Source organism: Halomicrobium sp. HArcht3-1 (assembly GCF_058933345.1).
In genome coordinates this window covers 1-56,933 of the sequence record NZ_JBZYDM010000015.1, presented here as the reverse complement: position 1 = coordinate 56,933, position 56,933 = coordinate 1, and the positions used below count along the sequence as shown (strand labels likewise).

Annotated in this window: 52 protein-coding genes and 1 pseudogene (1 of these 53 running past the window's edge); 22 read left to right on the top strand and 31 right to left on the bottom strand. The window is 64.7% G+C overall.

Features of this window, described 5'->3' with window-relative positions; all coding sequences use genetic code 11:
- From AC5FRW_RS18330 to AC5FRW_RS18295, 8 genes are all read right to left on the bottom strand, one after another.
- Positions 1-212, bottom strand: the 5' portion of a protein-coding gene (locus AC5FRW_RS18330) for an oligopeptide/dipeptide ABC transporter ATP-binding protein (protein WP_493569908.1). 1,111 nt of this gene lie to the left of the window's left edge; the window shows 212 of its 1,323 coding nt (coding positions 1-212); it begins with the start codon at positions 210-212; the stop codon falls past the left edge of the window.
- Positions 205-1,248 carry an ABC transporter ATP-binding protein gene (locus tag AC5FRW_RS18325; protein WP_493569907.1) on the bottom strand — a complete coding sequence of 348 codons (1,044 nt, stop codon included), beginning with the start codon at positions 1,246-1,248 and terminating at the stop codon, positions 205-207. The genes AC5FRW_RS18330 and AC5FRW_RS18325 overlap by 8 nt, the downstream gene beginning before the upstream one ends.
- A 2-nt stretch (positions 1,249-1,250) precedes the next feature.
- Positions 1,251-2,432, bottom strand: a complete 1,182-nt coding sequence (locus tag AC5FRW_RS18320; RefSeq protein WP_493569906.1) for an ABC transporter permease — start codon at positions 2,430-2,432, stop codon at positions 1,251-1,253.
- Positions 2,433-2,574: 142 nt separating this feature from the next.
- On the bottom strand, positions 2,575-3,594 hold the full coding sequence (locus AC5FRW_RS18315) for an NAD(P)/FAD-dependent oxidoreductase (RefSeq protein WP_493569905.1): 1,020 nt from the start codon (positions 3,592-3,594) through the stop codon (positions 2,575-2,577).
- Complete coding sequence (gene trxA, locus AC5FRW_RS18310) at positions 3,595-3,951, bottom strand: thioredoxin (RefSeq protein WP_493569904.1); 357 nt, start codon at positions 3,949-3,951, stop codon at positions 3,595-3,597. It abuts the gene before it with no gap.
- Between the two features lie 142 nt (positions 3,952-4,093).
- A complete protein-coding gene (locus AC5FRW_RS18305) occupies positions 4,094-4,498 on the bottom strand; it encodes a helix-turn-helix domain-containing protein (RefSeq protein WP_493569903.1) in 405 nt (134 codons plus the stop codon).
- 71 nt (positions 4,499-4,569) lie between these two features.
- Positions 4,570-5,604: a sulfite exporter TauE/SafE family protein gene (locus AC5FRW_RS18300; protein ID WP_493569902.1), complete on the bottom strand. Its 1,035-nt coding sequence runs from the start codon at positions 5,602-5,604 to the stop codon at positions 4,570-4,572.
- Position 5,605: 1 nt separating this feature from the next.
- Positions 5,606-5,755, bottom strand: a complete 150-nt coding sequence (locus AC5FRW_RS18295; RefSeq protein ID WP_493569901.1) for a DUF7512 family protein — start codon at positions 5,753-5,755, stop codon at positions 5,606-5,608.
- A gap of 360 nt (positions 5,756-6,115) precedes the next feature.
- On the opposite strand from AC5FRW_RS18295, the gene AC5FRW_RS18290 reads away from it, so the two are divergent.
- Both AC5FRW_RS18290 and AC5FRW_RS18285 read left to right on the top strand, forming a co-directional pair.
- The gene (locus tag AC5FRW_RS18290) at positions 6,116-6,952 is read left to right on the top strand and encodes a universal stress protein (RefSeq protein WP_493569900.1); all 837 of its coding nucleotides are present in this window, start codon (positions 6,116-6,118) and stop codon (positions 6,950-6,952) included.
- Positions 6,953-7,048: 96 nt separating this feature from the next.
- Positions 7,049-7,291: a hypothetical protein gene (locus AC5FRW_RS18285; protein ID WP_493569899.1), complete on the top strand. Its 243-nt coding sequence runs from the start codon at positions 7,049-7,051 to the stop codon at positions 7,289-7,291.
- A 90-nt stretch (positions 7,292-7,381) separates the two neighbouring features.
- Here AC5FRW_RS18285 and AC5FRW_RS18280 read toward each other — a convergent pair whose 3' ends face one another.
- From AC5FRW_RS18280 to AC5FRW_RS18265, 4 genes are read right to left on the bottom strand one after another with little or no spacing between them, the layout of a single operon-like run.
- Complete coding sequence (locus AC5FRW_RS18280) at positions 7,382-8,560, bottom strand: inorganic phosphate transporter (protein WP_493569898.1); 1,179 nt, start codon at positions 8,558-8,560, stop codon at positions 7,382-7,384.
- 21 nt (positions 8,561-8,581) lie between these two features.
- Positions 8,582-9,043, bottom strand: coding sequence for a DUF6691 family protein (locus AC5FRW_RS18275; protein ID WP_493569897.1), 462 nt, complete (start codon positions 9,041-9,043; stop codon positions 8,582-8,584).
- Positions 9,044-9,601 carry a YeeE/YedE family protein gene (locus AC5FRW_RS18270; RefSeq protein ID WP_493569896.1) on the bottom strand — a complete coding sequence of 186 codons (558 nt, stop codon included), beginning with the start codon at positions 9,599-9,601 and terminating at the stop codon, positions 9,044-9,046.
- Positions 9,602-9,609: 8 nt separating this feature from the next.
- Complete coding sequence (locus AC5FRW_RS18265) at positions 9,610-10,803, bottom strand: MBL fold metallo-hydrolase (RefSeq protein ID WP_493569916.1); 1,194 nt, start codon at positions 10,801-10,803, stop codon at positions 9,610-9,612.
- A gap of 248 nt (positions 10,804-11,051) precedes the next feature.
- On the opposite strand from AC5FRW_RS18265, the gene AC5FRW_RS18260 reads away from it, so the two are divergent.
- Together AC5FRW_RS18260 and AC5FRW_RS18255 are read left to right on the top strand one after the other, a co-directional pair.
- A complete protein-coding gene (locus AC5FRW_RS18260) occupies positions 11,052-11,297 on the top strand; it encodes a sulfurtransferase TusA family protein (RefSeq protein ID WP_493569895.1) in 246 nt (81 codons plus the stop codon).
- A gap of 2 nt (positions 11,298-11,299) precedes the next feature.
- On the top strand, positions 11,300-11,896 hold the full coding sequence (locus AC5FRW_RS18255; RefSeq protein WP_493569894.1) for a DsrE/DsrF/DrsH-like family protein: 597 nt from the start codon (positions 11,300-11,302) through the stop codon (positions 11,894-11,896).
- A gap of 81 nt (positions 11,897-11,977) precedes the next feature.
- On the opposite strand, the gene AC5FRW_RS18250 is transcribed toward AC5FRW_RS18255, so the two are convergent.
- From AC5FRW_RS18250 to AC5FRW_RS18225, 6 genes are all read right to left on the bottom strand, one after another.
- Positions 11,978-12,604 carry a helical membrane plugin domain-containing protein gene (locus AC5FRW_RS18250; protein WP_493569893.1) on the bottom strand — a complete coding sequence of 209 codons (627 nt, stop codon included), beginning with the start codon at positions 12,602-12,604 and terminating at the stop codon, positions 11,978-11,980.
- Positions 12,605-12,606: 2 nt separating this feature from the next.
- Positions 12,607-13,752, bottom strand: coding sequence for an NAD(P)/FAD-dependent oxidoreductase (locus AC5FRW_RS18245; protein WP_493569892.1), 1,146 nt, complete (start codon positions 13,750-13,752; stop codon positions 12,607-12,609).
- Positions 13,749-13,991 carry a sulfurtransferase TusA family protein gene (locus tag AC5FRW_RS18240; protein WP_493569891.1) on the bottom strand — a complete coding sequence of 81 codons (243 nt, stop codon included), beginning with the start codon at positions 13,989-13,991 and terminating at the stop codon, positions 13,749-13,751. The genes AC5FRW_RS18245 and AC5FRW_RS18240 overlap by 4 nt, the downstream gene beginning before the upstream one ends.
- A gap of 98 nt (positions 13,992-14,089) precedes the next feature.
- Entirely contained in the window at positions 14,090-14,302 is a 213-nt protein-coding gene (locus AC5FRW_RS18235; protein ID WP_493569890.1) for a YgaP family membrane protein, read from the bottom strand.
- 50 nt (positions 14,303-14,352) lie between these two features.
- A complete protein-coding gene (locus AC5FRW_RS18230; RefSeq protein ID WP_493569889.1) occupies positions 14,353-15,606 on the bottom strand; it encodes a M20 family metallopeptidase in 1,254 nt (417 codons plus the stop codon).
- A complete protein-coding gene (locus AC5FRW_RS18225; protein WP_493569888.1) occupies positions 15,603-15,749 on the bottom strand; it encodes a hypothetical protein in 147 nt (48 codons plus the stop codon). Before AC5FRW_RS18225 ends, AC5FRW_RS18230 begins: the two co-directional genes overlap by 4 nt.
- 470 nt (positions 15,750-16,219) lie before the next feature.
- Here AC5FRW_RS18225 and AC5FRW_RS18220 point away from each other — a divergent pair, with 470 nt between their 5' ends.
- The 3 genes from AC5FRW_RS18220 to AC5FRW_RS18210 are packed head-to-tail and all read left to right on the top strand — an operon-like array spanning position 16,220 to position 18,831.
- A complete protein-coding gene (locus tag AC5FRW_RS18220; protein WP_493569887.1) occupies positions 16,220-17,161 on the top strand; it encodes an ABC transporter permease in 942 nt (313 codons plus the stop codon).
- Positions 17,162-17,208: 47 nt separating this feature from the next.
- Positions 17,209-18,093 carry an aldo/keto reductase gene (locus tag AC5FRW_RS18215; RefSeq protein WP_493569886.1) on the top strand — a complete coding sequence of 295 codons (885 nt, stop codon included), beginning with the start codon at positions 17,209-17,211 and terminating at the stop codon, positions 18,091-18,093.
- Positions 18,094-18,096: 3 nt separating this feature from the next.
- Positions 18,097-18,831 (top strand): class I SAM-dependent methyltransferase, encoded by a 735-nt coding sequence (locus AC5FRW_RS18210; protein WP_493569885.1) that lies wholly within the window; start codon positions 18,097-18,099, stop codon positions 18,829-18,831.
- Between the two features lie 67 nt (positions 18,832-18,898).
- Here AC5FRW_RS18210 and AC5FRW_RS18205 read toward each other — a convergent pair whose 3' ends face one another.
- Positions 18,899-21,628 (bottom strand): methyl-accepting chemotaxis protein, encoded by a 2,730-nt coding sequence (locus tag AC5FRW_RS18205; RefSeq protein WP_493569884.1) that lies wholly within the window; start codon positions 21,626-21,628, stop codon positions 18,899-18,901.
- Positions 21,629-21,838: 210 nt separating this feature from the next.
- Between AC5FRW_RS18205 and AC5FRW_RS18200 the strand changes: the two genes are divergently transcribed.
- Positions 21,839-22,273, top strand: coding sequence for an Hsp20/alpha crystallin family protein (locus tag AC5FRW_RS18200; protein WP_493569883.1), 435 nt, complete (start codon positions 21,839-21,841; stop codon positions 22,271-22,273).
- Here the strand turns inward: AC5FRW_RS18200 and AC5FRW_RS18195 are convergent, their stop codons facing one another.
- Entirely contained in the window at positions 22,274-22,948 is a 675-nt protein-coding gene (locus tag AC5FRW_RS18195) for an SOUL family heme-binding protein (protein WP_493569882.1), read from the bottom strand.
- Positions 22,949-23,090: 142 nt separating this feature from the next.
- On the opposite strand from AC5FRW_RS18195, the gene AC5FRW_RS18190 reads away from it, so the two are divergent.
- Positions 23,091-23,804 (top strand): CPBP family intramembrane glutamic endopeptidase, encoded by a 714-nt coding sequence (locus tag AC5FRW_RS18190; RefSeq protein ID WP_493569881.1) that lies wholly within the window; start codon positions 23,091-23,093, stop codon positions 23,802-23,804.
- On the opposite strand, the gene AC5FRW_RS18185 is transcribed toward AC5FRW_RS18190, so the two are convergent.
- On the bottom strand, positions 23,789-24,664 hold the full coding sequence (locus tag AC5FRW_RS18185; RefSeq protein WP_493569880.1) for a universal stress protein: 876 nt from the start codon (positions 24,662-24,664) through the stop codon (positions 23,789-23,791). The genes AC5FRW_RS18190 and AC5FRW_RS18185 overlap by 16 nt on opposite strands.
- 112 nt (positions 24,665-24,776) lie before the next feature.
- Here AC5FRW_RS18185 and AC5FRW_RS18180 point away from each other — a divergent pair, with 112 nt between their 5' ends.
- Positions 24,777-25,844 (top strand): aldose 1-epimerase, encoded by a 1,068-nt coding sequence (locus AC5FRW_RS18180; RefSeq protein ID WP_493569879.1) that lies wholly within the window; start codon positions 24,777-24,779, stop codon positions 25,842-25,844.
- Between the two features lie 31 nt (positions 25,845-25,875).
- On the opposite strand, the gene AC5FRW_RS18175 is transcribed toward AC5FRW_RS18180, so the two are convergent.
- Entirely contained in the window at positions 25,876-28,491 is a 2,616-nt protein-coding gene (locus tag AC5FRW_RS18175) for a tail fiber domain-containing protein (RefSeq protein WP_493569878.1), read from the bottom strand.
- A 1,003-nt stretch (positions 28,492-29,494) separates the two neighbouring features.
- Between AC5FRW_RS18175 and AC5FRW_RS18170 the strand changes: the two genes are divergently transcribed.
- Entirely contained in the window at positions 29,495-31,612 is a 2,118-nt protein-coding gene (locus AC5FRW_RS18170; protein WP_493569877.1) for a glycosyl hydrolase family 18 protein, read from the top strand.
- A 522-nt stretch (positions 31,613-32,134) separates the two neighbouring features.
- Here the strand turns inward: AC5FRW_RS18170 and AC5FRW_RS18165 are convergent.
- The 6 genes from AC5FRW_RS18165 to AC5FRW_RS18140 all read right to left on the bottom strand — a co-directional run bounded on the left by AC5FRW_RS18165 (position 32,135) and on the right by AC5FRW_RS18140 (position 41,743).
- Positions 32,135-34,126: a glycosyl hydrolase family 18 protein gene (locus AC5FRW_RS18165; RefSeq protein WP_493569876.1), complete on the bottom strand. Its 1,992-nt coding sequence runs from the start codon at positions 34,124-34,126 to the stop codon at positions 32,135-32,137.
- Between the two features lie 187 nt (positions 34,127-34,313).
- Positions 34,314-35,063, bottom strand: coding sequence for an IclR family transcriptional regulator (locus tag AC5FRW_RS18160; RefSeq protein WP_493569875.1), 750 nt, complete (start codon positions 35,061-35,063; stop codon positions 34,314-34,316).
- Positions 35,064-35,129: 66 nt separating this feature from the next.
- Entirely contained in the window at positions 35,130-36,278 is a 1,149-nt protein-coding gene (gene dgoD / locus AC5FRW_RS18155; protein WP_493569874.1) for a galactonate dehydratase, read from the bottom strand.
- A gap of 96 nt (positions 36,279-36,374) precedes the next feature.
- Positions 36,375-37,595 carry an aminotransferase class V-fold PLP-dependent enzyme gene (locus tag AC5FRW_RS18150; RefSeq protein ID WP_493569873.1) on the bottom strand — a complete coding sequence of 407 codons (1,221 nt, stop codon included), beginning with the start codon at positions 37,593-37,595 and terminating at the stop codon, positions 36,375-36,377.
- A gap of 620 nt (positions 37,596-38,215) precedes the next feature.
- Positions 38,216-39,949 carry a glycoside hydrolase family 13 protein gene (locus tag AC5FRW_RS18145; protein WP_493569872.1) on the bottom strand — a complete coding sequence of 578 codons (1,734 nt, stop codon included), beginning with the start codon at positions 39,947-39,949 and terminating at the stop codon, positions 38,216-38,218.
- A gap of 6 nt (positions 39,950-39,955) precedes the next feature.
- Positions 39,956-41,743 (bottom strand): glycoside hydrolase family 13 protein, encoded by a 1,788-nt coding sequence (locus tag AC5FRW_RS18140; RefSeq protein WP_493569871.1) that lies wholly within the window; start codon positions 41,741-41,743, stop codon positions 39,956-39,958.
- A gap of 375 nt (positions 41,744-42,118) precedes the next feature.
- Here AC5FRW_RS18140 and AC5FRW_RS18135 point away from each other — a divergent pair, with 375 nt between their 5' ends.
- From AC5FRW_RS18135 to AC5FRW_RS18090, 10 genes and pseudogenes are all read left to right on the top strand, one after another.
- Positions 42,119-44,008, top strand: a complete 1,890-nt coding sequence (locus AC5FRW_RS18135; protein ID WP_493569870.1) for an ABC transporter substrate-binding protein — start codon at positions 42,119-42,121, stop codon at positions 44,006-44,008.
- Between the two features lie 9 nt (positions 44,009-44,017).
- Positions 44,018-45,028, top strand: coding sequence for an ABC transporter permease (locus tag AC5FRW_RS18130; RefSeq protein ID WP_493569869.1), 1,011 nt, complete (start codon positions 44,018-44,020; stop codon positions 45,026-45,028).
- Entirely contained in the window at positions 45,015-46,325 is a 1,311-nt protein-coding gene (locus AC5FRW_RS18125) for an ABC transporter permease (protein ID WP_493569868.1), read from the top strand. Before AC5FRW_RS18130 ends, AC5FRW_RS18125 begins: the two co-directional genes overlap by 14 nt.
- Positions 46,326-47,380: pseudogene (locus tag AC5FRW_RS18120) on the top strand (ABC transporter ATP-binding protein).
- Positions 47,377-48,525 (top strand): ABC transporter ATP-binding protein, encoded by a 1,149-nt coding sequence (locus AC5FRW_RS18115; protein WP_493569867.1) that lies wholly within the window; start codon positions 47,377-47,379, stop codon positions 48,523-48,525. Before AC5FRW_RS18120 ends, AC5FRW_RS18115 begins: the two are co-directional and overlap by 4 nt.
- A gap of 2 nt (positions 48,526-48,527) precedes the next feature.
- On the top strand, positions 48,528-48,725 hold the full coding sequence (locus tag AC5FRW_RS18110; RefSeq protein ID WP_493569866.1) for a hypothetical protein: 198 nt from the start codon (positions 48,528-48,530) through the stop codon (positions 48,723-48,725).
- A gap of 172 nt (positions 48,726-48,897) precedes the next feature.
- Positions 48,898-49,350, top strand: coding sequence for a universal stress protein (locus AC5FRW_RS18105; protein WP_493569865.1), 453 nt, complete (start codon positions 48,898-48,900; stop codon positions 49,348-49,350).
- Positions 49,351-49,464: 114 nt separating this feature from the next.
- Positions 49,465-50,535 carry a TrmB family transcriptional regulator gene (locus AC5FRW_RS18100; RefSeq protein WP_493569864.1) on the top strand — a complete coding sequence of 357 codons (1,071 nt, stop codon included), beginning with the start codon at positions 49,465-49,467 and terminating at the stop codon, positions 50,533-50,535.
- A 182-nt stretch (positions 50,536-50,717) separates the two neighbouring features.
- On the top strand, positions 50,718-50,867 hold the full coding sequence (locus tag AC5FRW_RS18095) for a DUF7557 family protein (protein ID WP_493569863.1): 150 nt from the start codon (positions 50,718-50,720) through the stop codon (positions 50,865-50,867).
- A gap of 100 nt (positions 50,868-50,967) precedes the next feature.
- Entirely contained in the window at positions 50,968-52,326 is a 1,359-nt protein-coding gene (locus tag AC5FRW_RS18090; protein ID WP_493569862.1) for an isochorismate synthase, read from the top strand.
- Between the two features lie 92 nt (positions 52,327-52,418).
- Here the strand turns inward: AC5FRW_RS18090 and AC5FRW_RS18085 are convergent, their stop codons facing one another.
- Both AC5FRW_RS18085 and AC5FRW_RS18080 read right to left on the bottom strand, forming a co-directional pair.
- Positions 52,419-53,486 carry a BGTF surface domain-containing protein gene (locus tag AC5FRW_RS18085; protein ID WP_493569861.1) on the bottom strand — a complete coding sequence of 356 codons (1,068 nt, stop codon included), beginning with the start codon at positions 53,484-53,486 and terminating at the stop codon, positions 52,419-52,421.
- A 383-nt stretch (positions 53,487-53,869) separates the two neighbouring features.
- Positions 53,870-55,117, bottom strand: coding sequence for a BGTF surface domain-containing protein (locus tag AC5FRW_RS18080; protein ID WP_493569860.1), 1,248 nt, complete (start codon positions 55,115-55,117; stop codon positions 53,870-53,872).
- A 262-nt stretch (positions 55,118-55,379) separates the two neighbouring features.
- On the opposite strand from AC5FRW_RS18080, the gene AC5FRW_RS18075 reads away from it, so the two are divergent.
- Positions 55,380-56,684: a S8 family serine peptidase gene (locus AC5FRW_RS18075; RefSeq protein WP_493569859.1), complete on the top strand. Its 1,305-nt coding sequence runs from the start codon at positions 55,380-55,382 to the stop codon at positions 56,682-56,684.
- Positions 56,685-56,697: 13 nt separating this feature from the next.
- Here the strand turns inward: AC5FRW_RS18075 and AC5FRW_RS18070 are convergent.
- The coding region (locus AC5FRW_RS18070) for a transposase family protein (protein WP_493569858.1) at positions 56,698-56,933 on the bottom strand (236 nt) is incomplete at its 5' end.

The following is a 56,933-nucleotide window of genomic DNA, read 5'->3' as shown; positions in this document are numbered from 1 at the left end:
TCGCCGACCAGTCCCAGCGTCTCGCCCCGGTGTACGTCGAAGCTCACCCCATCGACGGCCCGGACTCGCCCGACTTCGCGGCGGAGCCACCCCTCCGTGATCGGGTAGTGCGTTTCCAGTTCGGTCACGGAGAGCAGCGGGTCGCCCTGACAGTCGATCACTCGCCGCTCGGACTCCGCCCTGTCGCGCTCTTCACTCGCCGGTTCAGTCATCGTCGGTCACCTCCCCGACCTGCTGCACGCTACCGGTCCCATCCAGTACGGTCGTCTCGTCGCGTTCGTCGCTGTGATAGACACACGACGCCGCGTGGTCGGGGTCGCCGTCGACGGCGTAAAAGGGCGGCTGTGTCTCGGTCTCACAGGTCGACACGGCGTGGGGACACTCCGGGCGGAAGCGACAGCCGTCGGTCGGCAGGTCGCCTCTGGCTGGCCGGTCCGGTAACTGTCTGAAGCCGTCGTAGCTGTCGAACAGCGCCTGCGTGTAGGGATGGCCCGGCCGTTCGAACAGCTCGCCGACGGGACCGCGTTCGACGATCTGGCCGCCGAAAAGCACCAGCACGCGGTCTGCCAGCGATGCGACGACGCGCAGGTCGTGGGTGATCAGGAGCAGCGCCATCCCACCGTCCAGCAGGTCTCGCAGGAGTTCGATCAGTCGAGCCTGCACGGTCACGTCGACCGCCGTCGTCGGTTCGTCGGCGATCAGCAGGTCCGGGTCGCCCGCGAGTGCGATGGCGATGGCGACGCGCTGGGCCATCCCGCCGGAGAACTCGTGGGGGTAGTCGTCGATCCGTGTCCCTGCGCGTGGGATGCCGACCTCCCGAAGCAGGTCGACTGCGCGCTCGCGGGCCGCCCGCCCGCCCACGTCGCCGTGGGCGGTGATCGCCTCGATCAGTTGCTCGCCCACCGAGTACACCGGGTCGAGTGCGTGCTGTGGGTTCTGGAAGACGTGGCCGATCCGGTCGCCCCTGATCGCTCGCCGGTCGGTCTCCTCGGCCCGGAGATCGATGTCGTCGAACGACACCGTTCCGCCGACGATCTCGGCGGGTGGCTGGGGGACGATTCCGGTCAGGGATTCGCAGGTGACGCTCTTGCCGCTGCCCGATTCGCCGACGAGACAGACCGCCTCACCGCGGTCGACCGCGAAGCTCACGCCGTCGACGGCCCGGACTGTCCCGCGGTCGGTCTCGATGTGCGTGCGGAGATCCGATACCGAGAGCAGCGGATCGTCGTCAGCCGCTGGTCCAGCCATCCTCATCGCCCCCCTCGCGGATCGAGCACGTCGCGCAGGCCATCGCCCGCGAGTTTCAGCGCGACGACGGTCGCGGCCAGCGCGACCGCCGGCACCGTCGAGATCCACCACACCTGATAGGCTGCCATCCGGTCGGGACTGAGTCCCTCGGCGATGGTTGATCCCCACGAGTACAGTTCCACGTCCGAGAACCCGAGGAAGGCCACGCCCGCCTCGGCGAGGATCAGGATGGCAAAGAGGTGAAACACGGCCGGAACGAGCGTGTTCGTCACGTTCGGGAGGACGTGCCGGCGGGCGACGTAGGCGTCCGACCCGCCCAGACTGCGCGCGACGACGACGTAGCCGTCTTCGCGACGCTGGAGGACCTCGCTACGGACGAGTCTCGCGACGGGACCCCAGCTCAGCAGGCCGAAGGTCACGAGCAAGAGCAACAGCGACGGGCCGACGTACATGAAGCCGATGAAGTACAGAAAGATCGCCGGGATACACAGTTGCACGTCGACGTAGGTCATCAGGAGGTCGTCGAGGCGACCGCCCCGGAAGCCCGCGGCGACGCCGACCGCGGTCGCCAGCGGGACGATGAAGGCCGCGGTAAAGAGCACGACGTAGATGGCAGGGCGAGCGCCAGCGACGAGCATCGCTTCCATCAACTGTCCCCGACCGTTGGTGCCCAGCGGGATGAGGATCGATCCCTCGCAGTAGCGCTGGATGCCCTGTCCCTGTACGATCGTCCCGAAGCAGTTCGGACTCCATCCGGCGTCGACGGTCACCCCCACCGGCGGCTGATAGGCGTAGCCAAAGTGTAGCTCCGGCCGGCCCAGCAACGTCGGCAGGAGGGTCCCCAGCAGGCCGAAGACGCCGAGGAAGGCCAGCGCGACGGTGAGGACCGGCCGCGAGCGGATCGACTCGTAGGTCCGACGGACCGCGGCCCGATTCCGTAGCGCCGGGACGACGCCGTAGGATACCAGCCCCACCAGCCCGGTCAGCACTGCCCAGTCGATCGGCGTCACGTTCCACTCGGCGACGAGATAGACGTGCGCATAGTAGTAGTCGTACACGAAGAGACCGGCGAGCACGAGCAGACCAGCGACGAACAGCGCTCGCTGTGTCGTCACCAGTCGCTGTTCGGTGTCGATCTCGGACCAGTCGACGCGCTCGAAGCGGGGACGCTCGGACGACTCCATGGAGGGTATGCCAACACGTGGCATCTATTCGTATAAAACTAACCGTTCCCTCGAAGGTATTTCTGTCTCGTCTCAACAGAACAGACACGACGAGAACAGAGCGTCCGGAAGCTCGCGGCCATCTCTCGCTGGGACTCCGACGTTACGCTTCGACGCGCGCCTGGTCCGGCGCTGGGACCGTCTCGACGAACTCTTCGGCGTCGAGTGCGGCCATGCTTCCGGTGCCGGCGGAGGTGATCGCCTGTCGATAGCGCGGGTCTGCAACGTCGCCAGCGGCGAAGACACCGTCGACGGCCGTGCGAGCGGTGGGGCGGCCGTCGGTGTCCGACTGGGTCACCACGTGCCCGCGGTCGTCCAGTTCGACACCGGTCTCCTGCAGGAACTCGGTGTTTGGCGTGTGACCGACCGCGTAGAACACGCCACCGATATCGACCTGTTCCGATTCGACCTCGACGCCCGCCTCGGCCTTCTCGCGTGGATAGCCCTCGGGATGGGATACGAGCGTCGCACCGGTCACACCGTCGGCCTGTGAGCCGTGGATCGCCGCCAGTTCCGTGTTCCACGCGAACGCGATGTCGTCGTGCTCGCGGGCGCGGTCGGCCATGATCTCCGAGGCTCGGAGCGTCTCGCGGCGATGGACCACCGTCACCGAGTCGGCGAATCGGGCGAGGAACAGCGCCTCTTCCATGGCACTGTCGCCGCCCCCGACGATCAGCACGTCGTCGCCGCGGTGGAACGCGCCGTCACAGGTCGCACACGTCGAGAGTCCGTGGCCCATCAGTTCCGACTCATTGTCCGCGCCGACCCAGCGGGCGCTCGCGCCGGTCGCGACCACGAGTGCGCGCGTTCTGACCGTCTCGCCCGTCGACAGGGTCAGTTCCTTGGGCTGGCCGTCCAGCGTCGCCGACTCGATGGTGCCGTGCTGGAACTGCGCGCCGAACTGCGTGGCCTGCTCTTTGCCCCGCTGGATCAGTTCCATCCCGCCGACGCCGTCGGGAAAGCCCAGAAAGTTCTCCACGTCCGTCGTGAGCGTCAGCTGTCCGCCCGGCTCGTCGCCTTCGAGTACGAGCGGGTCGAGGTCGGCACGGGCGGCGTAGACGGCCGCCGAAAGGCCGGCGACGCCGGAGCCGGCGACGACCACGTCTCGAATCCCCTCGCTCATCTATTCGGTGTACCTCTCGATCAGCGATCGAAGCTGTTCGGCTGGCTGGACACCGACGACCTCCTCGACTTGCTCGCCGTCGGCAAAGAGGACGAGCGTCGGCACGCCGCGAACGCCGTACGCAGAGGCGAGGCGCTGATTCGCGTCGACGTCGACCTTCGCGACGGCGGCGTCGGTCTCGGCAGCCAGCGTCTCGACGATCGGTTCGAGCATCTTGCAGGGGCCACACCAGTCGGCATAGAAGTCCGCGAGGACCACGTCGTACTTGGTGACGACCGCTTCGAGTGCCTCTGTCCCGTCGATCTGTACGGGATCGGTCGGTGTTTCGCTCTCGGTTGCTGCTGTCTCGGTTGTCATCATCAGTACGTAGACGCCGGTGGCAATTAAGAGTTTTGGGCGTATTGTACAATACTCTGGTGGCTGGGGGTCGACAGACTGGTGGCTGGGAGTGCCATCGTCGAGAGAAGAAAGGGAAGAAACCGGTCGGGAGGCCGTCCGGTCAGCTTTCGGCCGAGGAGACGGCCGACTCCTCTTGCTCGTATTTCGTCTCGAACTCCTGGATCAACTGCCCCATCTTGGCGTACCAGTCGTTGAGCATCCGCTGCATGTCGTTGGCGATACTCGACGGGTCGGTCGGACGATACACGTGGTAGTACCCGCCCTGGTCGTAGTTGATCTGCTCTTTCTGGATGAAGCCGGTCTGGAGCAGGCGCTGAACCGCGCGGTACGCGGTCGAGCGCTCGCGGTCGACGGCTTCCGCGATCTCGTCGACGGTCAGTGCCTCCTCGGCGGTGACCAGCGCCTGGAAGACGTCTCGGTCGAGCTGTTTGAGACCGTGGAAACACTCCAACAGTCCCTCACACTCCATGTCCTGCTGGAGTTGTTCAGACATTGAATCGGGCATTCGTATCGATTTTACCTACGCGATCCCGTGTTAAAAGACTTGTGTATGGTTCGCACAATCCTGCAGCGGATTCAGTCGAGCGTCGCCGGGCCAGTCGCTGATTCCGCGCGGAGTGCCGTGACGCTGCTGTAGACGACCGCGCCACTGACCAGCAGCGCGGAGCCGAGGATCAACACCAGACTGACGGTGTCGAACACCGGGATGCCGTAGACGTTGCCGACCTCGCGGACGGCGACGGCGATCGCTCCACCCAGCAACATCAGCCCGAAGTAGATCTTGATCTCGCCCTCGTCGACGATGCTGGTCGCCGCAGAGCCGACGCGTGCGCCCAGCGCACTCCCTGCAAGCAGGGGGAGCACAATGGAGAGGTCGACGCCGCCGTCCATCGCGTAGAGGAAACTCCCGATCCCGCCCGAGAAGACGATCTCGAACAGGTCCGTCCCGACAGCGATGGGGACCGGCACCCCGATCAGGTAGAACAGCGCCGGCATGCGGATGAAGCCGCCGCCGACACCGAGGAACCCGGAGAGCAGGCCAGTCACGAAGGCGACGCCGAGGATCATCCACAGCGACACCGAGACACCGCCGCGCAGGGTCATCATCGGGGGGACCCGGTACGACTGGATTGTCTTTGCGATGTCGGGGATGTCGTCGGCGTCGATCTCCGCGTCTGCAGCGTCGTGATCGACGCCACCGCTGTCGTCGCCGCCCTTCAGCGCTTCGTAGGTGACGAACACGCCGATACCGCCCAGCAAGACGACGTAGGTGACGCTGATGATCGAGCCAGCCATCCCGAGTTCTTCGAGGTGGAGCACGATCTCTTTGCCCACCTCGATCCCGGCCGTGGTCCCGGCGATCATCAACACGCCGAGTTTGTAGTCGACTTGCCCGAGGTCACGGTGTTTCAACGTCGCGATCACTGAGGTACCGAACACGAACGCCAGCCCGCTCCCGACGGCCACGCGCGAGGGATAGCCCATCACGAGCAGCGCCGGGGTCACCAGGAACGACCCACCCATCCCGAAGAATCCAAAGAGGACCCCGATGAGCAGGCCGAAGCCGACGAACAGGGCGAGCAGCGCCAGACTCATTCCGAATAGCTCCATATCAGGTGTTCTTGATTCGTTCGATCAGCGTCTGTCCGATCGCCTGTTCTGCCGCGCCGTAGCCGACGTACAGCACCATTGCCTCCAGCAACACGGCACCGATGAGCGCGCCCGCCTGTGCGGCCGGCGGGAGCGTCGCCACGTCGATCATCGGCTGTCACCACTTGAATTGTGCGGTTGTGTAAGTATCATCCTTTTCTACTCATCCACTCCTAACAGAGTGGAGCTAATAACGGTTTTGGACTTGCTATACAATATTACTGCAACGGATCACACGGCTAACCCACCGGAATATCTCCATACGTTATAGGGATATTCGGGGTGTGACCGGGGGCGTCGAGCACATGAATATCGCGGTGATGGATGCTGGCGCGCGCAAGACGGTCGGTCGTTCCCGGTGAGCGATGAACGAGACTTCTGACGCCGCCGACGACCGTCGACCGCCGTGACGCCCACCGATGTATATTGTACAATAGAAACAATATTGTACCGTCGGCCCGAAGCAACATGTATGAGAGCGATCTACGCGACGGACCTCTCGGCAGCCAGTGAAGCCGCGATCGAGAACGAGACCTGTCTGGAGTGTCTCGACCGGATCGGCGTGGACACGATCCATCTCGTCACCGTCATCCCCTCGAACGTCCATGCGGGGATGCCCGGTATGGACCTCGAAGGTCGGCGCAACCGCGCCCTCGCACAGTATCAGTCGGTGATGGAAGACGCCGGCTTCGCGGTCGAGAAACACGTCGTCCGCGGGACGCCACACCGGCGCATCAACGGGATCGCCGAGACCGTCCGGGCCGACCTGACGATCATCGGCTCGCGCGGCCAGAGTCCACTGGAGAACCGCGTCATCGGCTCGACGGCCCGCAATCTCTCCCGGACGACTGTCGTCCCGCTGCTCGTCAATCGGATCGAACGCGCCACCGAGACGCCGAAAGTGCGCCGGGCACACCTGTTCCAGCGGGTTCTCTACGCGACGGACTTCTCGGAGAACGCCGAGCGCGCCTTCGACGCCTTCTCGTACCTCAGACACGCCACGCAGGAGGCGACGCTGGTCCACGTCGAATCGCCCAAAGAGCCTGCGCACGACGACACCGAGGACCAACTCGCGGCGCTCGCCGACACGCTCAACCGCTGGGATATCGACACGGAAATACAGGTGCGGTCGGGCGACCCTGCAAAAGAGATCCTCGCCGCCGAGGACGACGTGACGCCGACGACCACGCTGCTTGGCTCGCGCGGCCAGAGTCGTATGCGCCGCCTGCTGCTCGGAAGCGTCTCGGAGACGATCGTCAGCCGGGCCGACGGGAACGTCTATCTGGTGCCACCGCCGCGGACGGCCTGATCGCTGCCAGCGCCGTCAGTGTGGTCGCCGGTGTACCGGCCGTCGACACTCCACTACTGTCACAAGAATTATCGTCCGATCGACTCATTCGCCCACATGGCTCTCCCTGATGGACGGCAGTTCACCCGTGCTGTGGTCGTCGTCGCAGTCCTCCTCGTTGCCCTCCCCCTCGGTGGCTTTCTCGGCGCGGCGACCGTTTCGGCATTCGTCGACAGTCCCGTCTCCGGCGTCCTCGTGCTCGCTGGCTCGGTGACGGCCATCGCTGTGATCGGGCTTGGACTGTACATCGTTGCCGAGGGACGATTCCCCTCGTTTCTCACACAGTATACACAGGAGTGATACGGGCTGCTGTCGCCGCTTCCCGGTGGTCGCTGCCCTATTCTGAGGGTCACCGACCCACACCGTTGACTGCAGTGTCGACGGTCGCGATCACAGGTTCGTTAGCGCGATCACGGCGTAGCCGGCGACAAAGGCCAGCGCGAACGACCCGGCCCACGCGCCGACAGTGACGCCGATCTTGCGCGCGCTCACCGCGCTCCCGCCGCCGACGGCGGCCCCGCTGCCGATGATCGCGCTCACGACGATCTCGTTGAACGACACCGGCACGCCCAGCAGGACCGCGACCTGCGCGATCAGGAAGGATGGGACGAGCGCGGCGATCGAGCGCCGGGGTCCAAGCGAGGAGTAATCCTGTGCCAGCGACTTGATCATCCGCGGTGCGCCGGTCCACGAGCCGACGAGCATGCCGAACCCGCCGCCGACGAGGACCGCCATCACCGGGACGAGAGAGAACCCGTCGAGCAGCGGCAAGAGCGGTCCCACGGCCAGTCCGACTTGACTCCCGCCCGCCGAGAAGGCCACCAGCGACCCGAGCGCGAGCAACACCCGCCGCAGGCCGCCGGTCGTATCCCGGCGGATATCCCACCAGACGAGACCGCCGACCGAGAGTGCGACCAGCCCGGAGACGCCCAGCAGGGCGAGAATGGGGTCGACGCCGGTCGCACGTCCGACGGCCGCGACGAGCGACCCCGCACTGCTCTCGGGACCGAGGTAGGCGAACCGGACGTTCGCGAGGACGGCACCCACCAGTCCGGCCAGCGTCGGGACGCTGAAACGTTCCGGTACGTCCGGGCGAGGGAGGACGCTCGCGATGGCGTACGCGAGACCGCCGCCGACGACGGGCGTCAGCACCCAGACCGACCCGATCTGGAGGTACTTCGACCAGACGGGCGTCCCGCCGAGTGCCAGCCCGACGCCGACGACCGACCCGGTGACGGTGAAGGCCGTCGCGATCGGATAGCCGGTCTTGATGCCAAGCGCCATGAGTCCCGCCCCGATCAGCAGGACGACGATGACGCCCGTCACCGGGAGGCTGATGCCGCCGACGAGACCGCGGCCGACGGCCTCCGAGACGTTCGCGCCCTGCACGACGGCACCGGCGAAGCCGAACAGACCGACGACGAAGGCCGCTCGCATCGTCGGAATCGCGTTGGCCCCAACCGCGGGGGCAAAGGGCGTTGCACCGCTGGACCCGGCACCGATGACCCACGCCATGAACAGGCTCGCCAGTCCAGCGATCAGGAACAGGCCGATAGCTGAGAGTTCCATGTACGAAGTGTGAAAACGGTGTCAGTCCCCGGTCGATGCCGCTGTGCGGGCGTCTGTGTGCTGGCTCCGCCAGTACCCTTGCACGTACGCGCCGAGGAACATTCCGGCGAGCGCCCAGAGAATGGTAACGTTACCGACCCCGAGGCTGGCGTAGGCGGCACCGGGACAGATTCCCGACAGCCCCCAGCCGACGCCGAAGATCCCGCCCCCGATCAGGACGTTCCGGTCGAACGGCTTCAGGCGTCGCTCGTAGGCGTCGCCAGTCAGCGGCGCACGGTCGCGAATCCGGGGCAGCACCGCGAAGGCGATGCCCGAGACGATCGCCGCCCCGAACATGACGAACAGTAGCCCCAGATCGTCGAACGTGAGGAACTGCAGGACGACCTCGGGGCGGGCCATGTGGGAAAAACCCAGCCCGAAGCCGAAGATCAGGCCGCCGACGAAGATCAGCGGCTTGAACAGCGGATGCCGATCGTCGCTCATCTACGGCGTCACCCCCAGTGCGGCCACGATCTGTGCGGTCCCGATCGCGACCGCGAGGAACGTGATCACGCCGATGATCGAGGTCTTCGAGGCCGAGCCGACGCCACAGACACCGTGGCCCGAGGTACAGCCCTTCCCGATCCGGGTGCCGATACCTACCAGCGTCCCGCCGAGGAACAGCCGCCACGGCTGGACGTTCGTCGTCCAGAACGTGAACCCGCCCAGCTGGTGGAGCTGGCCGGTCGTCCCCGGCTGGTACAGCGAACTCGACACGAGACCGGACTGGACCGTGAGCGCGAACAGGAATCCGCCGAGGACGATGCCCAGCGTGAAGACGACGCGCCAGTCTCGGGACGCGACGTAGCGCTGGAAGCGCGATTGCCCCGAGACGTACGACAGCGTCGATTCGAGAAACGTACTCGCGCCCGCGGGGATGCCGGTCCCGAGGTAGATCACGACGGCACCGAGTCCGACGAGTAGGCCGCCGACGGCGTAGCGACTGATCCCGTTGGGGAAGAGATCGGCGGCCACCTGTAGCGCGACTGGATCAGTCACCATCGGTGATCTCAGTCACCCGCGAGCGACTCTTGGCTCGCTGCGCAGTTGTTCGGCCCCAGTTCCAGTGTGAAGGCTTCGTCGTCGTCGACGGCGTTCTGGCCGAGGTTCGTCGCGATGATCTGCTCGTAGTTGGCCGGCCGTGGCGGCATGTCCGAGAGGAGCAGGTCGACGAAGTCGTCCTCGTCCATCGTGAGCGCGTCCATGCGCTCGACGAGGTCGCCGATCGGTGCGGTGTAGGTGCCGTCGTCCGCTGGCACCGCGGCGTCGCTGAAGTGCGCGCCCCCGATCAAGGTCTCGTTGGGCAGGGGCAGGACGCGCTCTTGCAGCGACTCGTAGAGCATGCGCGCGGCATCGGGCGCGCCGTCGTCGCCCTCTTCGAGGTCGGGGCGGGCGACGCTCTCGATGAACAGGCCGTCACCGGTCGCGAGCAGGCTGTCGTCGACGAGATAGGAGGTCATCCCGGTCGTGTGGCCGGGCGTGAACACCGTCTCGATCACGGCGTCGCCGACCGCGAACTCGTCGCCGTCGGCGGCGGTCGTCACGTCGTCCGCGTAGGTGACGCCGCGGTCGACGGCGGCCTCGGGAACGACGCCCTCGACGCCCTCGTCGCCGAGAGCGCGCACGCCGGAGATGTGGTCGGCGTGGACGTGCGTGTCGATCGCGTATTTCAGGTCGACGCCGTGTTCCTCGGCGTCCGCCAGATAGCGGTCGGTAAACGCCCGGAGCGGGTCGATGATGGCCGCCTCGCCGTCGGCGACGAGGAAGTAGCCCAGACAGCCAGAGGAGGGACGCTGGTACTGATACAGCGTCCCAGCGCCGTCGTAGTCGCTGACTTCGACGGCCTCGTAGATGCTGGCCCAGCCGTTCATGCCCTCGTCGAGGTGGTTCACGTCGTAGCCGCGTTCGGCGAGCGTCCCCGCGACGTACTCGCTGGCCCCGCCTTTGGCACACAGGACGGTCACCTCGCGGTCGTCGGGGATCGATGCGAGCACGTCGTCGTCGATGTCCTCGTCGAGGAAATTGAAGTACGGGACGTTGATCGACTCGACGGTCTCGCCGTCGACGTGCCACTCGTCGTACTCCGATTGCATGCGCGCATCGAGCAGCGTCAGATCGTCGCCAGCGTCGATACGGTCCTTCAACGTCTCCGGCGCGACCGTGTCCACGTCCGCGTCAGGAGTCGGGAAGTCTTCGGGGTTCATGTCGTACACCCCCACCTACCGGGTGGATCTACTAAAGGGTTTGCATAGAAGTGCACACAACCCACAATACAGCGGTCCCGGAGAACCACGAAAACTCCCGAAAACGGCCGAGTATGCGATAGGATGGGTCGAATGGCTACGTGTGCTGTGTGCAGCTGTTCGTGCTGTGTGCAAGAACCAATATTCTTTTAACCCCGGATGTGGTATTGTGCGTTAGCTCCAATACAGACCAACGGAGCGGATACTCAATGAGTGAAGCATACGACATCGCGGAGACGCTCGACGTGAAAGGTGCATCGTGCCCGATGCCGGTCGTCAAGACGAAGGCCGCCATCGACGACCTCGCAGCCGGTGAGATCCTCGAAGTCCTCGCCACGGATGCCGGGAGCATGAGCGACATCGAGGGATGGGCCGACGGGACCAGCGGCGTCGAACTCGTCGATCAGGAGGAAGGGTCGGACGTGTACACCCACTACGTCCGCAAGACCGAGTGACGATGAGTACAGACACGCCCGACGCGACGGCAGACGATACCGGGGACGCCACCGAGAGCGAGCCACCGTCTCGCGCGGCACTGGCCGCGCGCGTCGAGGAACTGGAGGAATCCCTCGCCGCGGTGACCGAAGACGACGACCAGAAGAAGATGTCCATCATCGCGACGAAGGGGACGCTCGATATGGCCTATCCGCCGCTCATCCTCGCCAGCACCGCGGCGGCCTTCGGCTACGACGTGACGGTGTTCCACACGTTCTGGGGGCTGGACATCCTCCACGAGGAACGGTCGAAGAACCTCAAACTGAGTTCGGTCGGCAACCCCAACATGCCGGTGCCCAACGCCGTCGCCGCGCTCCCCGGGATGGACCGTATGACGACCAAGATGATGGAGAAGAAGATCGCCGACAACGACACCGCGACCATCGAGGAACTCATCGAGACGAGCCTCGACATGGGCGTGGAGTTCCAGGCGTGTCAGATGACCATCGAGCTGATGGACTACGACGAGGACGACTTCTACGACGATGTCACCACCGGCGTCGGTGCCGCGACGGCCCTGCAGGACATGGCCGACGCAGACATCCAGCTTCTCGTCTAACTTCTCCGTGTTTCGGGACGCCGCCGACTTCGTAGCGACGCCGTTCGTTCCCCTTGTCTCACGAAGTCGTGACACAGTCAGTCATCGATCGCCGTCGGGTCGCTGGGCCGCCCCCACGGCCCGTGCGATCGCCAGCACGTACCCGATGCCGTACTGGACATTCGGGTCTCGCGAGGCTTTCACCAGCCCGATCGGACCGACGCGCTCGGGCGGCTCACCGTCGGCGTCGCCGACGCTTTCGAGCACGGTCCCGAGCGCGTCGCGGGTCTCCTCCTCGGCCGCCGTGTCGGCGAGTTCGCCCAGCGACGAGCCGGTTCCAGCCAACGACCGGACCATCTCGTCGTCGAGGGCGGCAGTCGCCAGCGACACTACCTCGGCGATTTCGGCGAGTTCGTCGAGCGTGCCGGACTGCTGGAGTTCGACCAGCGTTTCGAGTGCGGCCTGTAGCTCCGTCCCGTGCTGTCCGACCGTCGCGGCCAGTTCGACCGTCTCGTCGGTGGCTAGGCCGTCGGCGGACTCGGCGAGCGTCGCCGTCGTCCCGGCCAGTTCGCGCGCCATCTCGTCGGTGAGTGCGTGCTCGCCGAGTGCCAGCACGTCGAGCAGTTCGTTGACGGCGTCGAGTCGTTCGACGAACCCCGCGACGGCTTCGGGGTTCTCTGCGATCAGCGTCTCCAGATCGGCTTCGCGCTGGGTCGTCTCCCCAGACATGGTCAGAGTAGCCCCCGTGCGGTGAGCCAGTACGACTCGTTGTAGGCCAGTTTCGACCAGTGGAGCTTCTGGGAGGGTGGTGCTGGCGACGGTGGCGTCTCGTAGTCGAACCCGACGAACGACGCTGCGTCCATGCCCGTCTCGATGAAACACAGCGTCTTCCCGTCGTAGGTCGCCGTCGCCGGCCGGCCACGGATCTCACTGGCGATGCGCTGGCCGACGACGCCGGCCTGATAGTGGGCGACGCTGCCGGCGTTCGGGACGCCGGTGGCGGCCGTGTCACCGAGCGCGTACACGTCCGCGGCGGCCGTCGCTTCGAGCGTGTGCTTGTCGACGTCGACCCAGCCGTCGTCGCCGAGGCCGGTCTCTTCGATCAGATCGATCCCGCGATGGGGCGGGATCGAGACGAGCAGGTCGTAGTCGAGATCGGTTCCCTCCATCGAGGTGATCGTCCCGGCGTCGGGATCGACCGACTCGGCGTTGAAGAACGTCTCCACGGCGATGTCTCGCTCGTCCATCCGCGGTCGCGCCCACTCGGCGATGTGGGGGTTGCCGTGGACCCGCTGGATCGGGTACGTGTAGGTGATGTCCACGTCGTCCCGAAGCCCGCGCTCGCGGAACCAGTCGTCGGCCATGAACACGAACTCAAGCGGTGCCGCCGGGCACATGTGTGGCGTTCCGATCACGCTCAGCACCAGATGGCCCTCGGTGAACGAGAGCAACTCATCGCGGAGCGCCTCGCTGCCCGACTCGCTGTAGTAGTCGTGACCCCCTTCCGCCAGCCCGGGGATCACGTCGGGCGCGAGCGTCGACCCGGTCGCGAGCACCAGATGGTCGTAGTCGACGGGGGTGGTGGCGTCGCGGTAGTGCAGTCGCTTCTCGTCGGTGTCGATGTCGGTCACGCGATCGATTCGGATCGCGACGCGGTCGTCGACGAGTTCGGCCAGTGGCCGCCGTCCGTCTTCGGGTTCGCGCTGGCCGAAGGGGACGTACAGCCAGACGGGCTTGTAGACGTGGTCCGGGCCGTCGTTGACCAGCGTCACGTCGACGTCACCGGCGTCGATCTCCGTCCCGAGTCGGTCGGCGAGATCGTTCGCGAGCACCGCGCCGCCGGTCCCACCGCCGACGATGACGACGTGCTCGGTCATGCTTTCTCCACGAAGAACGCGTAGTGGTCGTCGTGCTCTTCGGTCGCGAGCAGTTCGTGATCGGTCTCGTCGGTCCATTCGGGCACGTCCGTCAACGACTGGTCGTTGTCGCTCAACAGTCGAACGACCGCGCCGGCGTCGGCGCTCCGTATCGCACCGATCAGGTCCATCAGCGGTCCGGGGCACGCTGCACCGCGCGCGTCGACGGTCACAGCGGGCTCGATATCGGTTTCGGTCATCGTTACGGGTGAACCTCCGTGCCGAACACTATTAGTATTGTATGCTAATTCCAATATTATGAAAAAGACTGGTGAGTGTCACAGCGAGCGGTCCGAGGCTACCGCGAGGTGTCGGCCCCGACGAGCATGTACAGTGGACAGACGTTGAGCAGCGCCGTACTGACAAGTACCGTGCCGACGAGCAGCGCCACTGCGCCGACGAGCGGTCCCAGACTCGACACGCCGGCGAGGACGGCGATGCCGAGGATGGCGAGGACACTGCCGATTGCCAGTCTGACGTTTCGATCCGTTGGACCGATATTGGTCTCCATACCCACAACTACGAACGACTGCGTAATAAGTATTTCCAGCGCTGGGCCAGTCACACTTCCGCGACGGCATCGGCGAACGCCTGTGGGAGTGACGCGTACACTGCGGCGTTGTCGACCAGCGCTCTGACGGTCGTGTACTCGTCGACCGCGTGGACGGTGTCGGTGCCGAACGCGAACTCGACGGTCGCCACCCCGGCGTTGCGGAGCTTTTTCGCGTCGCCGCCACCGGTCGCGCTCCGGCGGAAGATACGATCACCGGTCACCGTTGACGCTGTCGCAGTGACGGCTTCGACGAGCGGACTGTCGACCGGTTCGACAGTGCCGACACTCCACGACACGTCGGTGATGGTGATGCCCGGACAGTCTGCAACACAGTCTCTGATCTCCGAGAGCATCGCCGGTGTCTCGACCCCTGCTGTTAGCCGAATGTCGATCTCGGCACGGGCCGACTGGGGGACGCTGTTGATCGCCGCTCCGCCTTCGATGGTCCCCAGATTGATCGACGGGGTCGCAAAGAGATCACGAGCGGTCGCCTCGCCCATCGTCGGCGCGTAGTATTCGACCGACTCCGCGACGACCGACGCCACGTCGGGGTCGAGGTCGAACTGTCGGTTGCCGAACCGCTCGCGCAGCGTCTCGATAGCGCCGTAGAGCCGATCGATGGCGTTCTCGCCCAGTACCGGCCGCGAGCCATGTGCCGCCTCGCCGCTGGCGTCGAGCGTCAGCCAGATGCTGCCCCGGTCGGCGACCGTCACCGAGTGGCGGCTTTCCTCACAGGTCGGTTCGCCGATGACGCAGGCGTCGGCGTCGAGCAGGCCGGCGTCGAGCAACGCAGGGAGGCCGGCGTCGCCCCCGACCTCTTCGTCGCTGACGAACGCGAACTGCAGCGTGACTGGCGGCGTCGTGTCGGTCTCGGCGAACGCGGAGACGGTGAACAGCATCGCCGCGAGTGCGCCCTTCATATCGGTCGCCCCGCGTCCGTAGATGCGGTCGTCGACGCGTTCGCCCAGCGGATCGTACGACCACGCCGCGGCGTCGAACGGTACCGTGTCCAGATGCCCGTTGTACAGGAGCGTCGTGTCGGTCTCGCCGGGGACCGTCACGAGGAGGTTCGGCTTGGCCGGGTCGACGGTGTATCGCTCGACTTCGACGCCCAGAGGAGCTAGATACGTCTCGATCCGGTCGGCGAGTGCGGTGGTGTCGCCGGGCGGATTCGACGTGTCCACCGAGAGCAGATCGAGTGCGAGGTCGACGAGGTCGGACCGGTGGGTCTCGACGTCGGTCGGCGGGCCCGTGACCGTCATTCGAGTCCCCCTCGCAGGCCCGTCCGGGCCGTACACGAAGGGTCCCAGACCGACCGGATCACGTCGAGTGACGGATCTGCCCGTCGCACCGCACTCGCGCCGCTGGTCCTCACTGCGTCACCGTCGACGGCGGTGTCACTCATACCGATTCGTTCGACTGCCAGAGCCAAAAGTATTTCTCGGTTTGTACAATACTGCACTCGGTCCTTCTCCCACCCGCTCGTTTGCCCCACCGAGCGATGGGTGGTGTTCAGATAAGGGACTGAGTACGGGCAGTCCAAGGCACCGAAAGCCCTCGACTCGCTAGCCAGACCTGTGGCGGATATTCTCCCTGTGGTCGAATAGTGCCGCCGCAGGTCTGGCTACCGATCCTCGCCCTTCCATCCACCAGGATTCAGCTATTCAGCTGTCTAAACCCTGGTGGATGAAAGGGCGAGCGCAGTTACGGGAACCCGGACCCCGCAAGCACCGACGGCGCGCAGCGGCGGTCCCGGGACCGTAACTGCGAGAGGGCTTTCGGTGTCTGCTGCTCGGAGACCGGGATTGCTTATTTGAACACTGCGGAGCGATGGGTGACAGTCTTTATCACGACCGGCGCCGATAGCCTGTGCCGATGCGATTCCTCCGTATCGTGGCCTGGCGCCTCGCCCTCGGTGGGCTGGCTGCCTGGGCCGTCCTGACTGCAGTGTTCGCCCTGTTTACCCTCACACGAGAGTGGGTCCTCCAGCGACAGGTGGGTGCGCTCAAGTGGGCGGGAAAAGAGCAAGACGCCATCGACGCCGTCCGCGAGCAGTACCTCGCGGCGCGTGGATTGGATCGCCCGCTGGTCGTCCAGTACGCCGACTGGATGGGCGATATGGTGACGCTTGACTGGGGTACCTCCTTCGTCAGCGGTGAGCCAGTGTTCCCGGCCGTCATCGCTGCGACCGGCCGGACGGCGATGTACGTCCTCCCCGCACTCGCCCTCGCCGTCGGCGTCGGCGTCGCCTTCGGTCTGTACGTCGCACTCAACCCCGAGAGTCGACTCGGGACGCTCGGACTGGGGACGGCCTACTGTTGCTTTGCGCTCCCGAACTTCTGGCTCGGTGGCCTGCTCGTCTCGCTCGCCGCGGGGGGCGTGATCGCCCGCCCGCCGCTCGTGTTCGACCACCTCCTGCCGATCCTCCTGACCGCGACGACGATGCTGGGCGGGGTCGTCAGCTACGCCCGCGCCCACGCCGCCGAGTACGCCGCGGCCGACTTCGTCCGCCTCGTGGCGGCCACCGGTGGCAGTCGCCTTCGTGTCGCGACCCACGTCCTGCGCAACGCCGCAGTCCCCATCTTCTCGCTCGTGTTCACCGAAGCGCTCGCCCTGCTCGTCCTGGCCGTCTTCGTCGTCGAAGTCCTGTTCGGCATCGACGGTCTCGGCGCGCTACTCTTTCGCTCGGTCGACCAGCGCGACCTCCCGGTCTTGCTGGGTGGGACGCTCGTGATCATCGCCGTGGGCGTGCTGGGCAACGTCGCACAGGACCTCTCCTATGGCGTCCTCGACCCACGGATAGACACGTCCGGGTGATGACAATTGTTGTAACGCTTATGCGTTCGCCGACCTGAATCGGGGCTATGGAGACTCGCCCGCTCGGGACGACCGGTCAGGACAGCACCGTCATGACGTTCGGGACCATCGCGCTCAACTGGCTCGAACAGGAGGGCGCGGACCAGATGGTCGAGCACGTCCTCGATTACGGGGTCAATCACTTCGACGTGGCCCCGACCTACGGCGACGCGGAACTGAAACTCGGCCCGAAGCTCCGCCAGCACCGCGAGGACATCTTTCTCGGCTGCAAGACCCAGAAGCGAGACTACGAGGGCGCGTGGCGAACGCTCGAACGATCACGCGACCGCCTGGGCGTCGATACGATCGACCTCTATCAGGTCCACGGGCTGGAATACGACGAGGAACTGGACGAGATCACGGGCGCGGACGGCGCGCTGAAAGCGTTCCGCGAGGCCAAAGCGGAGGGCATCATCGACCACATCGGGCTGACGAGCCACAGTCGGCCCGACCTCATCATCGACGCTATCGACCGCATCGACGATCTGGCGACGCTGATGTTCCCCCTGAACCCCGTCGTCGTCGGCAAGGACGACGGCGAACACGACTACGAGGCCGTTCTTCGGCGCGCCGAGGAGGAGTCGATTGGCACGCTCGGGATCAAGGCCTTCGCCGACGGCCCGTGGCCCGACACGGACGAACTGCCCGAGGCAGATCGCCCCTTCTGTAACTGGTACCGGCCGGTCTCGGCCCCCGACGAGATCCGCGAGCGCTTCGATTTCGCGGCCTCACAGGGGCTGACGAGCGTCGTCAGTGCCGGCGACCCAAAGCTCGTCACGATGATCTGCGAGGCCGCCGCCGACTACGACGGGATGGACGAGGCCGCCCAGCGGTCGCTGATCGAGGCCTCGCGCCACGACGACAGCCCGGTCCCCGAACAGCTGCACCACTGAGCGATGGACGTTCCCCGGACGGTCACCGCGGCGCTCGCCGACCGGCCGGTCGAGGGGCGGCGCTGTCTGGAAGCCGGGGCCGGTGTCGGCAACACGAGCGCCGGCCTGCTCGATGCCGGTGCGAGCCGCGTCTACGCGGTGACGAACGATCTCGAACACGCTCGGACGACCCGCGAACGCGTCGCTGGTGCCACCTCTCGACCCGACGCGGCCGACCGACTGGCCGTCCTCGACGCCGACCTGCGAGCGATCCCACTGCCCGACGACTCGGTCGACCTGATCACCGCCCACGCGCTCTGTAACGTCCTCGACCCGGCGGCACTCGGGACCGTCGCCGAGGAACTGCGTCGGGTCGCCGCGCCCGGCTGTCACCTCGTCGTCGACGACTACGAGCCACTGCCCGACGACGCGGCGGTGCGGGAGCTATTCGCCGTCGAGAACGCCGCCGCACAGCTGGCGACCGGTCGCCCGGCGCTGACGTTTTATCCGGCTCCCGTCCTGCGACGCTTCTTCACCGGTGACGGCTGGCGTGTCGAGCGCGAGCGGACGCTGCTCGATCCGGTGCCCTGGACCGAGAACCACCTCTCGGCCCACGCAGAGGCAGCAGCGGCATTCGCCGCCGATTGCGACGGTGCTGTGGGCGACACACTGGCTGGGCGTGCGGACCGGCTCGCGACCGACATCGGTGCCGAGTCGGTCGGGCGGATGTACAGCCTCGCCTTCCGGCTTTTCGAGTGATTCGCGCTGTCTCGCCTTCTCTGATTCGAACCGCTCGACCGGGCGCGTCGGCGGTCACCGGCAGCGACTACTCGTTTTCGTCGCCCGATTCGCCGCCGTCGACGGTGAGCACGTCCGTCTCGACGGTCACGTGACCGGTGTCTCTGGGCTGGTGCCGTGCCGGTGGCTGTGCGTCGTCCACGTCGTCGCCGTCCTGCGAAGTCGCGTCCTCGTCGACGATTTCTCGCTCTCGGTCCGTGTTCGCCCCACTTTCTTCGCCAGCCGTCGAAATCGCTGCCCCCTCGCCGCGCTCGATTGCCGCACGGATTTGGGCCTCCACGTCGTCGCCGTCCGCCGGAATCGCGTCGGTCTCGGCATCGTCGCCGAGGGGCCGGCCCTCGCTGTCGTCATCGGTCTCGGCCAGTGTCACGTCAGGCCCGGTCGTGTCGGTGTCGAAGCCCGCCAGTCGGTCGGTGAGTCCGTCCGCGTCGTCGGTCAGCGTGTCGGCGCTGTCGGCGATGGCGGCCACTGCGTCGGTCTGGGCGGCGACTGCATCCTCGGCCCGGTCGGCGTCGGCGTCGGTGCGTTCGCTGATCTCGGTGACGCCGTCGACCATCGCGACGACTTCCTGACTGGCCTCGGCCTGACTGTCGGTCGCGTCGTCGATCGACTGGACGCTCTCGTTGGCGCGCTGGACGGCCTCGCCCAGTCGCTCCAGCGAGTCGAGGCTCTCCTCGATCGTCTCGATGCCCTCGACGACGTGCTGTTGCATCTCGCGCACGTCGGTGGCGGTATCGTCGGTGGTCGCCCGGACGCGTTCGATCCGATCCTCGATCTCCGCTGTCGCCGCCTGTGTCTCGGTCGCGAGGTGCTTGACTTCGTCCGCGACGACGGCGAAGCCCTCGCCGGCTTCCCCGGCCCGGGCGGCCTCGATCGAGGCGTTCAGCGCTAGCACGTTCGTCTGCTCTGCGATGTCGTCGATGAGGTCGACCACCTCGCCGATCGCGGCGATTTCGTCTTCGAGGGCGGCCATCGCGTCGACCGTCTCGGCCGTGGTGGATTCGAGTCGATCCAGCGTCGCCACCGACTCCGTCGCCAACTGCGCGCCACGCTCGCCCTCTCGTGCGGCCTCGCTCGCGACTGTCGCGGTCTCGTTGGCCGAAGCGGCGACCTCCTCGATGGTCGCCGAAAGCTCGCTCATCTCGTCGCCGATCGCCTGAAGGCGGTCGTACTGGGTCGTCGCTCCCTCGTCGATCCGCTCGATGGCGTCGTCGACTTGCTGGCTGGCCGACTCCACGTCCTCGGCACAGGTCGCGACCTGCTGGCCCGCCGCGGCCACGCTGCCGGCGAACGTCTGAATCTCCTCGATGGTCTCTTCCATCTCTGCGAGCATCGCGTTGCACGACTCGGCGATCTCGGTCATCGCCGCGCTCTGGCCGTCGGGGTCGAGCCGCCGGGTCAGGTCGCCGTCGGCGACGTGGCGCATCGCCGCCGCGAACTCGTCGGCCTGCGCTTCGAGGTGGTCGCTAAGTTGTTCGGCCTCTCGCCGGGCGGTCTCCGCTTCCTCGCGGGCCGCATCGAGATCGTCGATCATCGTCTCCAGATCGGTCCGCATCTGGTCGAGCGCGACCCCGAGTTCGCCCGGCACGTCGTCGTCGAGGACGGGGGCGTCGAAGCGCTGGGCCGCGATGGCGTCGGCCTGCTCGGCGACCGTCGAGAGGTAGGCGTGGATGTCGGCCACGGAGTCGACGACTTCGCCGAGTTCGTCCGTCCGGTCGCTTTCGGGCACCTCGGCGTCGAGGTCGCCAGCGGCCACCGCACCGGCGTAGTCCGTCAGTCGGTCCAGCGAGCGGACGGTGTTTCGTCCCAGCGTAAGACCGACGGCTCCGAGACCGAGCACGACGACGCCGACGAGGACGACGAGCGGTCGGGTCACGGTTCCGACGAGTGCGTAGGCGTTCGCCCTCGGGGCGTGGACGACGACCGTCCAGTCGGTCCCGGCGACCGGCGCGTAGGCGACGAGCGTGTCTTCGCCCTCGGCGGCGGTCGCGCCGTCGAGGACGCCGCTCTCGTCGGCCAGTCCGCGCTGGATCGCCTCGGACTGGACGCCCGCCCCGGCGACGTATTCGGTACCGATCGCGCCCGTGTCGTTGGCGAACGCGATCCGGCCGTCACCGTCGACGACCTGTGTGGTGCTGCCCTCGACCGGACTTCTGAAGCCGGCAGCGACCCGTGATACGTCCGCCAAGAGGACGACCGCCTTGTGCTGCTGTGCGGGCACCGGACTGACGAAGGCCATGACCGTCCGGCCGTCGCCGAGGCTGTACGGTTCCGAGACCAGCACCGTATCGATCTGATCGAACGTCACGTCGTCCTGTGCCCACGGATCACCTCGCTCTCTGAGGTTCTGGTGGGAGAGCGTGTTCATCGTCGTCGATTCGACCGCGGCACTCTCCGTATCGATGTAGTGCAGCGCGACCACGTCGTCGGGCAGATCGTTGAACTCGGAGTTCAGTGTCGAGGCCACCGCACCGGTCGCGAGCCAGTGATTCTTCGACACTTCGCGGGTGACGAGTCGACGCTGGTCTACCCAGTTTTCGAGATCGTTGGCGGTCAGTTCGCCGACGGTCTGGAGTTCGCTATCCACGTCGTCCTCCAGTTCGGTCGCCACCGCCTGCTGGGTGTAGACACCGACGGTCGCCGTCACGAGCAACAAGATCGCGAGGGCGATGCCGAACTTCGCCATGTAACTCCCTCGTAGTCTCGCGGGGACTATCCCACTGCTCCCGGTCCCGATCATCCCGCGCAGATCTGTCATCGCTCTACGGATCGCCGAAGACCGGCCTAAATATTTCCTGCCAAATATCAGTCTAAAATTTCACTCGGGAGTACTATATACGTGAATGCATGCGTGAATCTCCCACACCGATACGACGTGATTACCCTTCGAAAGCACGACCAACTTCGACCGCCGTCGTCGAAAGCTCGGTATAACAAAGCCCGACTGGTGGGCCACTCTCGACGTGCTATGTCACAGCGAAACCCCTTCGAGGAACTCGAAGAGTTCTTCGAGCGGATGAGCCGCCAGTTCGACGAGTCGGCCGGTCGATTGGACTGGAGTCAGTGGACGCCCCGTGAACACTCGGCGTCGATGGACCTCGTCGAGCACGACGAGGAGTTCGTCGTCACGGTGGACCTGCCGGGCTTCGAGAAGGACGACATCGACGTGCGAATCAGCGACCAGACGCTCCACATCGACGCGGAACGGTCGTCCGAGACCGACGATCAAGAGGCGACCTACGTCCACCACGAGCGAAGCCACGAGACCGTCTCCCGACGGATTCACTTCCCGGACGCCGTCGACGAGACTGCCGTCGACGCGACCCTGAGCAACGGCGTGCTGACGGTCACCGTCGGGAAAGCCGAACCGGGTGAGGGCAGCCACCGAATCGATATCGAGTAGCTACGCGTCGCCCCACTCGTCGGCGACCGTGACGGCGACCTCGTTGCGTCGCATGAACGGGGGCGTCCACGGGTCGTTGTACTGCCAGACGATCGGTTCGTCCTGCCGTTCGATGTCGTGTTCGTCGAGCACCGCGAGCAACACCGCGCGCGCACTGTCGACGCGGTCCTCGGTCGCGTACCACGAGAACCCTTTCGCGGCGACGGTCCGGGCCGGTTCGATGACGAGTCGGACTTTCGGGTCGGTCGGCGTCGGCGCACTCGCCGGCGTGTACGCCGCCGGGAGGTAGAACGCCATCGTCGCGCTGTCGCCGTCCGCGCCCGAGCGGACGGGCGCGGTCATCGAGACGGTCTCGCTACCGAGCGTTCGCACCGGCGCGGTCACGTCGACCGACTCGCCCCGCGTCGCGACGGGGGTCGTCATCGCCACGTCCTCGCTTGCTTCGTTGGCCCCCGAGATGTAGTCGAAGAGTCGCCGAAACGCGACCCCCTGAGACGGTGCCGTCGTCTCGGCCAGCATCGACAGCGGGTAGCGTCGGATCTCGACGCCGTCGATTTCGTCGACCGTCTCGTAGGGAATCTCGTCGGTACTCCGACTGCTGTAGGCACCCCAGCCGAGCCAGAGTGTGAGCAGTCCGCCAGCGGCCGCGGCCGTCTTCGTGAGTCGAGAGACCATACGGGACGTACGGACGCCGCCAGCAAAAGACTAGGCTGAGTAACAGGACTGGCTCGCGTTTCGACCACCCGCCCGTCTCATCGTCACCTGTACACAGCGTGTGTCAGCGTATACTTACTTGCCCGACGGCCGTTAGATCGGTATGGCATTCGAATCATCTGCCTCGCCGCGGTCGGTCTGGCTCGCCCTCGAAACCATCGTGCTCGTGGCCCTCGCGTTCCTCGTCGCGAACCTCGTCGGCGCGGTGTTTCTCGTCCCGCTTTTCGCGCTTGGCTACGATCTCACGACGACGCTGGTCGTCCTCGCCGGGACGGCCGTCGGGCAGTTCGTGTTTCTGGCGGTCGGCTACGGTTACGTGCGCGCTCGCGGGGTCCCGGTTCCCTTCGCCGTGCCGTCGGTGTCGGCCGTTCCCGTCGTCGTCGGTGGCGTTCTCGCCGCGCTGGCGGTCGCGATCGGTGTCTCGCTGGTGCTCTCGGCGCTGGACCTCGTGCCCGGTTCCGTCGTCGGTGAGGTCGCGGCAGCCGACCCGACCTTCCTGCTCGGACTGGCTGCCCTCTCCGTGATCGTCGTCGCGCCGGCCGAGGAGCTGCTCTTTCGCGGTGCGATTCAGGGACGGCTACGGACCCGCCTCGGTCCCGGCCCGGCCATCGCGGGCGCGAGCCTGCTCTTTGGCTCGCTGCATCTCACGAACTACACCGGCCGTGTCGGCCCGATCCTCGCCGGCGCGGCCCTCATCGCCTGCGTCGGGGCAGTCTTCGGCGCGGTCTATGAATACACGGAGAACCTCGCGGTCCCGATCGCTGTCCACGCCGTCTACAACGTCGTGTTGCTGGTCACGGGCTATCTGTCACTCTGACCTTCTGCCTCGGTCTCGGGCACACGGACCGAGAGCACCGGCACCGGTGCGGTCCGCACGAGCTTTTCGGTGACGCTGCCAAGCAGATACCGGTCCAGTCCGGTCCGGCCGTGAGTTCCCATCACGACGAGATCGATCTCGTTGTCCTCGACGTAGTTGTTGATCGACTGATGTGGCGTCCCGAACATCACCTGTTTCCTGATCGTCTCGATGCCGTTCTCGTCGAGTTCGGCAGCCAGATCGTCGAGTGCATCGGTCGCGTTGTCTTCGAGCGAGTCGACGAGGATGTCCGAGCGCACGTCGGCCCCGAGCGCCCGCGTGTCGACGACGGAGAGTGTGTGGACCGTCGCATCGTACGCCGTCGCGATCGCTGCTGTCGGGCCGAGTGCTGCGTTCGCCCCGGTGCTGCCGTCGGTCGGGACGAGAACGTTCTCGTAGGGGAGTCGACCGATCTCGTCGTCCGTCACCGTCAACACGGGCACGTCCGAGAGGCGAACGACCTTCTCGGCGACACTCCCGAGGACGAACCGCTGGACACCGGTCCGGCCGTGGGTGCCCATCGCGATCAGGTCGGCCTCGACCTGCTCGGCGTACGCACGGATCTCCTCGTCGGGATACCCCGTTCGGACCGTTCGCACCGTCTCGATGTCGCCGTCGATGTCGTCGGCGGCCTCCCCGACGAGTGCCGACGCCTCCGCTTCGAACGGATCGACGTCCGGTGCCGTCTCCAGATCGCGCACGTCGACGACAGTCAGGACGTGGACCGTCGCGTCGAAGTGGTGGGCGATGTCGACGACGTGATCGAGCGCCAGTGTAGCATAGTCGCTGCCGTCGGTCGGGACCAGAATCGTCTCGAACATACTCCCCGGTTCGCCACCCGCGCTCATTATTGTTGGCAGTGTTTCACTCTGGGCCGACGCCGGTCAGCCGTTAGAACGGTCTTTATATACCAGTCGGTCGACACCCTCGCGTATGGGCTATTTCGACGAGCGACCGAGTATCTCGACCGACTTCACGTATCGGGGGATGGAGACGGCGATTCTGGAGAACCGTCACCTTCGCGTGATGGTGGTGCCCGGCAAGGGGGGCGACATTCTGGAGTTCCGCGACAAGCGCACCGACGTGGACGTCCTCTATCACGCCGACTACCAGTGGGACCCGCCCGCAGACCGACGCACCCCGTCGACGGAGATGACGTGGAACGAGCACTACCCCGGGGGGTGGCAGCTGAACATTCCCGTCGCCGGCGGTCCGATGTCGATCCCGGGCAACCGCTACGATCATCACGGCGAGAGCGCCCTGATCCCGTGGGACGCGACCGTGACGCAGGACGACGACGAGGCGGTGTCACTGGAACTGACGACACGCCTCCGACGATACCCCTTCGCCGTCACGCGTGAACTCACACTGCCGGCCGGCGAATCCCGCCTCGAAATCGACGAATCGGTCACCAACGAGGGCGAGTACGACCTCGAATACGTCTGGCAGCACCACGTCGCCCTCGGGCGGCCGCTGCTCGGTCCCGCGGCCCGCTTCGACGTGCCCGCCGGCGAGAGCTACATCGACGACTACCCGGAGAGCCACGAGACGAACCGACTGGCCGGCGACCAGCACTTCGAGTGGCCGATTGCCGAAGGGGACAACGGCGACCAGATCGATCTCAGCGAGTTCCCGCCGACCGACAGCGAGATCCACGATCAGGCCTACCTGCAAAACGTCGAAGACGGCTGGTACGCCGTCACGAACACCGATCTCGATCTCGGCTTCGCGCTGTCGTACCCGGCCGAGCACTTCGAGTCACTGTGGTACTGGCAGGCCTTCGGCGGCATGGACGAGTCGCCGTTCTGGGGGCGCAACTACACCGCCGGCATCGAGCCGACGACCGCGTATCCGGGCCACTCGTATCCCGATGCCCAGCGTGAGAACGGGACGATGAAGACACTCGATGCCGGCGAGACCGTCGAAGTGTCGCTGGCAGCGAGCACCTACGGCGGCCGCGAGCGCGTCGACGCTGTCGAGGACGGTCGCGTCGTCGAGTAATCGCTGCTCGCTCGCTGCGTTCTGACGCCCGTTACTCGTCCAGATCGAGTGCCGCTTCGACCCGTTCGAGTCGGCTTTCGAGTTCGTCGATGCGTTCGTCTTTCGCCTCGACTTTGGCTTCGAGGTCGTCGCGGTCGGCTTCGAGTTCCTCGCGGTCGGCTTCGAGATCGTCGATCCGTTCGGCCTGCTGTTTGATCCGCTCGTCTTTCGTGTCGAGCCGTTCGGCGAGTCCTTTGATCGCAGCGAGCGCGACGCCGGCGGTGTCGAGCGAGGCGATGTGTTTGTCGTCGCCACCGAGCCCGAACGCCTCGTAGAAGTCCTCGGCCATCGGTCCAACGTGGCGAATGCCGGCGTTTTCGTCCTCGTAGCTCCATTCGCTGATCGACAGTGACTCGACCGTTTCGAGGACCGACGGACCATCGACCGGCGTAATGTTCTCTTTGACGGTTCGACTCGAACTGTTCGTCCACGTGCCACCGGTCGTCAGGTACGCGCCGGCGGATGTGTTGATCAGCTTGGGGGTGGAGTCCGTGTAGAAGTCACCGGCTGGGCCACCGTCGTCGCCGAGGTAAATACCCTTGCCCGCCTGCACGACGAACTGATTGTCGGCCTGTGATCGGACCGTCGTCGTCGTCCCGTCACCCCATACGAACGCACCGTCGTGGTTGGTCGCTGGGTCGCCAGAGGTCTTGGTTTTCGCGTCCCGACCAGCAGCCATCGAGTACTGTCCGGTCGCGTAGCTGTCACTCCCTCCGATGACAGTCGCGTGTCCGGCCGTCGCGCTGTTGCCCTTGCCGCCGCCGACGGTCGCGTGGTTCCCGCCCGCGCTGTTGTTCTGTCCACCGCCGACGGTCGAGTAATTCCCTCCCGCGCTGTTGTTGTTTCCGCCACCGATAGTCGAACTGTTCGCGTTCGCGCTGTTGCTCTGACCGCCCCCGACGGTGGCAGACTGGGCTGTCGCCCCGTTGTTGTATCCGCCGCCGACTGCGGCATACAGTCCCGACGCGCCGTTGTTGTTTCCGCCGCCGACCGTCGCGTCGTCCGCACTTGCGGTGTTCGACCGTCCGCCACCGACGGTCGTGTAGTTCCCGTTGACGCTGTTTTCGAGGCCATTGTTCGCACCACCGCCGGCGATGACGACACCGACGCCGCTGTTGATGACGTTGTTCTGGTGGCCGCCGAGAATATTTCCGCCTGCGATGTTATCGTTATTGTCCTTTTTCGGGTCTCCGAGTTGCAGCGTCCGCTGGCTCGTGTCGGTCTGGAAAGTGAGTGCCTGTCCCGACCCCGATCGGATCGGGTTCGTCCCCATCTGCAACGGCTGACTCAGCGTGAGCGGGCCGCCGCTGGTGAGCGTCATGTGCGTATTGCCGCCCGCGCCCTGTATCGCGTCGGCTTGCACTGTCGCCGCGTCGATCCCGGTGTAGGGACTGACCGGTTCGAGCAGATCGTCACCGTTGCTATCGACCATATTCGGCGTGGCACCCGACACGTCGAGTTTGTCTTCCGTGGTGTCGACGGTGATGTTCTCGCCAGCGATGTCACCCAGATTGATCTCGGTCCCGGTGACGGCGTTGCTCGCGATCTTGGCGGTGGTGACGCTGCCATCGGCGAGTTCGGTGGTACTGACGCCACCCCCGTCGATATCGACTGAGGTCGAGCCACCGAGTGCGACCGATCCCCCGCCGGTCAGGCCAGTCCCGGTACTGACCGTCACTGCGTCGTTTTCGAGCCGTCCCTGTGGGATGTAGCCTGCGGAGGTATCCCAGATGGTGGTCGCGCCGTCGGCGAGGTCGTTCGCCGAGAGATCGAGGACCGAGTCGAGCACGACGTTGCCAGCGTTGTTGGTGATCGTGTTACCGCCGGTGTCGAGCGTCTGACCGAGCGTGAGCGGGCCGCCGCTCGCGAGCGTCAGGTGCGCAGCACCGCCCGCGCCCTTGATCTCGTCGGCCTGAACCGTGGTCAGGTCGACGCCGGTGTAAGGGGCGACCGGTTCGAGTAGATCATCTGCGTCGGCGTCTGCCCACGGTCCCTCTATGGCGACGGTGTCGGTGTTCTCGGTCACCGACAGTGCGCCACTGGTCGTGAGACTCCGAAACACCAGATCGACGTCTGTCTTTCCTTTGAACAGTCCCGCACCACTCCCGGCGTTCGAGGCTGTGTTCGCTTCGCCGACGCTGTCGGCGTCGATGGTCACCTCGTCGGTGGTACTCGACAGCGAGATGTTGTTGCCCCCGACGAGCGATCGAAACCCGAGCGTCCCACCGGCGTTGCTGGCGAACACGCCACTCCCGTTGCCGCGGTTGCTCGCGCCCGTGACTGCCGTTTCGAGCGTTCCGTTCGTCTCTGAGAGTCCATCCCCCAGCAGTTCTGTAATCGATGTACCGCCCGTGAGACCCCCGTTGAGCGCCTCCACGTACACCTCTTTGACGGGGTCCGTACTCGTTCCCAGTTGCCCCTGTGGGTCGGCACTCGCGCTGCCGGCAGCATAGCCTCCGAGTCCGATCACACCCAGTGACTGAAGGATGCTCCGACGGGAGAGACCACTCCGACCGCGTCCTGTCGTCCCGTCTTCGAGTCGCCTGGCATGCTCTTCGACGAGTGCTTCGAGTTCTGCAATCCGCTGTTCGAGATCTGATGCAGTCATATGCTCTGTTACCTTTGTAGCCGCTGACGCGGTCGCGGTTCAGGAAGGACCCATCCCGAATCGTCCCCGTGACACCGCAGGTTCGCGTCCGTTCGTGACGTTTCTAGTACTCTCATACCCACGTATGAGTGTATTGGCTAATTCGTCATTACAAAATAATGTATAGTTGCTAACTCGTCGCATTCGATCGGTCATCGTTTTGCTTCTCTCCGTTCACTCGCCACCCCATCCATTTACTCCAAACGTCATATATAAAAATATTACATTACTGGTGCAGACGGTCTCCCTCGACACTCTTCGACCACTGTCGTCACTCGGTAAATTGACTCGCTCGAATTGATTCACTACGAAAAACGGCCAGTAACAACTCTAAATCGAACCTCGTGACCCCTTATCGGATAAGCTGTCGATGCCGTCCGACAGATTCCGACTTCGATTGTCGACGAATACGGTTCTATCAAAATTCTTATAGCTTCAGTTTTATTATGTGGTTCTGACTATTTCTTTCGAGCAGTGCGCCACTGGAGCCGTCCGTTTCGTTGTTTCATAATAGTGCATTCATGGCAAGTCCGATTCCGAACCCTAACAGCAATACCTGTGTTATTGTCTTCGCCTGATTCGAGTTATGAATCCCGATATCAGCGTGATCCTGCTGTTTGGCAGCGGTCTAACCGTATCAACGACTGGGAACGCCCCTTTATCCACTAATGTGAAATAATGGTCGTTTTCGCTCTCTGGGTCTCCGTGGAGGGCGGTGTTTTGCACGCCCGGTTCGATATAGATTCGCCAAGTGTTTCTTTATAGAAAATAACGGCGCGCACACTCTGTTTATGTTAGGATCTAAATAAAAACGACATTCGACCATTATAATTATAATCGTAGAACTCAGTTGTGAAAAACAGCGTACGGGCGACAATGAGACTGCGGTGTCACTGGTGGGGTGGGAGCTACCGTCGATACCTCCCCGGTGTCCAGTCTGTCTGCCGGCCGTACGGGGATACACATGAAACGACAAACATCAGCGATCACGATGGCGCTTCTCCTCGTCATCACGAGTATTGCAGCCGGGGTGACGGGGGTCGCATCGGCAGCCAATTGCTCGGACGCTCCCGAGTACGAAGGAACAGTGCTCTACGAATCGGGTGATCAGGTCACCCACGACGGCGCACTGTGGACGGCAGAGCTTTCGACACGGGCGGTTGAACCGTCGAGTGACAGTGCGTACTGGAGCAAGGTCGGTGACTGTGACGGCTCGTCGGACGACGGCACGGCGACGCCGACACCGTCTCCGACGCCAACGGACACGCCGACGGACACGCCGACGGACACGCCAACGGATACGCCGACAGACACGCCAACGGACACGCCGACAGACACGCCGACGGACACGCCGACGGGCGACTACCCGCAGTGGGATTCGTCGGTCGCGTACTCCGGTGGCGACCGAGTGACCTTCGACGGCGCGGTGTGGGAGGCCAACTGGTGGACCAAGGGTGACGAACCCGGCGCCGGTGGGGACTACGGCCCGTGGAACAAGGTAAGCGACGTTGGCACCGACACGCCGACGGATACGCCAACGGACACGCCGACGGATACGCCAACGGACACGCCGACGGATACGCCGACGGACACGCCGACGGATACGCCAACGGACACGCCGACGGATACGCCGACGGATACGCCGACGGATACGCCGACGGACACGCCGACTGATCCGGGTGAAAACGCGTCCGTCGATGACCACGACAAGCGCGTCGTCGGGTACTACGCGAGCTGGAAGGCAGAGAAGGGTGGCGGCTATCCGCCGTCCGAAATTCCGTGGGACCAGGTCACGCACGTCAACTACGCGTTCCTGGACACGCGACCCAACGGTGAAGTCTTCATCCCGAGCGACTACCAGAAAGAGCAGCTCGAAGAGCTGAGCGAACTGAAGAAAGAGCACCCGGACACGAAGCTTCTCCTTTCGATCGGTGGCTGGGCTCGTTCGCGTAACTTCTCCGATGCCGCGTTGACGGCCGAGCGCCGACAGCGCTTCGCCGAGACGTCGGTCGCGATCATGGAGAAGTACAACTTCGACGGCATCGACATCGACTGGGAGTACCCGGACCGACGTGAGACGTGGAACTACGACAACTGGTCGGCTCCGTCCGACCACAAGTTCGCGCGTTCGAGCGACACTAAAAACTACAACAAGCTGTTCGCAGCGGTCGACGGCGAACTCGAAGCACGCGGTCACAGTGACGGTCTCGTGACTTCGGCCGTGCCTGCCTCGCCGTGGTTCGCTGGTGGGTACGACCGATCGGAGATGTCGAAACACGTCGACTACGTGAATCTGATGGCCTACGACTTCTTCTGGCCGTCACGCGACAACACGGCACACCTCGCAAACCTCTACGACAACGCCCCAAGCTCGGTCGCCGAAGGTGACCGCGTCTCGGTGAACAAGGCGGCCCAGATCTGGGCTGCATCGTTCGGCGCTGATAACGTCTCCGTCGGTCTGCCTGCGTACGGCCGCTCGGCAAAGGGTGTCGAAGAAGGCAGCGACGGTGGTCTCTACGAGTCGAACCCGGTCAAAGCCGCGATGGGATCGAGTAACGACCCAGCGGACGCTGCAGAAGCTGGTGCGTTCCCCAACGGCACGTGGGATAACCCCTACGGCATCTACAGCTACTGGGACATCAAGAAGAACCTCGTCAACAACGAGTCGTGGGACTACTACTACAGTGAAGAAGCCGTCGCGCCGTGGCTTTACAACGCCGAACGCGACATCTTCCTGACCTACGAGAACGAGCGCTCGATCAGCACGAAAGCCGACTGGATCGACAACGCTGATCTCGGCGGTGCGATGATGTGGGAACTCGCCAACGACCGCAACGAGACGCTGCTCAACACGGTCAACAAGAACCTTGCCGACGGAACCGGTGACGGACCGACGAAAGGTGCCGACAAGGTTGGTTGCGTTCCGACGCTCGAATCACAGAGCAGTATCGCACCGAATCAGCTGATTCGGTACAACGGCTCGGTCTACAAGTGGCAAAGTGACAAGACGATGTGGAGTCCGCGCGAGCCTGCACCGTGGAACGACTTCGAGAAAGTCGGTCCCGCCGAGTGCAGTAGCTAACGACCGACTTCACCGATTCGATCCTTTTCTTTCGACGCATCGATCGACAGTGACGACACTCGTTTGTCGTGGTACCTCTGCCCGACTGGTGCGTTCACCTGCCGGTGACTCCGTTGGTGTCTCCTTCGACGGTGCTCGTGGACAGTCGGCGTGCGCTGTCGGTTGTGCCGTCGAGTTGGTGGCTCGGAAATCACGCCGTCCCCAGTTTGAACGGAATGCGTACCGCACTGTGAACAGTGGCGTCGTTCGAACCAGCGTGAGCGCAGCGAACCAAGTGGTTCGAGACACCCGACGGACCTCTCGTCGTGTGGGAACTATTCGATCAGGGACTGTCGAGCGGGGCACGGACGTTCAGTGCACTGGCTTGCGGTCACGCGAGCGAGACAGTCCAATATACAACGCTTCACTCACCGCATTCGCGCAGTGATCGATGCGCTGTCGGCACTGGCCGTGATACAACCATCTGCTCGTTTGCCGGGCAGCGCGAAAAATGAGCCGCGATCTCGAACGAATCGGCGTCGATCAGTCGTTCAGTTCTTGGTTGGTCTCGTCGAGGAGCACTTCGTTCCGGTCGCCGTTGAACTCCCAGAACATCACGCCGCCGTAGTCGTTGGATTCGACGTACTGGGTCTTGATACGGATCGATCGTTCGTTGTCGTAGCTGATGAGAATGTCGTCCGTATCGGAGTACACCCACGGCGTCTTGGTCTCGTTGTCCCAGTAGTACTCGTACCCGGACGTGCCGTTGAAGTTCTTCTCTACGTCCCAGTAGTCCTTGATGCCGTTGTCGCTGCCCCAGCTTCCCTTCGGGGAGCCACTGAACGACTGGTACATGCCGTCGCCGCCATCGGCGACGTTGGCGTAGCTACGGCCGTAGAACGGGAGTCCAAGCACGAGCTGGTCGCTCGGCATTCCGTTGTCTTCGTAGGCCGTCATCCCTGCCTCGATGTTGAACGTCGCGGCGTTGTCCGACGGATCGTCGCTCGCCTCGTACAACGGTGCGTTGTGGTTCGTCTTGCTGTCGAACGCACCGTGGTAGTCGTAGGTCATCACGTTCACGAAGGTCAGGTCCTCTTCGAGCTTGTTCAGTTCGAGTTCCTGTGCCTTCGAGGGCGATGCCTTCGTCGCCATCGTCAGCTGGTACTCTTTGCCGTCCGTTTGCTCGGCGGTGTCCAGTTGGGTCCGAATCTCGTCCATCAGGAGCGTGAAGTTCTCCACGTCGCCGTCACGCACCGTGTTGCCGGACTTGCCACCACCGCCGGGGTACTCCCAGTCGACGTCGATGCCGTCGAAGTTGTGCTTGCGCATGATCGCGATCGAGGAGTTTGCGAAGCGCTCACGGCGCTCCTCGGTCGCGGCCGCGTACGAGAAATTCTCCGAGAGCGTCCAGCCACCGATCGACAGCAACATCTTGGTATCCGGGTGGTTCGCCTTCCGCTGTTCGAACGCGTCGAGGTTCTTCGGGTCTGCGTACGAGTCGAAGTACGAGACGTTGCCGTTCTTGGCTACCTTCAGGAACGCGTAGTTGAGGTGCGTGATCTTATCGAGTGGCACGTCGCTGGGCATGTAGTTGCGGTCGTAGCGCGACCACGACGTGTAGTAGCCGACGACACGATCCTCGCCGGCACTGTTCGTGGTACCGACTTCGACGGTCACCGACGCACTGTCGGTCGCCCCGTCGTCGTCCGTGACAGTCAGCGTCACGGTGTAGGTGCCGTTCGAACTGTAACTGTGTGACACCGCGGAGCCGGTGGCGCTCGCGCCGTCGCCGAACGTCCAGTCGTACGACGCGATCGAACCGTCGCTGTCAGCGGACCCCGAGCCGTCGAAGCTGACGGACTCGCCTGTGGCGACCGTCGTCGAAGACGCCGACACCGATGCGCTCGGTGCGCTGTTGGTCGGGGTTGCAGTCGCGGTCGCCGTTGCAGTCGCCGTCGGGGTTGCAGTCGCGGTCGCCGTTGCGGTCGGCGTCGGTGTCGAGTCGATGGGACGGACCTTCGTCCACGGGCCGTAGTCCCCACTGGAGCCGGGTTCGTCACCCTTGGTCCACCAGTTGGCCTCCCACACCGCGCCGTCGTGTGTGACACGGTCACCACCGGAGTACGCGACCGACGAATCCCACGCCGGGGGGAGGTCCCCGCTCGGCGTGTCCGTTGCGGTCGCCGTCGCAGTTGCGGTCGCGGTTGGCGTCGCAGTTGCGGTCGCCGTCGCAGTTGCGGTCGCGGTTGGCGTCGCAGTTGCGGTCGCCGTCGGCGTCGCCGTGCCGTCGTCCGACGAGCCGTCACAGTCACCGACTATGCTCCAGTACGCACTGTCACTCGACGGCTCGACGGTACGGACCTCCAGTTGGGCTTCCCACAGCGACCCGTCGTGTGTGACACGGTCGCCGGCTTCGTAAAGCGTCGTTGAGTCGTATTTCGGTGCCGTTGAACAATCGGCAGCCACGCCCACCCCGGTAAACACCGATGTGACGAGCAGGAGGCTGCACAGTATCGTGATCGACTTTCGTTGCATGTTGTATCCCACTGAATGCGCTGGCTTCCCATGCCAACTGCGTACAGCGTACACAGATAGATGATTAATGATTATTAAATTCGATGGATATATACACAATTCTGTTAGTTATTTTAATCTCGAAAACGGTGGTAACGGTTGGTCAGTAGCAGACGAACGGCTGTAGCGGGACAGTTGGCGACCGCCGTCACTCGATGGCGGCTTCGATGTCCCTGACGGTACTCAGCAACATACCCGGTACGTCCTCTTCGAGGCGTTTGCTCGACAATCGACTCGCGGTGCCCGCGACGTACACGGCACCGAGGTAGTTCGGGAACTCGATGGGGACGGCCACACCGTTCAGGTCGGACCGTTGTTCGGACCGGGCGAACGCGATACCACGCTCGCTGATCCGGCTCAGTTCGGTCGCCAGTCGCTCCCGGTCGGTGATCGTATCGGGCGTCATCGACACGAGCGAGTCTCCCAGTACCTCGTCGACCGTCTCGTCGGAAAGCTGCGAGAGGATTGCTTTCCCGGCGGCACTGCAGTGGAGGTGTCGCGACGTGGTCAGAGACCGGGGATCGGTGTGCTCTCCCACTGCGGTGTACACGTCGACTGCCTGATTGTCGTGAAAGAGGACCAGCCCGGCCGTCTCGCCGATCGTATCGGTGAGGTTATCGATGGCCGGCTTGGCCGTCGTGTAGGGATCGAACGTGGACTTGACGTGTTCGCCGATGTCGATGAATCGAGGACTCAATCGGTATTCGACGCCGTCTTTGTCGACGTATCCCTCGGACCTGAGCGTGTTCAGGTGTTTGTACACTGTACTCTTCGAGATGTCGAGTGCCGTCGCCAGTTCGGTAATGCGGACGCTCCCACCGTTTTCGGTCATATACTCGACGATCCTGAACGTCTTGCCGAGTGCCGTCAAGGTCCCGCTTGTTTCCCCCGTTGCCATGCCCGTAGATTGCGAGTTTAGCGTGATAAATGTTCACATTCTCGACCCTCGACGGACGCCTCCCGGCTACCAGTCGGCGATCGAGCCGTCTTCGTGTCGCCAGATCGGGTTGTGCCAGTTCACCTCGGTTTCGGCTCGCTCCTCGACGAGTGACTGATCGATGTCGACGCCCAGTCCCGGTTCGTCGAGCACCTCGACGTAGCCGTCTTCGAAGACGAACTGATCGTTCGCGACGTACTGGTACGTTCGGTCGCTCGCCGGTAAATGAATGTCGAACCCGTGGTCCTGAATGAAGAAGTTCGGTACCGCCGTGTCGACCTGCAGCGACGCCGCGAGTGCGATCGGCCCCAGCGGACAGTTGGGAGCGATGGCGACGTCGTGGGTCTCGGCCATGTTCGCGATCTTGATCGTCTCCGAGATGCCCCCCGCGTGGGAGACGTCGGGCTGGACCACGTCGATCGAATCGGTTCCGAACAGTCGCTTGAAGTCCCACCGCGAGTAGAGTCGCTCGCCCGCTGCGATGGGCGTCCGTGTCTGTGCTGCGATCGCCGGCAGGTGCTCGGTGTGTTCCGGCAGCACTGGCTCCTCGACGAACATCAGGTCCAGTTCGCTCAGCCGGTGGGTCAGCGTCTTCGCCATCGACTTCGAGACGCGCCCGCGGAAGTCGACACCGATGTCGACGTCGTCGCCGACGGCATCTCGGACGCGTTCGACGCGCCCGACGATCTCTTCGAGCGTCTCCCGTGACTCGATGTGGCGCATCTGGTGGGTCGCGTCCATCTTCAGCGCGGTGTAGCCGGCGTCGACGAGCTGTGCCGCCTCGTCGGCCAGTTCGTCAGGTCGGTTGCCGCCGATCCACTGGTAGACCCTGATCTTTTCTCTGCTTCGGCCACCGAGGAGTTCGTGCACCGGCAGACCGTGGTGTTTGCCTTTGATGTCCCACAGGGCCTGATCGATCCCGGCGATGGCGCTCATCAGGATCGGTCCGCCCCGATAGAAACTCCCGCGGTACATCGCCTGCCAGTGGTCCTCGATCCGCCGCGGATCTTTCCCCAGCAAGTACGAGTCCATGATCTCCTCGACGGCCGCCCTGACGGTCTTCGATCGACCCTCGACGACCGGTTCGCCCCAGCCGACGACGCCCTCGTCGGTTTCGAGCCGAAGGAAGAGCCATCGCGGTGGCACCCCGTACAGATCGTAGTCCGTGATTTCCATGGACGGTTTCTCGTGGGGACCGACAATAAGTGTCGAGGATCGGGTGTCGAACCCCCGCTCGTGAGGCGTCGTACTGGCGCTTTCTCTCCGGCTGTGTTACAGGTTCGCTTCGATCCGGTCGACGACGTAGTTCAGTTCGTCGTCTTCCAGACACATCGGGTTGATGACGATCTCGTTGTCGTCCATCCCGTCCGCGCCGACGTACACGCGCGGGTCCTCGGCACGGAGCGCGGCCACGAGTTCCTTTGCCGACGCCGACTCGTCGATCTCGATCTCGACGACGGGGGCGACGTTCTCTCCTTCCCCGCCGGTGACGGTCGTCGACAGGAGATCGTGATCCGACAGCGCCTCGGCAGCACGGGTCGCCTGCTCGTGCCACTCGGCACTGACCGCTTCGTAGTCGAGGTCGACGAACACCTGGAGTGCGCGAATCAGGCCGGCGAGTTCTTCTTTCCCGACTTTCATCGGCCGGCCGATCCCCTGTCGCGGGACGCCGTCGACGGTCTCGGGATCGATCAGTTCACGCGGCGGTTCCCACACGTCGTGTGCGACGTGCATATCGAGGTGCTGGAGGGCGATCGACTGGATCAGGTCCTGCCGGCCGGCGACGATCCCGGTCGTCTGTGGGCCACGAATTCCTTTCCCGCCGCTGAAGACGACGAGGTCGGCCCCGGTCTCGACGAATCGTTCGAGGTTCTCGATGGGCGGTACCTCGGCGGCGGCGTCGACGATCACGGGCACGTCGTGGTCGTGGGCGATGTCGACGACGGTCTCCAGATCTGGCTGGGTGTACGTCTTCTGGACGTAGCCGATGGCGGCCGTGTCTTCGCCGATGGCGCGTTCGATCTCCCACGGCTCGACGTTGGTCGCGCCGGTTCCCAGATGGAAGTCGTTCGTTCCCACGTCGACGATTTCTGCACCCGCTGCCCGCAGCGCGTGGTCGTAGCCGGTCCGATGCGTCCGGGGCATGATGATCTCGTCGGCCAGTCCGTCGGTGTCGGGGAGCCGGTCCATCGCAGCCACGTCAGAGCCCGCGATGGCGGCGGCCGCCGAGAGGAGCAGGCCCGCGTCGGCACCCGATGTCACGTAGCCCGCTTCGGCACCCGTCACGTCGCTGATTAGTTCACTTGCCCGTGCCTGCAGGTCGCCAAGTTCGACGAATCCCTGTGCGGCACTGTTCATCGCGTCCAGTGCCTCCTCGCGGATGAGGCTCCCACCGATGCGGGTCTTGGTTCCCGCAGCGTTGATAACTTCGCGCACCCCGAGTTCCTCGTAGATGTCGACCGGTTCCACGGCTGGTTCCGACTGCTGGCTCATTGTGCTCCTGTCAAGAGCGTGCGTGACTGAATAGATGACGGTTTTCCGCCGATTTCGCCGGCGAGTGGCTGTTTACTGACTGGACACGGAAGATTCAGACGGCACCTCACTGGCAGGTGTTTTTTCTAGGGAAACGACACTTTCGACCGAAAGCAATGTCTGTGTATCCAATCATTGTCGCGGTCGAAGTTACTCCAGTAGTGGTGAGGATGGTGTATATGGATCGAAATAGATCAAATGTGAATAGAGAAACCTAAGAACGAGATTAGTTCGGCTTGCCGATACGCGCTCTGTCTATATCGAGTGAGAAGTACGGCTGCTTGTGGGGATTATGGGATTTTACTACCGATACACGAATCCGATCACATACCAGATACGTTCCACCAACGGACCATCGGTTCGAACATGCCGTCTGTCGTCCGGTCTGGCTCCCTGTCGTCCACAGGGCGGCTGTCGCTCACCGGACAGGAAACGATCGTAGGCATTCATCGATCGGCGTTCGACTGTCTCGCAGACGGTTGCTCAGGGTGAGACGACACCGTCACGAGGGACGCTCGGTGCAGACTCGCCCGTCGCCGTCCTGCGAGAGGAGCAGCGTCCGAAATGGACTGACTGACCGATTACAGGCGGTAGACGACCGCTTCGTACGGTTGCAACGCTGCGCCGTCGGGATCGGCCGGCGGCTGTGTCGTATTGGCGTACAGCACGTCCGCGTCCGTGGAGCCGAGAGCGTCACTCTCGAACGTCGCCTCCTCGCTCGACCAGTTCAGGACGACGAGCACGGTGTCGTCGTCGAGCGAGCGGGTGTAGGCGTACAGTTGCTCGTCCTCGGGTGCGAGCAGGTCGTAGTCGCCGTAGACGAGCACGTCCTCTGCGTGGCGCAGGTCGATCAGTTCGCGGTACTGATTGAGGACCGACTCGGGGTCGTCACGCTGGCTGGCGACGTTGATCTCCGGGTAGTCGGCGTTGCATTTGAGCCACGGGTCGCCGTCGGTGAAGCCAGCACCGTCGTCGTCGGACCACTGCATCGGCGTCCGGGCGTGGTCGCGGCTCTGGTGATTGACGAGGGTTCGAACGTCGTCGAAGGAATCGGCCTCTCCGTTTGCGATCATCTGCTCGACGTGCCCGATGGTCTGGGGGTCGTCGAGTTCGTCGAGGCTGTCGAAAGTCGCGTTGGTCATGCCGATCTCTTCGCCCTGATAGACGTAGGGCGTCCCGCGCATCGTCAGTAAGAAGGTCGCGATCAGCGAGGCCGACCGTCGGTGATACGCTTCGTCACCGAAGCGCGAGACGAGTCGGGGTTGATCGTGGTTGCCAAGGAACAGCGCGTCCCACCCGTGGTCTTCGAGGGCGGTCTGCTTGTCGGTCATGATTCGCTTGAAGTCGGTGAGGTCCCACTCGCCGACAGCATCGGGGTCCCAGCCACCGTCGACGCCCATGTGACTGAACTGGAAGATCATGTCCAGCCCGGTCGACTCGTCGTCGAGGTACGCGGCGGCCTCCTCGATGGAGGTGTGGCCCATCTCGGCGACGGTCGTGATGTCGTGATGCGAGAGGACGTCCGCGGCCAGTTCTTCGAGATAGTCGGTGAGACGGGGACCGTGAGTGAAGTGTTCGACTCCTGTGGGGTCGTTCTCCGGGTCGCCGTCCGGGAGGCCGTCGGTTTTGGACATATGCGAGACGGCGTCCATGCGGAAGCCGTCGATGCCACGGTCGAGCCACCACGCGACCTCGTCTTTCATCGCCTCGCGTACGTCGGGGTTGCGCCAGTTGAGGTCTGGCTGATTCTCGTCGAACAGATGCAGGTACCACTGGTCGCGCTCCGCGACGTAGCTCCACGCCGGCCCACCGAAGATCGATTCCCAGTTGTTGGGTGCGACCTCGTCGGCCGGGCCGTCGTCGGTGTCGTAGTCAGCCTCGTCGGCCGGGCGGCCGTCGCGCCAGATGTAGTAGTCGGCGTATTCGCCCTCGCGCCGGCGCGAGCGCTGGAACCACTCGTGCTCACTGGAGGTGTGATTCAGGACGAGGTCCATAATGAGGCGGATGTCTCGGTCGTGGAGTTCGGCCAGCAGCCGTTCCCAGTCGTCCATCGTCCCGAACTCGTCGAGGATCGACCGGTAGTCGCGGATGTCGTAGCCGTTGTCCTCGTTGGGTGAGTCGTAGACGGGACAGAGCCAGATCAGGTCGACTCCGAGTGAGTCGATGTAGTCGACTCTGTCGATGATGCCCTGAATGTCGCCGACGCCGTCCCCGTCGCTGTCCGCGAAGCTTCGCGGGTAGATCTGATAGACGACGGCTTCTTTCCACCATTCGCGCTCGGTCTCGTCGAGTGTCGTGAGTGAGTGTGCAGTCATGTCGAATCAGTTGTCGTGGTCGATTTCGGCGCTGTCCGTCGCCGGCGTCAGATAGATGCGGGCCTCGTATGGATCGAGGTCCATGGTCGCCGGTGGCGTCGACGGTGCCTCGCAGTTGGCGAGCGCGAGGTCCATGTCGATGTCCGCCAGTCCGTCGGGAACTGTGAACGTCGCCGGGTCGGCCGAGACGTTCAGGACGATCAGTCCCCACTCCTCGCCCAGCCGTCGCGTGTACGCGAACACCTGCTCGTCGTCGGGTGCGAGCAGGTCGAACGTCCCGTAGACCAGCAAGTCGCGCTCCTCGCGCAGGTCGCCCAGTCGGCGGTAGTAGTGCCAGACGGACTCCTCGTCGGCGCGGGCGCGGGCGACGTTGATCTGCTCGTAGTTGGGGTTGACCTTGATCCAGGGGTCGCCGTCGGTAAAGCCGGCGTCGTCGTCGTCGTCGGACCACTGCATCGGCGTGCGGGCGTTGTCGCGGCCGACGGTTTCGACGGCCTCACGAACGTCCTCGTAGGAGTCGGCCTCGCCCATTTCGATGGCTTCCTCGACGAAGTTGAGCGACTCCACGTCGCGGAGTTCCTCGGGGTCCTCGAAGGGGACGTTGGTCATCCCGAGTTCTTCGCCCTGATAGACGAACGGCGTTCCTTTGAGGGTGTGTGTCAGTGTCCCGAGGAGCTTCGCGGACCGGCGGCGGTACTGCTCGTCGTCGCCGAAGCGCGAGACCATCCGGGGTTGGTCGTGGTTGTTCAGATAGAGGCTATTCCATCCTTCGCCCTCCATCCCTGTTTGCCACTTAGCGATGATCTCCTTGAACTCGGCCAGCGACCAGTCGCTGGCTGCCCACTTGTCGCCGTCGTGGTCGACCTCGACGTGCTCGAACTGGAACACCATCGACAGTCCGTCGCCGTCCGGGCCGACGAACTGTTGTCCGTCCGCGACGGAGACGCCCGGTGTCTCGCCGACGGTCAGGATCGACTCGTCGGGGATGGCCTCGTCGACCATCTCCGAGACGTAGTCGTGGACCTTCGGGCCGTTCATGAAGTGTTGTGCGCCGGTCAGTCCGCTGTCGGGGTCGCCGTCGGGCAGGCCCGGCGTCTTCGAGACGAGATTGATCACGTCCATGCGGAACCCGTCGATGCCCTGATCGAGCCACCAGCGCATCATCTCGTAGACCCGCTCGCGGACTTTCTCGTTCTCCCAGTCGAGATCGGGCTGTTTCTCGTCGAACAGATGGAGATACCACTGGCCTCGTTCGTCGTCGTAGCTCCACGCCGGCCCGCCGAAGACCGACTCCCAGTTGTTGGGTGCGACCTCGTCGGTCGGGCCGTCGTCGGTGTCGTAGTCGGCGTCGTCGGCCGGGCGGCCGTCGCGCCAGATGTAGTAGTCGGCGTACTCACCCTCGCGCCGGCGCGAGCGCTGGAACCACTCGTGTTCGTCGGAGGTGTGGTTCACCACGAGATCCATGATGAGGCGGATGTCTCGCTCGTGGAGCGCATCACGCAGCGCGCGCCAGTCGTCCATGTCGCCGTAGGTGTCGAAGATCGACCGATAGTCGGCGATGTCGTAGCCGTTGTCGGCCTGCGGAGAGTCGTACGGTGGATTGAGCCAGACCGCGTCGACCCCCAGCGCGTCGAGGTAGTCGGCCTTCTGGACGATCCCTTCGAGGTCGCCGATGCCATCGCCATCGCTGTCGAAGAAACTCTTGGGATAGATCTGATAGACGACCGCCTCCTTCCACCACTGGCGATCGGACGCCGGCACCTGCTCGTCGGCGTCGAGGTGTGTGTGGCTCATTGACACTCACCGGCGGTGCCGTACTGTCGTTGGTCCCCCGCGTCATGGCCGCGTGAACGAGGACTTCGCCCCCGCTCTGTCGACCGAACGTCTCCTTCACGCACCGGTCGTCCGGTGTGTCTTCGCTGTCCCGTACTGGTTCGCGGCACCGGCTGCTCTGTCCCACCAGCCCGAAGACGGGCGGTAGCGGCGATCTGTGGCCGGCTCGTACTGTCCTGTATCATCGTAGCTCCCTGATCGACGACGTGCAGACGGTGTCGTCTGCTATCGTTCACGAACGTCAAGGCGAGACTCCTACTTAAATCTATGAGAATCACGAAGAAGTATTTCTACCGGAATTTTTATTGTGTGGGTGTTCTACTGATGTAGACGAACATGCCGAATAATCATACTGATCCCGAGGACAGATCGCTACTATCCCGCCGCCGATTCGTCAGTGCCGTCAGCATGGCCGGTATCGCCGGTCTCGCGGGCTGTGGCGGTCAGCAGGCGACCAACACCGACGCCGGCGGTGACGGTGGTACTACCGAGGGCGAGAGCGGTTCGACCGACACGGACACCGAGACATCGACTCCGGTCGAGGTCTCCAGCGAGGCCCAGCGCAAGATTCAGGAACTGGCGTACATCACGAACCAGAGCCTGCCCGTGCTTCCCCTCCAAGAGAAGCTCGCCCAGTCGTTCCAGACGACCGACGACTGGTCGGTGCCGTCGGCCGACAGCGACAAGACGCAACTGTACTGGCCGACCGAGTGGTTGCCGCGCTCGGGCGACTGGACCGCAAAGGAAGGGAGCAGCGACGACCGGCTGACCTTCGCGCAGTGGGCCGTCCCTGCCGACTCCCAGTACAACCCCTGGAACGGCCAGAACTTCGCCGAGGGTCGCCGACTGCTGTTCGACCGCTTCATGAAGTACAACCTCGCGACACAGGAGTACACCGGCTACCTCATCTCCGACTGGACCGTCGACGGCAAGACGATCACCCTGTCGGTTCGCGAGGGCCAGACCTGGCACAACGGCGACGCCGTCACCGCGACGGACGTGGCGAACCAGATCAAACTCGACATCTACAACGGCGGCAGCCTCGGTACGTTCGTCGCACCCGAGGACATGGGTAAGGTCTCCGAGCGTGTCACCGCGACCGACGAGACGACCGTCGAGATCTCGCTGGTCGAAGCGGCCAACGAGACCATCCTGCTCTCCTACCTCCAGCCGAAGTACCTCGTCGCTCACGAGGGATCCTACGGCGAGTTCGTCACCGCACTCGACGAGGCGTCCACTGAAGACGAGCGTTCGAAGGCACTCAGCGACCTGACGAACGACACGACGCCGGAGCCGGTCGGCTGTGGTCCCTTCCAGTTCGAGGACGCCGACAGCCAGCGCACCCTGCTGTCGAAGTACGACGACCACCCGGACGCGGACAACATCAACTACTCCGAGGCCGAGTACCTCTACAAGCCACAGAATCAGGGCCGCTGGAACTCCCTGATCAACAACGAGACCGACGGGTCGGCGACGCTGTTCATGCCCCAGAACCGCCTGAATCAGCTCCCCGATTCCGTGCAGGTCAGCCTCATCCCGCGCCACTGGGGGCTGGGTCTCGTGTTCAACTTCGACAAGGAACCGGTCGACGATGTCCGTGTGCGAAAGGCCATCGCTCACGTCGTCAACCGCGAGAACGTCGCCGCCAACTCCGGTGCCGGCACGAACTCCAAGATCGCGTGTACGTACCCGAGCGGTCTCACCGGTGAGTTCAACGGCCAGATCGAGGGTGCGTGGCTCGATGGCGTCGTCGACGAGTTCGACACCTACGGTCGCGGCGAGGCACAGACCGACAAAGCCGCCTCGCTGCTGCAGGACGCGGGCTACGAGAAGCAAAACGGGACGTGGAAGAAGGACGGCGAACCGCTGTCGATCCCGATCAAAGGTCCCTCGGGCTTCTCGGACTGGGTCGCCGGTGCCAACACCGTCGTCTCACAGCTCAAAGACTTCGGCATCCAGGCCGAATCGGTCATGCAGGACACTTCGACGTACTGGGGCAGCGACTACTCCAACGGCAACTTCGTCGTCGGCCTGCAGGGGTGGGCGAGCTACGATCAGGCGTATCCCTACTTCCACTACAAGTGGATCTTCAACAGCTGGGACGCCACCAACGCGTGGAACCTTCCGAGCGAGTTCGAGTCCCCGGTCCTGCACGAGCAGGAGCGTGACGGCGAGACCGTCACCCCCTCGGACCTCGTTTCCGAGCTTTCGACAGCGAGCCAGTAGGAGCAATCCATGAGCTACGTACTGAAACGACTCGCGCAATCGGTGCTCACCGTCTACGTGGTGGTGTCGGCGAGCTTCGGTCTCATCCGCCTGCTTCCCGGCGGGCCGCTCGACTACCTGCGCGCGCAGGCGCTCCAACAGGGCGGGAGCGAACTGTCGATGTCCGAGATCAACGCTCGCATCGCGGCCCAGACGAACATCGCCGTCGACGAGCCGATGTACGTCCAGTACTACGAGTATATGGCCGCGATGCTGCAGGGTGACTTCGGCCAGTCGATCTGGTACGGCAAGCCCGTCATGTCGATCATCGGGCCGGCCATTCCGTGGACGGTCTTTCTGACGGCCTCGGCGCTGTTTCTCGCCTTTACCGTCGGCGTCTCACTGGGCGCGTTCATGGCCTACAAGGAAGGGTCGTCGTTCGACATCGGCACCACTGGCGTCGGTCTCGTGCTGAACTCGACGCCCGGCTACGTGGTGGCGCTGCTCTTTGTCTCGTATCTCGGCTACCGCAACGGCCTCTTTCCGACTGGCGGGCGCTACGCCTCTGAGCTGACCGTCGGCTTCAACGTCCCGTTCCTGCTGTCGGTGCTGTACCACGGGGCGATGCCCATCGCGTCGATGGCGCTGGTCGGGTTCGGTGGCTGGGCGCTGTCGATGCGTGGCAACTCCATCCGCGTGCTCGGGGAGGACTACCTCCGGGTGGCCCGCCTGCGCGGACTCTCGACCCGCAGGATCGCGCTGCGCTACGTCGCCAGAAACGCCATTCTGCCGATGTACACGGGCCTGATGATCGCCATCGGGACCGTCTTCGGCGGCGCGGTGATCATCGAGAACATCTTCGCGTACCCCGGCGTCGGGTTCTACCTGATCCAGGCGATCAGCGCGCGAGACTACCCGCTGATGATGGGCGGGTTCATCATCATCACCGTCGCGATGGTGATCGGCATCACCATCGCCGACCTGACCTACGGAATCCTCGACCCCCGTGCCAAAGGAGGGAGTTCGCGTGAGTCGTACTGAGCGCGACGAAGGCGACGCGGACGAAGTCGTCGACTACGCCGACGCGGTCGCGGACCACCCGGTCGGCGGCTATGCCGACGCGGTCGCGGACCACCCGGTCGGAAGCTATGCCGACGCGGTCGCGGACCACCCGGTCGGCGGCTATGCCGACGCGGTCGCGGAGCCCGCGAAATTCACGGACGAGGACCGCGACCCCGGTCGGAGCGCCATCTCGGGCCACGCCGCCAACGGCCGGATCGCGGCCGACGGCGGGTCGTCGTCGGTCTCGGAGTTCGAGCAGATGGCCGACGTGTCGATGACCGACAGCGAGCGACGCCGTCAGTGGGCCGACGAAAAACTCCTCGCGCCCGCGCGGATCGTCTGGGACGACTGGCGCGCCCGCACGGGCGTGCTCGTCGTCCTGTTTTACTTGCTGGTGGGAACCGTCGGGACGATGTTGATCACTGAGCCATCGCCCAATCAGGGCGGCTACCTCGTCGGCGCCTTCCGAACGATGGAGTACCCGCTCGGGACGACCGCGTCGGGGACGAGCATCCTCTCGCAGGTCGTCCACGCGACGCCGTCGATGCTGACCATGATCGCCTCGGGGGCCGTCTTCACGGTCTGTCTCGGGACCGTGATCGGTACCGTCGCCGGCTACAAGGGCGGACAGCTAGACAGCGTGCTGATGGTGATCACGGACATCATGATGACCATTCCGGGCCTGCCGTTGACTATCGTGCTCGCAGCAGCACTCGATATCAAGGGCAGTCCGGTCGTCATCGGCGTGCTCATCACGATCAACGCCTGGGCGGGGCTGGCACGCGCCATTCGTTCACAGGTGCTGACGCTGCGTGACGCCGAGTACGTCGAGGCCTCCCGCATCATGGGGATGTCGACGCCGACGATCATCTCGGGGGATATCATCCCGAATCTGATGCCCTACATCACGATGAACTTCGTCCAGCAGGCTCGTGCCGTGATCTTTGGCTCCGTCGGTCTGTACTTCCTCGGCGTCCTGCCGTACAACAGCGTCAACTGGGGCGTCATGATGAACGCAGCCGTCAACCGCGCCGGTGCGACATCCTCGCCCCCCGCGTTCCACTGGCTGCTCGTACCGATGGTGACGATCATCGTCCTCGCGCTGGGCCTGACGCTGTTGGCACAGGGCGCAGACAGAGTGTTCAACCCCCGCGTCCGAGCGCGCCACGCTGAGACGGTGGCCGGCGACGACGAGGGTGGCGGTGCTTCCGGTTCGAGTCCGAACCCGACGGCTCCCAGCCCGGTCACGAGCGACGACGACGAAGGAGGAATCTGAATGCAGGACACACTCGAACAGCGCGGCCCTGACAGCGCGGACCCGGTGATTACGGCCCGCAACGTCAGTGTCACCTACGATCTGGAGCACCGCGATGCGATGGTACTGGACGACGTGTCGATCGACCTGCGCCGGGGCGAGATCCTCGGCGTCGTCGGCGAATCGGGCAGCGGCAAGTCGATGCTCGCCAACGCGATGATGGACGCCGTCGAGGAACCGGGGATCACCACCGGCGAGGTGACCTACTACCCCGAGGACGACCGCGACCCCGTCGACATCCTCGATCTGTCCCACGAGGAACTCAACGAGTTCCGCTGGGAGGAGGTGTCGATGGTGTTCCAGGGCGCGTTGTCGTCGTTCAACCCCACCATGTCGATCCGCGGCCACTTCGAGGAGACGCTCGACGCTCACGACTACGATGTCGAGGAGGGAATGGAGCGGGCCAGACAGTTGCTGTCGGATCTCTACCTCGATCCCGACCGCGTGCTCGATTCGTATGCCCACGAACTCTCCGGCGGGATGAGCCAGCGCGCACTGATCGCGCTCAGCCTCATCCTCGAACCGCAGTCCTGTTGATGGACGAGCCAACGGCGGCGCTCGACCTGCTGATGCAGCGCTCGATCCTGTCGCTGCTGGCCGACATCAAAGAGAAGTACGACCTGACGATCCTCTTTATCACCCACGACTTGCCGCTGGTGGCGGGGCTTGCTGACCGACTGGCGATCCTCTATGCCTTCGAACTGGCGGAGGTCGGGACGAGCGAGCAGATCGCCCACAACTCCAAGCACCCCTACACGCGGGCGCTGCTACAGGCGGTGCCGAACCTCGACGCGCCGACGGAGTCGATGCGCCCCATCGAGGGGAGCGCGCCGAACCCGGCCCACGTCCCCGACGGCTGCCACTACGCGCCGCGGTGTCCGCTGGCGACGCGAGAGTGTCACCAGGAGGTGCCGCCGTGGGTCGACGTCGAGGACGATCACCGCTCGGCGTGCTTCCACTACGACGAGGCCGAGGACGCCGTTCCCTTCGACCTCTCGGAGGTGTCCGACGCGTGAGCGACCGCGCGAGTCCCGCCCCGAACACGTGGGACGACGACGAGGAGATCGTCATGTCGCTCTCTGACGTGTCTGTTCACTTCGAGAAAGAGCAGGGCGTCGTCGAGTCGCTGTTCGACGATCCCCAGACCGTGCGGGCCGTCGACGACGTGTCGCTCGACATTCCCGAAAACGACGTGCTCGCCCTCGTGGGGGAGTCTGGCTGTGGCAAGACGACGCTGGGCAAGACGATCATCGGCGTCCAGCGTCCGACGGAGGGGACCGTTTCCTACCGCGGTCAGGACGTGTGGGACGCCAAGGACGGCGTCGGCGACCCCGCAATCGAGCACGGCGACATCCGCCGGGCACTGCAGATGATCCATCAGGACCCCGGGGCGGCGCTCAATCCGAACCGGAAGGTCCTGACGACGCTCGAAGCGCCACTGAAGAAGTGGGACCCGGACATGTCTACCGAGGACCGCCGGGCGCGCATCTTCGCGCTGCTGGACCGGGTCGGGATGGAGCCTCCCGAGGACTACGCCCATCGGTTCCCCCACCAGCTTTCCGGTGGGGAACAGCAGCGCGTCGCGCTCGTTCGCGCGCTGTTGATGAACCCCGACGTGATCCTCGCCGACGAAGCGGTGAGTGCGCTGGACGTGAGCCTGCGCGTGGAGACGATGGACCTCCTGCTGGAACTGCAAGAGCAGTTCAACACCTCCTTCGTCTTCATCAGTCACAACCTCTCGAACGCCCGCTACCTCGCGAAGGAGGCCGGCGGTCGCATCGGGATCATGTACCTCGGCGAGATCGTCGAGATCGGCCCGCCCGAGGAAGTCCTGAACGACCCCCAACATCCCTACTCGAAGGTGCTACGCTGGGCGACCGCGGACCTCGATCCGACCGCCCAGCAGATGACCGACCCGCCGGTGCGGTCGATCGACATCCCCGACCCCGTCGATCCGCCCTCGGGCTGTCGGTTCCACACCCGCTGTCCCGAGGCTCGTGAGGTCTGTACGCGCCAGTCGCCGGAACTGGGAGAGGGCGCGGAATCGCCCGACGCCGGACGCTGTGCGGCCTGTTTCCGCACCGACCCGGACCACGAGTACTGGGACAGCGACCCGCTCGATGGCGTCGAGGACTCGACCGCACCGACGCCGGAGGACTGACGATGGTCGTCCTCCGTGGGTTCTTCGTGACGAGCGCCGTCATGCTCGCCCTCCTCGGCCTGTCGATCCCGACAGTCGAACCCGGCACCGGAACGTACGTCGTCACAGTGCTCAGTGCGGTGATGCTGGGGACGACTTTCCTCGGCTCGGCCGCCTGTCTCTACGTCGGCTGGGACCCGTTCGAAGAACTGTTCGGCTGATCGGCCGACGAACCGCACTGCTCGATCTGGTGACGTACAACAACGGTCCGGGAAACACGCCTCCAACAGTTTCCGGTGTAGTACTCGCCGTCGAAGGCGATACTGTCGATGCTCGGTCCAGCGCCGTCCCAGTAGCTTTTTGCGCTTTCGGTTGGAACCGGATGCTGTCAATATGGGACGAGCTTTAGTCGTCGTCGAAGACACCGACCGTGACCGTGCCCTGCTCGAACGAGCGCGATCGTTCGCCACCGGTGGGGATGCAGAGCTAGTCGTGCTCGCACTGGTGACGCCCGACGAGTACGAGGAAGTCGCCGAGACGCTGGATGCGATCGGACAGGTCGAACACACGACCTACGACGAGCACAGTATCCTCGACGGTCTTTCGAGCGACGCCGAAAAGCTCGCTGCTGACGTCCTCGGAGACGAGGTCCCACACGAGACTCGCATCGAGGTCAGCGACGACGATCAGGCAGAGCGGATCATCTCCGTCGCCGACGACGCCGAGTGTGATCACATTTTCCTCCCGGGGCGGCGTCGTTCCCCGACCGGGAAGGCCGTCTTCGGCGACCGGACCCAGCGGGTCATCCTCGACTTCGGTGGCTACGTCACCGTCGCGATGGACTGATCGTACCGCTCGGGTGTGTGACACCGTTCGGCGACGGACCGTCGTCGTGTCACACCGTGATGTGCCGTGAGAAATGAACACGTAGATTACTGCGGGCGATCTAGGACTGAACATATGGGGGCATCCGACGAATACGACGACACGCGACTCAGAGAAGAGTTGCGTGTCTTCGGACTCTCAGATACGGAGATCGACACCTATCTCGCGATCCTCGAATGCGGTGAGGCGTCGACAAGCACCGTCGCCGATGTCACGGACGTGACTCAGCGAGCGGTCTACAACATCGCCGAGCGACTCGAAGAGCGGGGACTCGTCCGTGTCAACGATCACGCGTCGCCGACGACGATCGGAGCCCTCGCGCCGGCCGAGGCGATCCAGAACCTCTCGGACCGTCTCGACTCGATCCAGCCGTCGCTCGAAGCACGATACAACGAGACCACCCACGAGACACCGGAGATCCAGATGGTCAAGTCCCGAGAGACGGCACTGAAACGCCTCCGGGAGGCCGTCCGGGCCGCCAAACACGAGGTCCTCGTCGCGGTCCCGGAGGAAGTGTACCCGGAGATCGAGGGGGAACTCCGGGACGCCAAAGAACGGGACGTGCTCGTTTTCCTCCTGCTCGGGGCCGTCGACACGATCGAGGCCGACGACGGCGACTTCGTCGGTGTCGCCGACGCCGTTCGCTACTGGGAGGAGAGCCTGCCGCTGGTGTACACGGCCGACGATCGGACGGCGATGATCGGCGACTCGGACCTCGTGATCGGATCTCACACCGATCATCAGGCAGTGACGGTTACCCAGCCGGACCTCTCGGGATCGATTCTCGGGATGTACTTCAGTGCGTACTGGCCCGCTGCGACGGAGCTGTACGTCACGGAACCGGATTCGTTGCCCCGGACCTACGACTGGTTCCGTCACGCGACGCTTCACGCGCGCCTCCACGAGCAGGCGGGCGTCGACCTCTACGCCGACATCGAGACCGAGGACGGAACGCTGCTGTCGGGACCGATCACCGAGGTCAGGCAGGCCTTCATCGAGCCGACGACCAACGACTTCACACTGGAAAACAGCTTTCTGATCGACACCGAGCAGGGAATCGTCAGCGTCGGCGGTCGCGGTTCCTTCATCGAGGATCACCAGTCTCGTTCCGTCCGGCTCCGCCGACAGTCTGCGGTCGAGGAGTGACGGCCCGCTTCGTCCCACAGGTCCGACGAGTGCGGTGGCTCCTCGCATGGAACATGACCGCATCGTTCCGACACGTCGCCCGTCATTCGGTTGCCTGACGCGTGCCCGTTGGGCACGCCCGACTGAGGGTTATTTCAAACGCCACCGTGTTAGTTGGCGTGTCGACACGTTCGGCGAGGGCCATGACACACACACTCGAAATCAGCGACGATCTCAAGGAACGGATCGACCGACATCTGGAGGACGATGAGAGCCACGAGGAGTTCATCACAGAACTCGTTTCCGTGTACGAGACCGAGGGGGCGTTCCTTCGGGAAGGATATTCGGAATAAGTAACACTAATCGGTCGCGACGCTCTCGAACGGTCTTGGAGCCGCCGGTATCGCCCGCGCAAACGAGCGAAATATATGTCGGCACTCCTAACCTCGACCGATGAGTAGACAGGATGCGGCCGAGGCTGAACCGACGTCAGTCGGTGCCGAAACGTACGTCTCCGCGTCCCGACGAATCGACGTCTCGCCCCTCGAAGCCGCCGGGGCCGTGCCCGACCGGCGACGGTTCTGCTGGTGTCACCCCGACGAGCCTGACGTCTTCGCTGCGGGAGTCACCGCGACGGTGTCGGTCGACGGACGGGATCGCTTCGAGACGGCCGACGACCGACTCGCCGACCTCTTTCGTGCCGTCGACGGCACCGACGTGCCGGCCGTCGCCGAGCCACGAGCGGTCGGTGGGTTCTCCTTTTTCGATGGCGACGCCACTCCGGCCGCGACCGACACGCCCTGGGACGGGTTCCCCGGTGGGACGTTCGTGCTCCCTCGGGCACAGGTCGTGGCGACCGACGACGACCGCTGGCTGACGGTGACGGTCCCCGAAGACGAACGGGCGACCCTCTCGACGGAACTCGACGAGTGGGCGGACCGACTCACCGGTGACCGGGCCGACACTGCCGTGACACCGTCGGCGACGGACTTTCACTGGGCGATGTCTCGCGAAGAGTGGGAGACGCTCGTCGAGGATGTCATCGACCGCATCGAGAGCGACGGACTGGACAAGGTCGTCCTCGCACAGGAACTCACGGTCGACCTCGACGGCCCGGTTCCCGTCACAGCCGTCCTCGAACGCCTGCGGGACGCGTACCCCAATTGCACCACCTTCGCCTTCGAACCGACGCCCGAGCAGACGTTCTTTGGCGCGACACCCGAGACGCTGGTCGCCCTCGACGACGGGCGCGTCGAGACCGAAGCGCTGGCCGGGACGACCGACCGCGGCGACACGGCCGCCGAGGACACGGATCTGGCCGACGCGATGCTGGGCGACGAGAAGTATCAGGTCGAGAACCGCATCGTCGCCGACACTATCGCCGACGCCCTGCGCCCGGTCGCCGACGACGTAACGGTCGCGGACCCGGCGATCAAACGAATCACCAATCTCCAGCACCTCCACCGACCGATCACCGCGACCGTCGCCGACGGCGTCGGCGTGCTCTCGCTGGCCGAGCGGCTTCACCCGACCCCCGCCGTCGGCGGGTCGCCACGTTACGAAGCGAGCGAGGTGATCGACGACGTAGAGCCGTTCGACCGTGGCTGGTACGCCTCCCCGGTCGGCTGGGTCGACGGCGACGGCGACGGCACCTTCGTCGTGGGCATCCGCTCGGGGCTGACGTGGGACGACCGCCTCGCGCTGTACGGCGGCGCGGGCATCGTCACCGGCAGCGACCCGGCGACGGAGTACGGCGAAGTCCGCTCGCGCTTCCAACCGATTCTGGACGCACTCGAAATCGAGTTGCCGTAGGCATTGGCCGACGTTTTTCGATCGAAAAAGCGGCACCGACGAGCGCCGCGTCAGTTCAACCGTCGCCATCGGGCGCTCGCGTTCGGCCGTCGCTACGCTCGCCTTACCCGGACCAGTCCACTCCCGAGCGCGAGCGCGCCCCCGACGAGCGTGCCGATGACGCCGAAGCCAGCCCCTTCGCCCGCCGTCGTCGTCGATTGGCTCATCGAGGTCGCCGTGTCGGACGCCGTGGCCGTAGTGTCAGCGACGGTCGCCGTGTCGGACGCCGTGGCCGTAGTGTCAGCGACGGTCGCCGTGTCGGTCTCCGTGGTCGCCGTGGCTTCGGGTGGCTCGCTCGCTGTCGTCGCTGTCTCGACGGCGTCCTTGATCGCCAGTGTCCCGACGTCGAGCGCGTCGCCGCGGTCGTCGCTCCGGTAGAGTCGCATGTCGTATTCGATCGGTGCGATCGCGTACCCGATCGTCGTCTCCGAGTCGACCGATACCCGGTCGTCCTCGTCGGCCGTCGTGAGTGCCGACATCTCTCGCCCCGCTGCCCCGGTGTCGAGTACGGCGATCACACGTCCGTCGCCGTCGCTATCGACGAGCGTCGCGTTGAGCCAGTAGTTCACGTCTTGGCCACCGATCACTAGCGCAGCCCGGTCACGGTCGCCAACGGAGACCGGGATCTGCACCGATCGACCCTGGCGGACGGTGACAGACCGGACCGCGACCTCGTCGGCCGGTGTCCGTTCTGGCGTCTCGGTCTCGGTCACACCACAGTCGGTCGAACACTCGACGGCCTGCCCGGTCGTTTCTGCGAGCGTGGTGCCATCGTGGCGGATCGACGCTGTGAACGTCGAACCGGCGTCGAGATTGCTGAGATCCACCGTGACAATGAACTCGCCGCTCTCGTCGACCGTCGTCGACAGGATCTCGAGGAACGGATTGCTCCGGTTCTTCGACACGATCTGGACCGATACTTCCGTGCCTGCTTCGAGTGACGTGGTCCCGTGGAGTTGCTGGCCCGGGCCGGATGCGAGCGTGAGGTTGCCATCGTGGGTGAACGACGCCGTCGGCGATGCCGTCGATGTCGTGTTCTGTGCCGTGACGCCGGCGGTCAGTGTCGCGCCAGTGAGTGCGACGATCAGGAGGAGGGCTATCGGCGGGCGGTAACGTAACATTGTTTCAGTATTTCACTCTGGAGGTCACTTCCTATCGGTGTTTAAATTTTCTGTTCACTGACCACTATCGAGCGACTGCGATCCGACGGTCCGGCTATCGGCCTGAAGCATACCGGACAATTGAAATATCCGATACAGAATTGTTCGGCGACACACAGCGACCCGGCGACGGAGTACAGCGAAGTCCGCTCGCGCTTCCAGCCGATTCTGGACGCGCTCGAAATCGAGTTGCCGTAGAATCTACCGGGGTCGATTTCGTCTCCGTTTACCGGAAAGACAAGGAGGAGCGTCGCCTGTCGTCGTTCGGGGCCGTCTGTGCTTCGGTGCGTCACTTTCCGCATCGTCCCACCATCGGACGATCCGGTCGGCGTGGCCCGTCCCGGTTAGTCCCGGGACTGCCCTAGCAGGCGTGAGCCGACGCCAAGGACCGTCAGTAGACCCACGACACCGCCGCCGACCACGGCGAGGTCGGCCGGGGTGCTCTCGTTCGTCGAGGTGGTCTGGGTCGCGTCGTCGTCGTTCGCGTCGTCAGCGGTGAGCACGAGCGTCCCGAGGCTCGCTGGCTCGTCGTCGATCGCCGTCCCGTCATCTAGCTGGATGTCGTAATCGGCGGGGTCGAGCGATCCGTCCGAGGGCGAGGACGCACGAACCACGGATAGCTCGTCGTCGGCCGAGAGTGTCGGCGCGTCGGCGTCGACAGCGTCGGTATCGAACTGGACCGTCGCGGTGCCGTCGCCGTCGGTGTCACGGACCGTCGCGACGACTTCCCACGTCGGTTCGCCATTCCCACCGTCGCTGTGGATCGAGAGCGTCGCCGTGTCAGCGTTGCCGTAGTCGATTTCGACCTCGGCAGTCTCGCCGTTCCGTACGTGGACTATCGACGAGGCCAGCGACGGCGTCGTGGCGTCGGTCGCCGAGCCGTTGCGCTCGCCGTCGGCTTCCTCGATCACGACCGTTCCCTCGCCGACTCTCGTCTCGTTCGTGTGGAGCGACGCCAGCGCCTCGGTGTTCGACGGTAGCTCCGTGAGGTTCATCTGGACGCTGAAGCGACCGTCGTCCCCGACCGTCGTCGACCGCTGGAGCAGGAACGGCGAACTGCTGTCGCTCGATTTCAGTCGCACCGTGACCGTCGTGCCGGCGGCCAGATTCGTCTCGCCGCTGATCTGCTGGCCGGCGGTGGCCGACAGGGTGATCGTCTCACCCTCGAAGTCGAAGGGACTGTCTTCGGCGGGCGCGTCGGTCTGGACCGGTTCGCAGCCGCCGTCGCAGGCGGTGACCGTCAGCGGCGTGTCGGCCAGCTTCTTGCCGTCCGCGTGGACGGTGACGTTCCCCGACGCGCCCGGTTCGGCCCGGTGGAGATCGACTGTCACGGTGAAACTGCCGTCCTCGGCGACGGTCGGCGTCCGCTGTTGCAACATCGGGGCCGACCCCTCGTCGATGGCGAGGCGCACCGTGATCTCCGTGCCCGGATCGAGGTCGGTCTGGCCGGTGATCTGCTGGGCCGGGCCGGCCGACAGTGTCAGTGTCTCGCCATCGTGGTCGACCGTCGTTCCGTCGGCCGCGGCGGCGGGGACGGCGGCGACGGTGCTGCCGACGAGGATCGCAGCCAGCAGGACTGCGAGCCGTCTCATCGCAGCACCTCCGTCGGCCGAGAGGGTGGTCGCAAAGCGGTTCGTTCAGGGCGGGCGAGCGGGACTGGCCCGCTCGATGGAGTGGCGATCATGCCAGTTCGGTGTACTGCCCACGGATAAGTAGCCTCGACGAAAGCTTAAACGAGATTTTACGCCGTGAGCGGCATCGAACAGTGGTTTGCGTACGCGTGTGTTCCAGTACCTTCGACCGCAATCGATCGCATCCACATCGTTTTTGTCACCGCGGTCGACGGGCCGAGTAATGCGGGGACGGACGCCGCGCGTGCTAGCGGGGATCGCTCTCGGACTGACAGTCGTGACCGCCGCTATCGCGGGGCTTGCGCTGTCGGTCCCGACCATCGAGACGGCGACCGGTGGGGCGAGCGCGACCGGTCCTGTCGTGGCCGGTGACGACCTCGACGCACTCCACGACGCCGGGATCACCGGCGAGAACGTCAGCGTCGGTATCGTCGACGTGACCGGGTTCGACCCGACACACGAGGCGCTGGCGGCACAGGTCGTCGCGACCCGGTCGTTCGGCCGCGGCGAGTCGATCAGGAACGCCGGCCACGACGGCCACGGGACCGCCGCCGCGTCGCTGGTCGCACGCACTGCACCCGACGCCGACCTCCACCTCGCGACGTTCGACACGCCAGCGGAGTACCGCCGCGCGGTCCGGTGGCTCCTCGACCGGAACGTCGACGTGATCGTCGCGCCGGTGTCGTTCTACGGGACGCCCGGTGACGGCTCTTCGCCGGTGGCCCGTGCCGCGGCGCGGGCCAGCGAGGCCAACACGACCTTCGTCGCACCCGTCGGGAACCTCGCGCAGGGCCACTGGGACGGTCGCTACGACGACGTTCAGGACGGCAAACTCGTCTTCGAGGGGGGCACCCGGAACTACCTCCAGAGCGAGGCCGGCCGGGAACTGACGCTGTGGCTCTCGTGGGACCGCGCCCACGCCGACGAGACGTACACCGCGTCGCTGTACTGGACCGACGGGAACCGGACCCAGCTCATCGCGCGCTCTCAATCCTACGAGGGCGACGCCGTTCCGAATCAGCGCCTCTCGGTCCAGCTAGAGGGTGGGGACTACTTCGTGATCGTCCGCGGGCCTGACAACGCGACCGGCGCGCGTCTCGAACTGGTCTCGCCCACCCACCGCTTCCAGTACACCGATCCGTCGGGGAGCATCGCTGCACCGGCGACTGCCGACGACGTGCTCGCCGTCGGTGCCTACGATGTTCGACGGGACCGGCCGGAGTCGTTCTCGGCGCGCGGACCGACGACCGACGGCCGGACCGGGGTCGATATCGTCGCACCGGATCGCCTCGAAGCCGCGACCCGGCCCGACGGCTTCGTCGGTTCGTCGGCGGCCGCACCGTACGTCGGTGGGCTGGTGGCGCTCGTCACCGACGTGGCACCGAACCGCTCGCCGGCCGCCGTCGAGCGACTCGTCGAGGCGAACGCGCGCGACGTGGGCCGTCCGGGCGTCGATCCACACACCGGGCACGGACTGGTCCGTCCCGCCGCGACGCTGGCGAACGTCTCGAACGAGACCGCGACCTGACATCCTCCCACGACTAAAGCCGTGGGGTTCCCCCACTGGGGGTTGAACCCACGGACACGGAGAGGTTCGCAGGTTCGTCGTCACGTTGGACGATGACCTGCGTTTCGGGCCGTGCCAGTACGGCCCCCGCCTCGGACAGCGGTTTCGAGAACTTGCCCAAGGCTCGTTTGCCGATGTTGAGCGCACCGTTCTTGTCCGCGTTGTCGTCCAGCCCACACTCGGGACACTCAAAGCGTCCCTGCGTCGCTC

Coding starts and splice junctions, on each gene's coding strand:
- AC5FRW_RS18255 (WP_493569894.1), top strand. CDS start 11,300: ATGAGTACAGACACGCCCGACGCGACGGCAGACGATACCGGGGACGCC.
- AC5FRW_RS18075 (WP_493569859.1), top strand. CDS start 55,380: ATGCGGGGACGGACGCCGCGCGTGCTAGCGGGGATCGCTCTCGGACTG.
- AC5FRW_RS18215 (WP_493569886.1), top strand. CDS start 17,209: ATGGAGACTCGCCCGCTCGGGACGACCGGTCAGGACAGCACCGTCATG.
- AC5FRW_RS18280 (WP_493569898.1), bottom strand. CDS start 8,560: ATGGAACTCTCAGCTATCGGCCTGTTCCTGATCGCTGGACTGGCGAGC.
- dgoD (WP_493569874.1), bottom strand. CDS start 36,278: ATGGAAATCACGGACTACGATCTGTACGGGGTGCCACCGCGATGGCTC.
- AC5FRW_RS18145 (WP_493569872.1), bottom strand. CDS start 39,949: ATGACTGCACACTCACTCACGACACTCGACGAGACCGAGCGCGAATGG.
- AC5FRW_RS18245 (WP_493569892.1), bottom strand. CDS start 13,752: ATGACCGAGCACGTCGTCATCGTCGGCGGTGGGACCGGCGGCGCGGTG.
- AC5FRW_RS18240 (WP_493569891.1), bottom strand. CDS start 13,991: ATGACCGAAACCGATATCGAGCCCGCTGTGACCGTCGACGCGCGCGGT.
- AC5FRW_RS18200 (WP_493569883.1), top strand. CDS start 21,839: ATGTCACAGCGAAACCCCTTCGAGGAACTCGAAGAGTTCTTCGAGCGG.
- AC5FRW_RS18315 (WP_493569905.1), bottom strand. CDS start 3,594: ATGAGCGAGGGGATTCGAGACGTGGTCGTCGCCGGCTCCGGCGTCGCC.
- AC5FRW_RS18080 (WP_493569860.1), bottom strand. CDS start 55,117: ATGAGACGGCTCGCAGTCCTGCTGGCTGCGATCCTCGTCGGCAGCACC.
- AC5FRW_RS18265 (WP_493569916.1), bottom strand. CDS start 10,803: ATGAACCCCGAAGACTTCCCGACTCCTGACGCGGACGTGGACACGGTC.
- AC5FRW_RS18235 (WP_493569890.1), bottom strand. CDS start 14,302: ATGGAGACCAATATCGGTCCAACGGATCGAAACGTCAGACTGGCAATC.
- AC5FRW_RS18230 (WP_493569889.1), bottom strand. CDS start 15,606: ATGACGGTCACGGGCCCGCCGACCGACGTCGAGACCCACCGGTCCGAC.
- AC5FRW_RS18290 (WP_493569900.1), top strand. CDS start 6,116: ATGAGAGCGATCTACGCGACGGACCTCTCGGCAGCCAGTGAAGCCGCG.
- AC5FRW_RS18300 (WP_493569902.1), bottom strand. CDS start 5,604: ATGGAGCTATTCGGAATGAGTCTGGCGCTGCTCGCCCTGTTCGTCGGC.
- AC5FRW_RS18100 (WP_493569864.1), top strand. CDS start 49,465: ATGGGGGCATCCGACGAATACGACGACACGCGACTCAGAGAAGAGTTG.
- AC5FRW_RS18250 (WP_493569893.1), bottom strand. CDS start 12,604: ATGTCTGGGGAGACGACCCAGCGCGAAGCCGATCTGGAGACGCTGATC.
- AC5FRW_RS18150 (WP_493569873.1), bottom strand. CDS start 37,595: ATGAGCCAGCAGTCGGAACCAGCCGTGGAACCGGTCGACATCTACGAG.
- AC5FRW_RS18140 (WP_493569871.1), bottom strand. CDS start 41,743: ATGAGCCACACACACCTCGACGCCGACGAGCAGGTGCCGGCGTCCGAT.
- AC5FRW_RS18190 (WP_493569881.1), top strand. CDS start 23,091: ATGGCATTCGAATCATCTGCCTCGCCGCGGTCGGTCTGGCTCGCCCTC.
- AC5FRW_RS18270 (WP_493569896.1), bottom strand. CDS start 9,601: ATGGTGACTGATCCAGTCGCGCTACAGGTGGCCGCCGATCTCTTCCCC.
- AC5FRW_RS18110 (WP_493569866.1), top strand. CDS start 48,528: ATGGTCGTCCTCCGTGGGTTCTTCGTGACGAGCGCCGTCATGCTCGCC.
- AC5FRW_RS18180 (WP_493569879.1), top strand. CDS start 24,777: ATGGGCTATTTCGACGAGCGACCGAGTATCTCGACCGACTTCACGTAT.
- AC5FRW_RS18210 (WP_493569885.1), top strand. CDS start 18,097: ATGGACGTTCCCCGGACGGTCACCGCGGCGCTCGCCGACCGGCCGGTC.
- AC5FRW_RS18105 (WP_493569865.1), top strand. CDS start 48,898: ATGGGACGAGCTTTAGTCGTCGTCGAAGACACCGACCGTGACCGTGCC.
- AC5FRW_RS18175 (WP_493569878.1), bottom strand. CDS start 28,491: ATGACTGCATCAGATCTCGAACAGCGGATTGCAGAACTCGAAGCACTC.
- AC5FRW_RS18275 (WP_493569897.1), bottom strand. CDS start 9,043: ATGAGCGACGATCGGCATCCGCTGTTCAAGCCGCTGATCTTCGTCGGC.
- AC5FRW_RS18220 (WP_493569887.1), top strand. CDS start 16,220: ATGCGATTCCTCCGTATCGTGGCCTGGCGCCTCGCCCTCGGTGGGCTG.
- AC5FRW_RS18205 (WP_493569884.1), bottom strand. CDS start 21,628: ATGACAGATCTGCGCGGGATGATCGGGACCGGGAGCAGTGGGATAGTC.
- AC5FRW_RS18170 (WP_493569877.1), top strand. CDS start 29,495: ATGAAACGACAAACATCAGCGATCACGATGGCGCTTCTCCTCGTCATC.
- AC5FRW_RS18195 (WP_493569882.1), bottom strand. CDS start 22,948: ATGGTCTCTCGACTCACGAAGACGGCCGCGGCCGCTGGCGGACTGCTC.
- trxA (WP_493569904.1), bottom strand. CDS start 3,951: ATGACAACCGAGACAGCAGCAACCGAGAGCGAAACACCGACCGATCCC.
- AC5FRW_RS18325 (WP_493569907.1), bottom strand. CDS start 1,248: ATGGCTGGACCAGCGGCTGACGACGATCCGCTGCTCTCGGTATCGGAT.
- AC5FRW_RS18165 (WP_493569876.1), bottom strand. CDS start 34,126: ATGCAACGAAAGTCGATCACGATACTGTGCAGCCTCCTGCTCGTCACA.
- AC5FRW_RS18260 (WP_493569895.1), top strand. CDS start 11,052: ATGAGTGAAGCATACGACATCGCGGAGACGCTCGACGTGAAAGGTGCA.
- AC5FRW_RS18130 (WP_493569869.1), top strand. CDS start 44,018: ATGAGCTACGTACTGAAACGACTCGCGCAATCGGTGCTCACCGTCTAC.
- AC5FRW_RS18285 (WP_493569899.1), top strand. CDS start 7,049: ATGGCTCTCCCTGATGGACGGCAGTTCACCCGTGCTGTGGTCGTCGTC.
- AC5FRW_RS18225 (WP_493569888.1), bottom strand. CDS start 15,749: ATGAGTGACACCGCCGTCGACGGTGACGCAGTGAGGACCAGCGGCGCG.
- AC5FRW_RS18085 (WP_493569861.1), bottom strand. CDS start 53,486: ATGTTACGTTACCGCCCGCCGATAGCCCTCCTCCTGATCGTCGCACTC.
- AC5FRW_RS18160 (WP_493569875.1), bottom strand. CDS start 35,063: ATGGCAACGGGGGAAACAAGCGGGACCTTGACGGCACTCGGCAAGACG.
- AC5FRW_RS18320 (WP_493569906.1), bottom strand. CDS start 2,432: ATGGAGTCGTCCGAGCGTCCCCGCTTCGAGCGCGTCGACTGGTCCGAG.
- AC5FRW_RS18185 (WP_493569880.1), bottom strand. CDS start 24,664: ATGTTCGAGACGATTCTGGTCCCGACCGACGGCAGCGACTATGCTACA.
- AC5FRW_RS18095 (WP_493569863.1), top strand. CDS start 50,718: ATGACACACACACTCGAAATCAGCGACGATCTCAAGGAACGGATCGAC.
- AC5FRW_RS18135 (WP_493569870.1), top strand. CDS start 42,119: ATGCCGAATAATCATACTGATCCCGAGGACAGATCGCTACTATCCCGC.
- AC5FRW_RS18090 (WP_493569862.1), top strand. CDS start 50,968: ATGAGTAGACAGGATGCGGCCGAGGCTGAACCGACGTCAGTCGGTGCC.
- AC5FRW_RS18305 (WP_493569903.1), bottom strand. CDS start 4,498: ATGCCCGATTCAATGTCTGAACAACTCCAGCAGGACATGGAGTGTGAG.
- AC5FRW_RS18295 (WP_493569901.1), bottom strand. CDS start 5,755: ATGATCGACGTGGCGACGCTCCCGCCGGCCGCACAGGCGGGCGCGCTC.